Origin of the sequence: Salegentibacter agarivorans (genome assembly GCF_900113135.1) — a bacterium.
Classification (GTDB): domain Bacteria; phylum Bacteroidota; class Bacteroidia; order Flavobacteriales; family Flavobacteriaceae; genus Salegentibacter; species Salegentibacter agarivorans.
Genome location: NZ_FOOH01000011.1, coordinates 1 through 57,671, shown reverse-complemented (window position 1 = coordinate 57,671; position 57,671 = coordinate 1). Strand labels below are relative to the sequence as shown.

General features: G+C 37.2%; 57 protein-coding genes, 1 tRNA gene and 2 pseudogenes (1 of these 60 running past the window's edge). 31 read left to right on the top strand and 29 right to left on the bottom strand.

Translation table 11 applies throughout. The features are described from left to right. The 4 genes from BM084_RS09685 to BM084_RS09670 all read left to right on the top strand — a co-directional run. Window positions 1-705 carry the 3' portion of a lipoprotein insertase outer membrane protein LolB1 gene (locus tag BM084_RS09685; protein ID WP_075325474.1) on the top strand. It extends 66 nt beyond the left edge of the window, so 705 of the gene's 771 nt are visible here — the last part of the coding sequence; its start codon lies beyond the left edge, outside the window; its stop codon occupies window positions 703-705. Then, a complete protein-coding gene (locus BM084_RS09680; RefSeq protein WP_075325475.1) occupies window positions 705-1,928 on the top strand; it encodes a murein hydrolase activator EnvC family protein in 1,224 nt (407 codons plus the stop codon). The genes BM084_RS09685 and BM084_RS09680 overlap by 1 nt, the downstream gene beginning before the upstream one ends. Before the next feature lie 63 nt (window positions 1,929-1,991). Next, window positions 1,992-2,693 carry a carboxypeptidase-like regulatory domain-containing protein gene (locus BM084_RS09675; protein WP_093304522.1) on the top strand — a complete coding sequence of 234 codons (702 nt, stop codon included), beginning with the start codon at window positions 1,992-1,994 and terminating at the stop codon, window positions 2,691-2,693. Then, entirely contained in the window at window positions 2,677-3,315 is a 639-nt protein-coding gene (locus BM084_RS09670) for an autotransporter domain-containing protein (protein WP_075325477.1), read from the top strand. The genes BM084_RS09675 and BM084_RS09670 overlap by 17 nt, the downstream gene beginning before the upstream one ends. Here the strand turns inward: BM084_RS09670 and BM084_RS09665 are convergent. Continuing rightward, window positions 3,312-3,824: an acyl-CoA thioesterase gene (locus BM084_RS09665; RefSeq protein WP_075325478.1), complete on the bottom strand. Its 513-nt coding sequence runs from the start codon at window positions 3,822-3,824 to the stop codon at window positions 3,312-3,314. The genes BM084_RS09670 and BM084_RS09665 overlap by 4 nt on opposite strands. 57 nt (window positions 3,825-3,881) lie before the next feature. Next, complete coding sequence (locus tag BM084_RS09660) at window positions 3,882-4,811, bottom strand: HU domain-containing protein (protein WP_075325479.1); 930 nt, start codon at window positions 4,809-4,811, stop codon at window positions 3,882-3,884. 98 nt (window positions 4,812-4,909) lie between these two features. Here BM084_RS09660 and dprA point away from each other — a divergent pair. Further along, window positions 4,910-6,010 (top strand): annotated as a pseudogene (dprA, locus tag BM084_RS09655) (DNA-processing protein DprA). On the opposite strand, the gene trpS reads toward dprA, so the two are convergent. After that, window positions 6,007-6,975, bottom strand: a complete 969-nt coding sequence (gene trpS / locus BM084_RS09650) for a tryptophan--tRNA ligase (protein ID WP_075325480.1) — start codon at window positions 6,973-6,975, stop codon at window positions 6,007-6,009. The pseudogene dprA and the gene trpS overlap by 4 nt on opposite strands. 152 nt (window positions 6,976-7,127) lie before the next feature. Between trpS and BM084_RS09645 the strand changes: the two genes are divergently transcribed. After that, on the top strand, window positions 7,128-7,808 hold the full coding sequence (locus BM084_RS09645; protein ID WP_317040659.1) for a lysophospholipid acyltransferase family protein: 681 nt from the start codon (window positions 7,128-7,130) through the stop codon (window positions 7,806-7,808). 33 nt (window positions 7,809-7,841) lie between these two features. On the opposite strand, the gene BM084_RS09640 is transcribed toward BM084_RS09645, so the two are convergent. The 4 genes from BM084_RS09640 to recA form a co-directional block, all read right to left on the bottom strand. Next, the gene (locus BM084_RS09640) at window positions 7,842-9,302 is read right to left on the bottom strand and encodes a hypothetical protein (RefSeq protein ID WP_075325482.1); all 1,461 of its coding nucleotides are present in this window, start codon (window positions 9,300-9,302) and stop codon (window positions 7,842-7,844) included. Next, entirely contained in the window at window positions 9,299-9,841 is a 543-nt protein-coding gene (locus BM084_RS09635) for an RNA polymerase sigma factor (protein ID WP_075325483.1), read from the bottom strand. The genes BM084_RS09640 and BM084_RS09635 overlap by 4 nt, the downstream gene beginning before the upstream one ends. 12 nt (window positions 9,842-9,853) lie before the next feature. Further along, window positions 9,854-10,333, bottom strand: a complete 480-nt coding sequence (locus tag BM084_RS09630) for a hypothetical protein (protein ID WP_075325484.1) — start codon at window positions 10,331-10,333, stop codon at window positions 9,854-9,856. Between the two features lie 160 nt (window positions 10,334-10,493). Next, window positions 10,494-11,510, bottom strand: a complete 1,017-nt coding sequence (gene recA, locus BM084_RS09625) for a recombinase RecA (protein ID WP_075325485.1) — start codon at window positions 11,508-11,510, stop codon at window positions 10,494-10,496. Window positions 11,511-11,943: 433 nt separating this feature from the next. On the opposite strand from recA, the gene trhO reads away from it, so the two are divergent. The 6 genes from trhO to BM084_RS09595 all read left to right on the top strand — a co-directional run bounded on the left by trhO (window position 11,944) and on the right by BM084_RS09595 (window position 18,807). Beyond that, the gene (trhO, locus tag BM084_RS09620; RefSeq protein WP_093304518.1) at window positions 11,944-12,975 is read left to right on the top strand and encodes an oxygen-dependent tRNA uridine(34) hydroxylase TrhO; all 1,032 of its coding nucleotides are present in this window, start codon (window positions 11,944-11,946) and stop codon (window positions 12,973-12,975) included. 207 nt (window positions 12,976-13,182) lie between these two features. Then, window positions 13,183-14,343: a PSP1 domain-containing protein gene (locus tag BM084_RS09615; RefSeq protein ID WP_075325487.1), complete on the top strand. Its 1,161-nt coding sequence runs from the start codon at window positions 13,183-13,185 to the stop codon at window positions 14,341-14,343. Beyond that, the gene (locus BM084_RS09610; RefSeq protein ID WP_075325488.1) at window positions 14,336-14,827 is read left to right on the top strand and encodes a gliding motility lipoprotein GldH; all 492 of its coding nucleotides are present in this window, start codon (window positions 14,336-14,338) and stop codon (window positions 14,825-14,827) included. The genes BM084_RS09615 and BM084_RS09610 overlap by 8 nt, the downstream gene beginning before the upstream one ends. Before the next feature lie 11 nt (window positions 14,828-14,838). Then, entirely contained in the window at window positions 14,839-17,151 is a 2,313-nt protein-coding gene (locus BM084_RS09605; protein WP_093304516.1) for a penicillin-binding protein 1A, read from the top strand. Between the two features lie 107 nt (window positions 17,152-17,258). Then, window positions 17,259-17,960, top strand: coding sequence for a CoA transferase subunit A (locus BM084_RS09600; protein WP_075325490.1), 702 nt, complete (start codon window positions 17,259-17,261; stop codon window positions 17,958-17,960). 193 nt (window positions 17,961-18,153) lie between these two features. Next, on the top strand, window positions 18,154-18,807 hold the full coding sequence (locus BM084_RS09595) for a CoA transferase subunit B (protein ID WP_075325491.1): 654 nt from the start codon (window positions 18,154-18,156) through the stop codon (window positions 18,805-18,807). Between the two features lie 58 nt (window positions 18,808-18,865). Here the strand turns inward: BM084_RS09595 and BM084_RS09590 are convergent, their stop codons facing one another. From BM084_RS09590 to hemA, 14 genes and pseudogenes are all read right to left on the bottom strand, one after another. Further along, window positions 18,866-19,225 (bottom strand): DUF6616 family protein, encoded by a 360-nt coding sequence (locus BM084_RS09590; protein ID WP_075325492.1) that lies wholly within the window; start codon window positions 19,223-19,225, stop codon window positions 18,866-18,868. A 113-nt stretch (window positions 19,226-19,338) separates the two neighbouring features. Further along, window positions 19,339-20,052: pseudogene (locus BM084_RS09585) on the bottom strand (3'-5' exonuclease). Beyond that, window positions 20,036-21,190: a serine hydrolase domain-containing protein gene (locus BM084_RS09580; protein ID WP_075325493.1), complete on the bottom strand. Its 1,155-nt coding sequence runs from the start codon at window positions 21,188-21,190 to the stop codon at window positions 20,036-20,038. Before BM084_RS09580 ends, BM084_RS09585 begins: the two are co-directional and overlap by 17 nt. Before the next feature lie 12 nt (window positions 21,191-21,202). Next, complete coding sequence (locus BM084_RS09575; RefSeq protein ID WP_075325494.1) at window positions 21,203-21,688, bottom strand: methylated-DNA--[protein]-cysteine S-methyltransferase; 486 nt, start codon at window positions 21,686-21,688, stop codon at window positions 21,203-21,205. Beyond that, window positions 21,630-22,760: a CNNM domain-containing protein gene (locus BM084_RS09570; protein WP_075325495.1), complete on the bottom strand. Its 1,131-nt coding sequence runs from the start codon at window positions 22,758-22,760 to the stop codon at window positions 21,630-21,632. The genes BM084_RS09575 and BM084_RS09570 overlap by 59 nt, the downstream gene beginning before the upstream one ends. Window positions 22,761-22,889: 129 nt before the next feature. Further along, on the bottom strand, window positions 22,890-23,363 hold the full coding sequence (locus BM084_RS09565; RefSeq protein WP_093304514.1) for a hypothetical protein: 474 nt from the start codon (window positions 23,361-23,363) through the stop codon (window positions 22,890-22,892). Window positions 23,364-23,436: 73 nt separating this feature from the next. Further along, window positions 23,437-23,790, bottom strand: coding sequence for a hypothetical protein (locus tag BM084_RS09560; protein ID WP_075325497.1), 354 nt, complete (start codon window positions 23,788-23,790; stop codon window positions 23,437-23,439). Between the two features lie 54 nt (window positions 23,791-23,844). Then, the gene (hemB, locus tag BM084_RS09555; RefSeq protein WP_093304512.1) at window positions 23,845-24,834 is read right to left on the bottom strand and encodes a porphobilinogen synthase; all 990 of its coding nucleotides are present in this window, start codon (window positions 24,832-24,834) and stop codon (window positions 23,845-23,847) included. A 37-nt stretch (window positions 24,835-24,871) separates the two neighbouring features. Continuing rightward, window positions 24,872-25,774: an oxygen-dependent coproporphyrinogen oxidase gene (gene hemF, locus BM084_RS09550; RefSeq protein WP_093304510.1), complete on the bottom strand. Its 903-nt coding sequence runs from the start codon at window positions 25,772-25,774 to the stop codon at window positions 24,872-24,874. A gap of 2 nt (window positions 25,775-25,776) precedes the next feature. Next, window positions 25,777-26,235, bottom strand: coding sequence for a DUF6973 domain-containing protein (locus BM084_RS09545; RefSeq protein ID WP_143083640.1), 459 nt, complete (start codon window positions 26,233-26,235; stop codon window positions 25,777-25,779). Window positions 26,236-26,261: 26 nt separating this feature from the next. Continuing rightward, window positions 26,262-27,290 (bottom strand): uroporphyrinogen decarboxylase, encoded by a 1,029-nt coding sequence (hemE, locus tag BM084_RS09540; protein WP_093304508.1) that lies wholly within the window; start codon window positions 27,288-27,290, stop codon window positions 26,262-26,264. Further along, window positions 27,287-27,934 (bottom strand): uroporphyrinogen-III synthase, encoded by a 648-nt coding sequence (locus BM084_RS09535; protein ID WP_075325502.1) that lies wholly within the window; start codon window positions 27,932-27,934, stop codon window positions 27,287-27,289. Before BM084_RS09535 ends, hemE begins: the two co-directional genes overlap by 4 nt. 22 nt (window positions 27,935-27,956) lie before the next feature. Beyond that, the gene (gene hemC, locus BM084_RS09530) at window positions 27,957-28,877 is read right to left on the bottom strand and encodes a hydroxymethylbilane synthase (RefSeq protein WP_075325503.1); all 921 of its coding nucleotides are present in this window, start codon (window positions 28,875-28,877) and stop codon (window positions 27,957-27,959) included. Further along, on the bottom strand, window positions 28,874-30,130 hold the full coding sequence (hemA, locus tag BM084_RS09525) for a glutamyl-tRNA reductase (RefSeq protein ID WP_075325504.1): 1,257 nt from the start codon (window positions 30,128-30,130) through the stop codon (window positions 28,874-28,876). Before hemA ends, hemC begins: the two co-directional genes overlap by 4 nt. Window positions 30,131-30,330: 200 nt before the next feature. On the opposite strand from hemA, the gene BM084_RS09520 reads away from it, so the two are divergent. The 13 genes from BM084_RS09520 to BM084_RS09460 all read left to right on the top strand — a co-directional run bounded on the left by BM084_RS09520 (window position 30,331) and on the right by BM084_RS09460 (window position 44,964). Further along, window positions 30,331-31,230, top strand: coding sequence for an AraC family transcriptional regulator (locus tag BM084_RS09520; RefSeq protein ID WP_075325505.1), 900 nt, complete (start codon window positions 30,331-30,333; stop codon window positions 31,228-31,230). Between the two features lie 4 nt (window positions 31,231-31,234). Further along, window positions 31,235-31,990 (top strand): ThuA domain-containing protein, encoded by a 756-nt coding sequence (locus tag BM084_RS09515; RefSeq protein WP_075325506.1) that lies wholly within the window; start codon window positions 31,235-31,237, stop codon window positions 31,988-31,990. Between the two features lie 88 nt (window positions 31,991-32,078). After that, entirely contained in the window at window positions 32,079-33,113 is a 1,035-nt protein-coding gene (gene hemH / locus BM084_RS09510; RefSeq protein WP_075325507.1) for a ferrochelatase, read from the top strand. Then, complete coding sequence (locus BM084_RS09505) at window positions 33,113-34,465, top strand: MATE family efflux transporter (RefSeq protein ID WP_075325508.1); 1,353 nt, start codon at window positions 33,113-33,115, stop codon at window positions 34,463-34,465. Before hemH ends, BM084_RS09505 begins: the two co-directional genes overlap by 1 nt. Window positions 34,466-34,523: 58 nt before the next feature. Beyond that, window positions 34,524-34,793 (top strand): hypothetical protein, encoded by a 270-nt coding sequence (locus tag BM084_RS09500; protein ID WP_075325509.1) that lies wholly within the window; start codon window positions 34,524-34,526, stop codon window positions 34,791-34,793. Window positions 34,794-35,075: 282 nt separating this feature from the next. After that, window positions 35,076-35,624 carry a CopD family protein gene (locus BM084_RS09495; protein ID WP_075327884.1) on the top strand — a complete coding sequence of 183 codons (549 nt, stop codon included), beginning with the start codon at window positions 35,076-35,078 and terminating at the stop codon, window positions 35,622-35,624. Between the two features lie 39 nt (window positions 35,625-35,663). After that, window positions 35,664-37,118, top strand: coding sequence for a sensor histidine kinase (locus BM084_RS09490; protein WP_075325511.1), 1,455 nt, complete (start codon window positions 35,664-35,666; stop codon window positions 37,116-37,118). Between the two features lie 26 nt (window positions 37,119-37,144). Next, the gene (locus tag BM084_RS09485) at window positions 37,145-37,927 is read left to right on the top strand and encodes an enoyl-CoA hydratase/isomerase family protein (protein ID WP_093304506.1); all 783 of its coding nucleotides are present in this window, start codon (window positions 37,145-37,147) and stop codon (window positions 37,925-37,927) included. Between the two features lie 90 nt (window positions 37,928-38,017). Then, complete coding sequence (locus BM084_RS09480) at window positions 38,018-39,094, top strand: PA0069 family radical SAM protein (RefSeq protein ID WP_093304504.1); 1,077 nt, start codon at window positions 38,018-38,020, stop codon at window positions 39,092-39,094. Window positions 39,095-39,210: 116 nt separating this feature from the next. Then, window positions 39,211-39,993 (top strand): Fpg/Nei family DNA glycosylase, encoded by a 783-nt coding sequence (locus BM084_RS09475; protein WP_093304502.1) that lies wholly within the window; start codon window positions 39,211-39,213, stop codon window positions 39,991-39,993. A 122-nt stretch (window positions 39,994-40,115) separates the two neighbouring features. Then, complete coding sequence (locus tag BM084_RS09470; RefSeq protein WP_093304500.1) at window positions 40,116-41,792, top strand: helix-turn-helix domain-containing protein; 1,677 nt, start codon at window positions 40,116-40,118, stop codon at window positions 41,790-41,792. A 212-nt stretch (window positions 41,793-42,004) separates the two neighbouring features. After that, entirely contained in the window at window positions 42,005-42,421 is a 417-nt protein-coding gene (locus BM084_RS09465; protein WP_093304498.1) for a hypothetical protein, read from the top strand. Window positions 42,422-42,666: 245 nt separating this feature from the next. Continuing rightward, window positions 42,667-44,964 (top strand): alpha/beta hydrolase family protein, encoded by a 2,298-nt coding sequence (locus tag BM084_RS09460; protein WP_093304496.1) that lies wholly within the window; start codon window positions 42,667-42,669, stop codon window positions 44,962-44,964. 50 nt (window positions 44,965-45,014) lie between these two features. On the opposite strand, the gene BM084_RS09455 is transcribed toward BM084_RS09460, so the two are convergent. The 3 genes from BM084_RS09455 to BM084_RS09445 form a co-directional block, all read right to left on the bottom strand. Further along, window positions 45,015-45,668: an HD domain-containing protein gene (locus BM084_RS09455; RefSeq protein WP_075325521.1), complete on the bottom strand. Its 654-nt coding sequence runs from the start codon at window positions 45,666-45,668 to the stop codon at window positions 45,015-45,017. A gap of 156 nt (window positions 45,669-45,824) precedes the next feature. Further along, a complete protein-coding gene (locus BM084_RS09450) occupies window positions 45,825-46,556 on the bottom strand; it encodes a lysophospholipid acyltransferase family protein (protein ID WP_093304494.1) in 732 nt (243 codons plus the stop codon). A 220-nt stretch (window positions 46,557-46,776) separates the two neighbouring features. Beyond that, window positions 46,777-47,187 carry a BrxA/BrxB family bacilliredoxin gene (locus tag BM084_RS09445; protein WP_075325523.1) on the bottom strand — a complete coding sequence of 137 codons (411 nt, stop codon included), beginning with the start codon at window positions 47,185-47,187 and terminating at the stop codon, window positions 46,777-46,779. A gap of 218 nt (window positions 47,188-47,405) precedes the next feature. Between BM084_RS09445 and BM084_RS09440 the strand changes: the two genes are divergently transcribed. Beyond that, on the top strand, window positions 47,406-48,140 hold the full coding sequence (locus tag BM084_RS09440; protein ID WP_075325524.1) for a TerB family tellurite resistance protein: 735 nt from the start codon (window positions 47,406-47,408) through the stop codon (window positions 48,138-48,140). On the opposite strand, the gene BM084_RS09435 is transcribed toward BM084_RS09440, so the two are convergent. Then, complete coding sequence (locus BM084_RS09435; protein ID WP_093304492.1) at window positions 48,137-50,407, bottom strand: TonB-dependent receptor; 2,271 nt, start codon at window positions 50,405-50,407, stop codon at window positions 48,137-48,139. The two genes, BM084_RS09440 and BM084_RS09435, sit on opposite strands and share 4 nt — an antisense overlap. 156 nt (window positions 50,408-50,563) lie before the next feature. On the opposite strand from BM084_RS09435, the gene BM084_RS09430 reads away from it, so the two are divergent. From BM084_RS09430 to BM084_RS09420, 3 genes are all read left to right on the top strand, one after another. After that, window positions 50,564-51,220: a metal-dependent transcriptional regulator gene (locus BM084_RS09430; protein WP_075325526.1), complete on the top strand. Its 657-nt coding sequence runs from the start codon at window positions 50,564-50,566 to the stop codon at window positions 51,218-51,220. Then, window positions 51,221-52,042, top strand: coding sequence for a ZIP family metal transporter (locus BM084_RS09425; protein WP_075325527.1), 822 nt, complete (start codon window positions 51,221-51,223; stop codon window positions 52,040-52,042). Between the two features lie 70 nt (window positions 52,043-52,112). Further along, the gene (locus tag BM084_RS09420; RefSeq protein ID WP_143083639.1) at window positions 52,113-52,574 is read left to right on the top strand and encodes a hypothetical protein; all 462 of its coding nucleotides are present in this window, start codon (window positions 52,113-52,115) and stop codon (window positions 52,572-52,574) included. On the opposite strand, the gene BM084_RS19165 is transcribed toward BM084_RS09420, so the two are convergent. From BM084_RS19165 to BM084_RS09405, 4 genes are all read right to left on the bottom strand, one after another. Then, window positions 52,571-52,720, bottom strand: coding sequence for a hypothetical protein (locus tag BM084_RS19165; RefSeq protein ID WP_177195687.1), 150 nt, complete (start codon window positions 52,718-52,720; stop codon window positions 52,571-52,573). The genes BM084_RS09420 and BM084_RS19165 overlap by 4 nt on opposite strands. A gap of 35 nt (window positions 52,721-52,755) precedes the next feature. Continuing rightward, window positions 52,756-54,858, bottom strand: a complete 2,103-nt coding sequence (gene feoB / locus BM084_RS09415) for a ferrous iron transport protein B (RefSeq protein ID WP_075325529.1) — start codon at window positions 54,856-54,858, stop codon at window positions 52,756-52,758. Window position 54,859: 1 nt separating this feature from the next. Then, window positions 54,860-55,090 (bottom strand): FeoA family protein, encoded by a 231-nt coding sequence (locus BM084_RS09410; protein ID WP_075325530.1) that lies wholly within the window; start codon window positions 55,088-55,090, stop codon window positions 54,860-54,862. A 133-nt stretch (window positions 55,091-55,223) separates the two neighbouring features. After that, window positions 55,224-55,895 carry an SCO family protein gene (locus tag BM084_RS09405; RefSeq protein ID WP_075325531.1) on the bottom strand — a complete coding sequence of 224 codons (672 nt, stop codon included), beginning with the start codon at window positions 55,893-55,895 and terminating at the stop codon, window positions 55,224-55,226. A 223-nt stretch (window positions 55,896-56,118) separates the two neighbouring features. Here BM084_RS09405 and rseP point away from each other — a divergent pair, with 223 nt between their 5' ends. Beyond that, window positions 56,119-57,435: an RIP metalloprotease RseP gene (gene rseP / locus BM084_RS09400; protein ID WP_075325532.1), complete on the top strand. Its 1,317-nt coding sequence runs from the start codon at window positions 56,119-56,121 to the stop codon at window positions 57,433-57,435. 109 nt (window positions 57,436-57,544) lie between these two features. Beyond that, a tRNA-Asn gene (locus BM084_RS09395) sits at window positions 57,545-57,618 on the top strand. Window positions 57,619-57,671: the final 53 nt, after the last annotated feature.

Here is a 57,671-nt window from a genome sequence, read left to right as displayed (position 1 = left end):
GGAGTAAAAGGGATTGCTACTAAAAATGCCGAAGCCGCTAATATTATAGAAAGTCATTATAATTCTGAAACCGATTTTAAAACTCTTAGCGGAAAATTAAGAACGGTTTATCAAAGCGAAGAACGCACCCAATCGGTAAATCTTAGTTTTAGAATGGAAAAAGATAAGGCGATTTGGATGAGTGCTTCAGTGCTGGGATTCCCGGTGGCAAAAGCCTACATTACCCCTTCGCGAGTAAGCTATTACGAAAAAGTGAGTCAAACTTATTTTGATGGTGATTTTAGATTGCTAAGTGATTTGTTAGGGACACCTTTAGATTTTCAAAAACTTCAAAATTTGCTAATAGGGCAGGCAATTTACGATCTTAGGGAAGAAGAATTTGAATTCTCTCAAACCGCCAAAGGCTTTCAATTTATGCCTGCTGAAGAAGGATTAATAAAGAAAATGTTCCTGTTGAATCCCAAAAATTTTAAAACCGCTGCCCAGCAACTGGCGCAAACCCAGGAGAATAAAAGTGTAACGGTAACTTATTCAGATTTTCAGGAAGTAGAAGGAAAAATTTTTCCGGAAGAAATTAATATTATTGCTAATGAAGCTGGAAGCAGCACCAGGATAGAACTCACATACCGCTCTCTTGAATTTGATCGCGGAGAATTGAGTTTTCCGTTTGATATTCCGTCGGGTTATGAAGAAATTAGTCTATAATGAAGCTTAAGAAATTTTCTAACATCTTATTTTGCTTAATATTTTTACTGCTTTCTGCTGGAAATCTATCAGCTCAAACTACCCGGGAGGCGCTGGAAAAAAAACGGATAGAGCTTAGAAATGAAATTACGCGTATAAACGAATTACGAAGCAGTAATAAACAAAAAGAGCGTTCAGTTTTAAGCCAGGTAGAAGACCTGGATCAACAAATTAGAAGCACAGAGAATTTAATAAAAGTAACCAACCAGCAAGCAAACCTTCTTACTAATCAAATTAGTGCAAATACAAATAAAATTTCCCGTCTTAGGCAAGAATTAGAACAGCTTAAGGAAGATTATGCCCGTATGATTGAGAAATCTTACAAAAGTAAATCTACCCAAAGTAGAATTATGTTTTTGCTTTCTTCAGAAAATTTTTTGCAGGCCTATAAACGCCTGCAATATATGAAGCAATATACAAACTACAGAAAACAACAGGGCGATGAGATACAGGCGCGTACAGAAGAATTACAGCAACTAAACGCCGATTTAGCCGACCAAAAAGAAACTAAAGATGCCCTTATCGCAGAGAACAGGCAAACCCGTGCCCAATTGGAAAAAAATAAAAAGGCACAGCAAGATTTAATGCAGAATATTAGAAGTAAAGAAGGGGAATTTGCTGCACAAATAAGACAGAAACAGCAGGAAATAAATAGAATAGACGCGCAAATTGAGAAAATGATTCGTGAGTCTATTGCAAAATCCAACGAAGAAAGTGGTTCTGCTGAAAGAGATGTTTACGAGTTAACTCCCGAAGCAAAAGCTCTCGCAGCCGATTTTGTGAAAAACAAAGGCCGTTTGCCCTGGCCGGTAAGGTCTGGTGTTGTTACCTCCCGTTTTGGAAAACAACCGCACCCGGTTGTAAAAACCATTAGTATTAATAATAACGGGGTAAATATTGATACTGATCCCGGCGGAAAAGCCCGCGCTGTTTTTAACGGTACCGTGAGTGAAGTTCAGGTGTTGAAAGGAGCTAATAAAGCGGTTATGGTAAGGCATGGAGATTACATAACTATTTACGATAATCTTGAGAAAGTTTTTGTGAAAAGAGGAGACGTGGTAAATACCGGGCAGGAACTGGGCGCCGTGGCTACGAGCCGAACTTCAGGAAAAACTACCTTACACTTCCTGATTTACAAAAACATGCAGAAGATGGATCCGGCAGATTGGATTCTGGAAATGTAGTTTTCTTACGCAACCTTTTGATAATTCCTGCATCTTAGAAAGAGAAGCTCATTCTTCATTATTATGAAAAAAGTATTACTTCTTTTAATATTTATTGTTTTTACCGGTTGCGTCAGGCATAACGTGGGAGTGGTTGGCAGTAAGAGAATGCTGATATCGGGAAATATTTTAAATGCTGAAAATACACCGATAGAAAATATAAGTGTAATTGCATCGGGCTCAGAAAACGATAGGCTATGGGCAAGGCCGGCCCAAATGCTTGGAGAAAGTTCTACAAATGCTTCCGGGGAATTTTCTTTTGTAAGCTTAGATACCGATAATAGTTTTTATGGGGTAAGTGTAAACCATCCAAATCACGACGATTTCCGGGAAGAATTTAGCACTATTCACTTTTTAGATTCTATTGGCTCGAGAGGAAATTCTTTTGAATTGACAGATATACAATTACCTAAAATTCAAGAATTTCAGGTTAAGCTGAATAATACTTCGGACAGAAACGATACTTTGTTTTTTGAATTTTCTTATTCTTCTACTGAAATATATAGAAAACTTCACGAAGATTCATTTGATAATCCCCTCTGGTTTCAGGGGGAGAGTGAATATTGGAATAGAATATTGCCTGGAGAAGATGAAATGACAATTTCAGCTAAAACTATAGAAGACAGCGATCTTCAGTTTTATTATAAATTTAGTGCTGAAGCGGTTTACGATACTATAAATGTTGAAATAACTCCCGAAAATCCTGTGTATGAGTTTAGCTATTAAGCTTTTCCTAATCACCATCTTTTTTCCGCTGTTACTTACTGCGCAAGATACCATTCCTGAACCTCATAAAAATCAATATGTAGCTACAGATCCTGAAACCGTATTTTTTGTTGGAGAATTTTTTAGAGGTTATAGTGTAAATAATTCAAGCTGGGAGAACTATTCCCAATTAGGTTTTGGTTTGGATTTTAACTGGTTTGTGTTTCCATTTTTGACAATTGGAGCTCAATATAATTTTATGGGCGGAAATCTTAAAGAGGAAAATATAAGCAATACCGGGCGTATAAATAGAATTAACTCCCATTATTTTGGCCTTCATTTGGGTTATTATCACGCTTTTAATAAAGAATGGAATTTACATAGCCTTGCCGGTTTTGGGAGGGTACAAAATGGAAGTAGAGCTCCAGATTCTCGTTTTACCGAAGATGGAAACAGTTTAATGTTGCGAAGCGAATTAGGATATCGGTTAGATAAAACCGCCGCGATTTTTATTAAAGCTACATTGCGCTGGGACAGAATGGAAATAGATACCCCGCCAGTTCTGAACGATTATTTCAATAAGCAAAGCTTATTACTGGTTGGCTTTGGAGTAAGGCTTCATTTACAGAACCCAGACGGTTAGTCTTTAAACAAAGCTTTAAGCTCTGTAGCTTCGTTTGGCTTCATTTTACCGGCTAGAACAAGGCTAAGTTGCTTTCTTCTTAAAGCGGCGGCGTAACGTTGTTTTTCGAGTTCTGTTTCAGGCTCTAAAGGCGGCACTGCAACAGGAGAACCCGTTTCATCTACGGCTACAAATGTATAGATAGCTTCATTGGCTTTAGAACGGTTTCCGCTTTCTCTATCTTCCACCCAAACATCGATAAAGATTTCCATAGACGATTTAAAAGCACGGGAAACCGCAGCTTCTACAGTAACTACACTTCCTAGCGGAATTGCTTTATTAAAAGCCACATGATTTACCGAAGCAGTAACCACAATCCTGCGACTGTGTCTTCTGGCAGCAATACTGGCTGCGCGGTCCATTCGCGCAAGGAGTTCTCCGCCAAATAAATTATTGAGCGGATTGGTTTCACTGGGTAAAACTAAATCTGTTAAAGTAGTTCTGGATTCCTTTGGGTGTTTTGCCTGCATTTTGCCAATTTTGGGCAAAAATAAGGTGCTTTGCGCAATTTACCGCTTAAAGAACTATTAAAGTTCCTGCACCAATAACCACGCACCTTCGTTAGAAGATTTTACCTTGCGTAGCATATTTATGGCATCACGTCTTTTTTCGTGACTGGCATAAACAACCTGGTGAAGGCCATATTTGTTTTCGCCAAGAAGATGCGCTTTAAAGCCTTCTTTTCTAAGTTCTGCAACCTTTGTTTTTGCGTTTTCTTCTACACGAAATGCTCCTGCTACAATATGGTAATTTCCGGTTTGTTTGGCTACGTTAAAAGTAACTGCCGGTAATGGATTATCAATTATAAAAGTTGCCTGCTGAATTTGCTCCTGGAGTTGTTCTTGCGCTTGTTGTTGCTCGGCAATATTGTGTTTAGAAACCTGGCTGCTATATATATTTAAACCCGCAAAGCCTGAAATTCCCAGGGCAATAAGACCAATAGCAGCATACTTAAGATAAGCAGGTGATTTTCTTCTTTCCGGAGTGAAATGTATTGGAGCTTTTTCTTCAAGTTCTTCAACTTGCTTTTTATAAACTTCCCGACTAATCGCAGATGCTTTTACGTTTTCCAGGCCAAAAGAATCGGTTAGGTAATTTACCTTTTCAACAGGTTCAAATTGAAGTTTTTCTTCGGCATAATAAAAACGGCCAATATTTTCCAGTTCAACCTTTCCGTCTTCCTTAAAAGATTCTTCCAGTTTACCCACAAATTCAGTAATCTTATTAACCGCAGTGGAATAAGATACATTTTGTGTGGCAGCAATATAATTTGCTAAAAGCCCATCGTTCTTTTTTAATTGCGAATTAAAGGAAACTACCTTCTTGGGTGGATGTAATACCTCACTTTTTTTGTCTATATAAGCCGGCTCTTTTTGGGAAAGGAAAGCCCCGAAACCGGGTAATATTACGCATTCGTAACGATAAAGTAAATCCTGGATGTAGTTAGCTATCTTCATTGCCGCAAAAATAAGGTGTTATTTTGAACCTCCTAAAGTTACCCAAAGAAATTTTATTAACAAACCTTTTTTTCTGTAATTTTAATGAAAATAGAATTATGTCTACTGAAGAATTACAGTATGTCTTGGCGTTACAACACATTAAAAATCTGGGAGATACCCTTTCGAAAAAATTAATCAGGCATTTTGGATCGGCAAAAAAATGTGTTAGAGCAAAAGAAACAAACTTTACTTAAAATTGACGGAATTGGAGTTTCTCGCTTAAAAGATTTTTTTGATGCTTCTCACCTAAAGGCAGCAGAGCAGGAGCTAAATTTTATTGAAAAGAACAATATTGAAACGCTTTATTTTAAGGATGAAAACTATCCTGAAAAATTAAAACATTGTATAGACGGCCCGTTATTGTTGTTCCAACGTGGAAATATCAACTTAAAGAATCAAAGAATAATTAGTGTGGTGGGAACCCGTAAGATTACACAAAGCGGGATCGCATTTTGTGAAAAATTCATCGAAGAATTAGTCCGTTAAACCCGGTAATCGTTTCGGGTTTTGCTTATGGAGTGGATATTGCCGCCCAAAAGGCAGCCATTGCTAATAATTTACAAACAATTGGTTGTTTGGCGCATGAGTTTGATCAGATTTACCCTAGAGTGCATCATAAATATGTAGCTTCGGTAGAAGAAAACGGCGGTTTTTTTACCGATTTTTGGAGTAGTGATAACTTCGACAGGAATAATTTCTTAAAGCGAAACAGAATAATCGCAGGTTTAAGCGAAGCAACCGTGGTTATAGAAAGTGCCGAAAAAGGTGGCTCACTGGTTACTGCAGATATTGCGAATTCTTATAACCGGGAAGTTTTCGCGGTGCCGGGAAGACCTTCAGATAAATTGAGTAAAGGCTGCAATAATTTAATAAAATCCCAAAGAGCGCAGTTATTAAATTCTGCGGCAGATTTGGTTTATCTCTTAAACTGGCAACCAGAGAAAGAGACAAAAGCCGTTCAAAAACAGCTTTTTGTAGACATGGATGATGAAGAAAATAGCGTATTTGCATTTTTACAAAAAGAAGGGAAAGCTCAGTTAGATAGCATTGCACTAAACTGTAACTTTCCCTCATATAAAACTGCGGGTATTTTAATTAATATGGAATTAAAAGGCGTGGTACGCCCCTTACCCGGTAAACTATTTGAATTAATTTAGTAACCCACTTTTGTTCGTACTCTTTTTATAACTTCATTGGCTACATTTCTCGCTTTTCCAGCACCAACTTCCAAAGCTTTATCTAATTCAGCCAGATTATTCATATAATAATCATATTTTTTTCTGGGTTCTTCAAACTGTTCTAAAAGTACTTCGTATAAAGCCTGTTTGGCGTGTCCGTAACCAAATCCGCCGGCCTCGTAGTTCTTTCGCATTTCAGCGATTTGTTCTTCAGAAGCTACTAATTTGTATAATGCAAAAACATTGCAGGTATCAGGATTTTTAGGTTCTTCTAAAGGAGTACTATCGGTAGCGATGGCCATTATTTGTTTCCGAAGCTTTTTATCGGTTACAAATAAATTTATGGTATTACCTTTAGATTTACTCATTTTAGCACCATCCGTGCCCGGAACATACATCGTATTTTCCTGGACTTTCGCTTCAGGAATTACAAAAGTTTCGCCCATTTTTGAATGAAAACGGGAAGCCACATCTCGCGTAATTTCCAAATGCTGAAGCTGGTCTTTTCCTACCGGCACAATTTCGGCATCGTAAAGTAAAATATCTGCGGCCATTAGCATTGGGTACGTGAAAAGCCCCGCGTTTACATCTTCTAATCTATCAGATTTATCTTTAAAAGAATGCGCTAAGGTTAGGCGTTGAAAAGGAAAAAAACAGCTTAAATACCAGGAAAGCTCTGCCGTTTGCGGAATATCACTTTGGCGGTAAAAAACCGTTTTTTCAATATCTATACCGCAAGCCAGCCAGGTTGCGGCCACAGAGTAAGTGTTGTTTCTTAAGGTTTCGGCATCTTTTATTTGGGTTAACGAATGCATATCTGCAATAAAAATAAAAGAATCGTTATCGGGTTTATTGGCCATTTCTATAGCCGGTAAAATTGCTCCCAATAAATTTCCCAAGTGTGGAGTTCCTGTACTTTGTACTCCTGTAAGAATTCTGGACATCTGCTTTTTCTGTTTTCTGCAAAGGTACTTTTTTTGCCGAATTCCCTCGGTTCAATTTAGTACTTTTGGTTTCTATGAACATGCTACGCACAATACTTACTATTTTATGGAGAATTTGGTTTTATATTCTTCTTGTATTACCAATTTTAGTAATGTTTCCCGTGCTTGTAATTTTCTCTTCTTCTGAAAGGCTTTATCCTAAATATTATGTTTGCGCTCGTATTTGGGCAAAATGTATCTTATACGGAATGGGTTTTTATCCTGAAATTACCAGAATGCAACAGCTTGACCCCAGGAAGAATTATATGTTGGTTGCCAACCACACTTCTATGATAGATATTATGATGATGCTGGTTATTATTAAGCAACCATTCATTTTTGTGGGAAAACGAGAGCTGGCAAAGATTCCTGTTTTTGGCTTTTTCTACCGAAAAACAAATATTACCGTAGATAGAAATTGCGCTAAAAGCAAACAGGACGTAGTTACTGAGGCTCGCAGAAGATTAGATATGGGTGAAAGCATTTGCATTTTCCCTGAAGGAGGCGTGCCAGCAGATAGATCGCTGGTTTTAGATACTTTTAAAGATGGAGCATTTAGGCTGGCAATTGCGCATCATATTCCTATTGTGCCCATTACTTTTTACGATAATAAAAAGCGTTTTTCGTATAAATTTATATCGGGATCGCCGGGGAAGCTTAGAGTGAAAATCCACCAATTTATTAATACCGAAGGAATGGAGCCTGGAGATAGAAGGGAATTAAGAAATAAAACCCGGCAGGTAATATTTGAAGAGCTTTCTAAAGATTTAAAGAATGAAAATCCTTCAGAATAAAACTTCTGAAGGATTCCACTCACTACATAGGTGTTAAAAACTAAAACTTATTCCAGAATATACGCCAAAGTAAAATGGGCGTACGCCGGGAGCATCATCAAAAGTATTAAGTTGATATTTAAAAATAGGTTCTACATTCAACTTAAAACTATCGGTTAATTTGTAATCTAATCCTACACCAACATTAGTGGTAAAACTTACTTTATTAATATTGTTGGCTTCACCAATCCTGGTATTTTGATTATTGGTATTTACCTGTATGCTGTTTTCGTCTAAAAACAAGCTGCTTCCTCCCGCTATTAAGTTAAGCCCAAATTTACTGTCCAGTAAGCTGTATTCAATTTCTAACGGAACTTCAATAAAACCAAATTGCTGATTTATCTCACCGGGTAATGCCATATTATTGACAGATGTAAAGTTAGAATTGTCCCTATCACTATGGCCTGGTAAACCGCTTGGTGCCGCATTCTCTAACTGCACATTATTTCCCCCAGACTCATAATTTATAGAACTAATGGTATTTGGATTTATGGAGGCAGAAAACACGATATCTTCTACATTATAACTCATCGCAACTTTAGAAATTCCGCTTCTTATTTTAATTTTTTCTGAAATAGCATAAGCTAAATTCATCCCGTAAGCCATACTTACCTGCGAGCTGGTGTTATTGCCGGCAAATTGCGGATCTATTGCATTCCCACTGCCGATATTATCGTAAAAAACAGGAGCCGCAAAAGTGCTTAAGCGTAGTTTCTTTTTAGAAGCCTCTGCAATTAATTCTTCTTCTTTATCAAGGTTTTTTTCTTCTTCAATTTGGGCTAATTGCTCTGCAACTTCCAGGCTATCTTTAAGGGAAATTACTTCTTCTTTTTCAGTATTTTCATCACTGTTTTCGGCAATTGCTTCAGGCTGTTCGTTTTTTGAATTTGGATTGATGAAATCCTGATTTTTATAATTTTCTTCTTCGGAACCTTGATGATCTTCTCCCGCTATTGCTGAATTTTGCTCATTTAATTTCTCTGCGGTATTTCCTGAATTTTCTTCTTCAGCTGAATCATTAGAGGTTTTTGTTGCTTCTGAATTAGTATTTTCTGAAGCTAAAGCCGAATTGTTATTAGCTGATGAGGTGTTGGCACCTTCAGAAGTGGAAAAAGTAGCTTCATTAACATTTTTAAGAATTTCTGAAGCATTTACAAACTGTTCATTTTTATTGATTTCGGGTAAATTTATTTGGGGTTTTGCAGTTTCTTCTACTTCAAAAACTACTTCGGTATTGGTAAAATTATTCTGACTAAAAAAATAGCCGCCAAGCATTAATGCTAAAACCGCGGCCACACCGCCAACTTTAAACCATAACGGAATTATAAAAGGCTTTTTCTTATCTTTCTCCTGCAGTTTGCCGGCAATATTATCCCATAACTCAGGTCGTGGTTCGGGGGCAAAATCCCTGAACTTTTCCTGGTAGAGCCGGTCTATGTTCTTTCTTTCTTTCATAGTGATTGCACCTTATTATCGTTGAGGTGGTTTTCTATTTTTTCTTTCAAAATATTCCTGGCGCGGGCCAAATTAGATTTTGAACTTCCAACACTTATGTTTAGCATTTCGGCAATTTCTTTGTGAGAAAAACCGTCTAACGCATAGAGGTTAAAAATTTGTCGGTAACGTTCAGGTAATTCCTGAATGCTTTCTAATAGAAAATCAGTAGTAATTTCATCGTCATCAATTTCCACAACCGGATCTTCCAGGAGGTTTTCATTAATGATTTCAAAATATTTTTCTTTTCGGTGCTTTTGTAGGGTGGTATTTATCACAATTCGTTTCATCCAGCCTTCAAAAGATCCTTTATCTTCATATTGATCTATTTTATTGAATATAGTAATGAAACCATCCTGCAGGTTGTCTTGGGCCTGCTGGTAGTTATTAGAATATTTAAGGCACAGGCCAAAAAGTTTACCGGAGTACATACGGTAAAGCTTTTCCTGTGCCCTAATATCCTGTTTTTTACACTGAAGTATGAGTTTTTCTAAACTCACTCACTTAGATTGTTATTCGTTAGTATTCTCTTCTGGAGTTTCCGGCTCAGGCTCTCCTACCGGTACATCAATAATTAAAAATTCCCCATCTTCATTTTCATCAACTCCGGTAAGGAACTTAAACTGGTAATTATTGTAGTTTTCGCTGCTTATTGATATTTCCCGAATTGATTTTGTCTGGCTTAACTCTCCTTCTTCATCACATTCTGTTAAGTTAGCATCATAAGAAGTTATTGCAGCAATTTCTATAACATAAGTAGAGTCATTTTCTTCATCTGCATATTCATTAAAATCAAATGTAGCAAAAGTGTGACATGCATTTGGCAATTCGTAGGTTATGTCTAACTCATAAACTTCACCAGTTTCAAAAAAATCAGGTAAATCTGCTTCGGTAATTTCTGCAAAGGCATAATTTACATTAGGACCGTCATCATCACTACTACAGCTGTAAAGACTTAGGGCTAAAATCATTAATAAGGCAATTCTTTTCATTTTAAATTATTTATTTTAGGGTTATTTATTTCTTAGATGCAGAACTAATGAAAAGGTTGCGTCCAGAACCAAAAAAATCCCTCTTTTTAAGGGATTTTTAAGATTCAATTATTATTTGCTTTTAAAAATACAAAAAGCTAAGTGAGCTTAATAGCTGATACTAAGCTTCTTTGGCTACTTTTATAGCATTTTTAATTTTTTCTTCAAGCTCTTCCATTAAATCTGGATTGTCTTTCAATAAGATTTTTACCGCATCACGACCCTGACCTAATTTTGTGTCTTCGTAGCTAAACCATGAACCGCTTTTCTTCACGATCTCATAATCTACCCCAATATCTATAATTTCACCAATTTTAGAGATTCCTTCGCCATACATAATGTCGAATTCAGCCATTTTAAAAGGTGGAGCCACTTTGTTTTTTACAACTTTTACCCGGGTTTTATTACCCATTACATTGCTATTGCTGTCTTTTATTTGCGTAGAACGTCTAATATCTAATCGAACCGAAGCATAAAATTTAAGGGCATTACCACCGGTAGTGGTTTCAGGATTTCCAAACATTACCCCAATCTTTTCCCTAAGCTGGTTAATAAAGATTACGGTACAATTGGTTTTACTAATAGAAGAGGTAAGTTTTCTAAGGGCCTGGGACATTAAACGGGCGTGCAATCCCATTTTAGAATCTCCCATTTCCCCTTCAATTTCACTTTTAGGAGTAAGTGCTGCAACCGAATCTATCACAATAATATCTATAGCTCCAGACCGAATTAAATTATCGGTAATCTCTAGAGCCTGCTCCCCGTTATCGGGTTGAGAAATAATTAGGTTTTCTATATCTACGCCAAGTTTTTCAGCATAAAAACGGTCAAAAGCATGTTCTGCATCAATAAAAGCCGCAATACCTCCTTTTTGTTGTGCCTCGGCAATGGCGTGTAAAGTTAAAGTGGTTTTACCCGAAGATTCCGGTCCATAAATTTCAATAACCCTTCCTCTTGGATATCCGCCTACACCCATAGCCAGGTCTAAGCCTAAAGAACCCGTAGAGATCGCATCTACATCAGATATGGCCTGGTCACTCATCTTCATAACGGTACCCTTTCCATAGGTTTTATCCATTTTGTCCAGGGTAAGCTTTAAGGCCTTTAATTTTGCTTCTTTTTCTTTATCGTTGCTCATAATTTGAATAATCTATTTAGAGAGTTGCTAAATTACTATAAGTTTTCCTTCATCACAATTTTATATGGGCAGCTTTTGTATATTTACTGTCTAACCTGAGGTTTAAAGCATATTTGAATTTGTAGAAAATGTTTTAAATCTCGATTTTCGAGTGAAAATTTAAAATTAACCCTGCCTATGAGATTTTTGAAAAAAAGTCTGATTATGCCTGGTGGTTGTAGTACTTCAGCAATTATTTTGTTGAACGTAAGTTGCCGGGTTGATGGTGGCTAGAATCTAAAAATCTAATTTATGAAACAAAGTAAAAAAGATTACAAACCGAATTAGCCACACAAAAAATGCCCTGGGAAATGACTTTCCAGGGCATTTTTTCTTCCTTCAATTTTAAGTATCTTTGCAAAAAATATCTTTAACCTTAACTAATTAGTATAGCATGCAACTGTACAATAAATTAAGCGCTAAAGAGAGGGAAGCACTTATAGACGAAGCGGGAGAAGACCGTTTAACGCTCTCTTTTTATGCCTACGCCAAAATTGGCAATCCACATTTATTTAGAAATCACCTTTTTATTGCCTGGGACCAAATGGATGTGCTTGGCCGTATTTATGTAGCCCACGAAGGGATTAACGCCCAACTCTCAGTTCCTGCAACACGTTTTGAAGAATTTAAAGAGTTTATAGATAATATCTACTTTTTGGAAGGTGTTAGGCTGAATATCGCCATAGAACACGATGCAAAAGCCTTTTTAAAACTGAAAGTAAAAGTGCGTAAAAAGATAGTTGCAGACGGATTGAACGACGCGACTTTTGATGTAACCAATAAAGGAGTTCATGTTGATGCTTTAAAATTCAACGAACTTATTAGCGATCCCAACACTGTTTTGGTAGATATGCGAAATCATTATGAAAGTGAAATTGGTCATTTTCAAGGAGCAATTACTCCAGATGTAGATACTTTTAGAGATTCTTTGCCCATTATTGAAAATGATCTAAAAGAACATAAAGAAGATAAAAACCTGGTAATGTACTGCACCGGCGGAATTCGTTGTGAAAAGGCTAGCGCATATTATAAACACAAAGGTTTTAAAAATGTGTATCAGTTGGAAGGTGGTATTATTGAATATGCCCGCCAGGTTGAAAACCAAAAACTGGAAAATAAATTTATAGGAAAAAACTTCGTTTTTGATCATCGCCGCGCCGAGCAGATTTCAGAAGAAGTAATTGCGCACTGCCACCAGTGTGGAAAACCTTGCGATAAGCACGTGAACTGTGCAAATGAAGCCTGTCATTTACTTTTTATTCAGTGTGAAGAATGTGCAGAGAAAATGAATAATTGCTGTTCTAAAGATTGTATGGAAATTGCCGCTTTACCTTATGAGGAACAAAAAGCTTTGCGAAAAGGAAAAGGCAACAGTAATAAAATATTTAAAAAAGGACGTTCAGAGGTTTTAAAATATAAAAGTTAACAAAGCGTTCTAAAAAGAGAGTGCCAATTAATATTGGTATATTTACTCGATAATCGAGAATTAATTGTACTGAGATTTGTCTCTAGTGAATTAATAAATTTTCGTTTCATAACTTGTGGGATTGCCCCAAGGCTCTTGATTAGAAACTCAATATAAACCCAAAAAGTCTGCAAAGCAATTTGCAAGACTTACAACATATAAATATTTATGGCTTGTAGCAGTTGCTCAACCAAAGACGGTCAGCCAAAAGGATGTAAAAACAACGGAACCTGTGGTACAGATTCCTGTAATAAACTCTCTGTATTCGATTGGCTTTCAAATATGTCTATGCCTAATGGTGTAGAACCTTTTAATTATGTAGAAGTTCGTTTTAAAAACGGAAGGAAACATTTTTTTAAAAATACCGAAAACCTAAGCCTAAGTATGGGCGATGTAGTAGCTGTAGAAGCTTCTCCCGGCCACGATGTGGGTATGGTAAGCCTTACCGGAGAATTGGTTAGGGTACAAATGAAAAAGAAAAAAGTAAAAACCGATAGCGAAGAAGTTTTAAAGATTTACCGAAAAGCCACCCAAAAAGATATTGACGTTTGGGAGGAAGTGCGGGGTAGAGAAGAAGCGATAAAGAAAAGAGCCCGAGAAATCGCAATTCGCCTTAATCTTAGTATGAAGATTAGCGATATTGAGTTTCAGGGAGATGCTTCAAAAGCAACTTTTTATTATACAGCAGATGATCGCGTAGATTTCCGTCAGTTAATTAAAGAGTTTGCGAGAGAATTCAATACCCGTATAGAAATGCGGCAAATTGGGTTGCGCCAGGAAGCTGCACGCCTTGGCGGAATTGGCTCTTGTGGGCGTGAACTTTGTTGTTCTACCTGGCTTACAGATTTTAGATCGGTAAGTACTTCAGCAGCGAGATATCAGCAATTATCTTTAAATCCCCAAAAATTAGCGGGACAATGCGGAAAGCTAAAATGCTGTCTTAACTATGAGCTTGATTCTTACCTGGAAGCTTTAAAAACCTTTCCACGAACCGATACCAAGCTTTTTACCAAAAAAGGGACGGCTGTTTGTCAAAAAATAGACATTTTTAAAGGAGTGTTGTGGTATGCCTATGAAGGCGAATGGATGAACTGGCATCAATTAACCGCAGAGCAGGCTAATAAAATAATTGCAGCTAATAGAAAGAAAGAAGACGTTGGCAGCCTTGAAGAGTTTGAAGTTCAGCTTCAGTTAGAAGAAAAACGAGATTTCAATAATGTGGTGGGGCAGGATAGCTTAACCCGTTTTGATAAACCTAAAGGTCAACAGAAAAAACACAAGTCAAAGAAACGGAGAAAACGTAAAGGAAAACCTTCGAATAATGCGTAAAGCTGCAGTATTTTCAATTTTTATTGGTCTTTTTACCTTAATAGTTTCCTGTGATGAAAAACGGGTTTATGATGAGTATAAGCCCATACAGGGAGGATGGGAAAGAGATTCTACTTTAGTTTTTAATTTAGGCGAGCTTGATTCTTTGCAAAATTATAACCTATTTATAAACGTTAGAAATAATAAAGATTATAATTACAGAAACCTGTTTTTAATAACCGAAATGCGATTTCCACAGGGGAAAGTGGTAACCGATACCCTTGAATATGAAATGGCGGCGCCAAATGGAAGTTGGCTTGGTACGGGTTTTGGTGATGTAAAAGAAAGTAAGCTGTGGTATAAAGAAAATGTGAGTTTTACTGAACCCGGCGAATATAAAATTGCCATTAAACAGGCAATGCGTAAAAACGACCAGGTGGAAGGAATAAAAAATTTAGAAGGAATTACCCACATAGGTTTTAGAATAGAAGAAAACCTACAATAATTTTTGAATAAATGGCCGCAACAAAAAAGAAGCAGCAAAAGTCTAAAACCAGCAAAAGATCTTATATAATTGGTTTTTGGACGATTTTTGGCATTGGTTTATTAGCTGTAGTTTTAATTTTCTTACTGGCCGGTTGGGGCGCATTTGGTAAGATGCCAGATTTTGAAGAGCTGGAAAATCCTGAAACCAATCTCGCAACCGAAATTTTCTCATCAGATGGGGAAACTTTAGGGAAATATTACAGTGAAAACCGAACTCCTATAAAGTATGACGATCTTCCCGATCATCTTATTGAAGCCCTTGTAGCTACTGAAGACGAGCGGTTTTACAAACACGCCGGGATAGACCCAAAAGGAACCCTTAGAGCTGCTTTTTACCTGGGAACCCGTGGTGGTGCCAGTACCATAACCCAACAACTTTCTAAACTTTTGTTTACCGAGCAGGTTTCAAACAATCCTTTTGCCCGGATTTTACAAAAAGTTAAAGAATGGAATATTGCTACCCAGCTGGAAAGGCAATACACAAAAGAAGAAATTATTACCATGTATTTTAATAAATACGATTTTGTGTACCAGGCAGTAGGAATTCGTTCGGCTTCAAAAATTTACTTTGGGAAAGAAGCCAAAAACCTTAATATAGAAGAATCGGCAGTTTTGGTGGCGATGTTAAAAAATGCCGCTTTGTATAACCCGGTTCGTAGACCCGAATTGGTAAAACAACGCCGTAACCAGGTTTTTGTTCAAATGAATAAAAACGGATATCTCTCTGAACAAGAAAAAGATTCACTTCAGAAGCTACCTTTAAACCTTGATTTCTCTCCCGAAGGTCACGACGAAGGGATGGCAACATATTTCCGCGTTTACCTACAAGGATTTATGAAAGATTGGATTCAAAAAAATCCAAAGCCAGATGGAAGTGAATATAGTCTCTACCGGGACGGATTAAAAATTTATACCAGCATAGATTCTAAAATGCAGCAATATGCTGAGACTGCGGTAGAAAAGCATATTTCCCACCTTCAGAAAGAATTTGACAGGCAGAATAAAAATAACAAGACTGCTCCGTTTCGGGATATAGATCAGGGACAGGTTGATGGTATTGTGAAAAGTGCAATGCGTCGGTCTGTACGATGGAAAGAAATGAAAGACCAGGGAAAATCTGAAGAAGATATTTTAGCTTCTTTTGATAAAGAAACTAAAATGCGGGTGTTCTCCTGGGATGGAATAAAAGACACTATTATGACGCCTAAGGATTCTATCTTTTATTATAAAGGATTCTTACAGGCAGGTCTTATGTCTATGACGCCTCAAACCGGCGAAGTTAGAGCCTGGGTTGGTGGTACCAACTTTAAACATTTTAAATACGATCACGTAAAACAGGGAAAACGCCAAGTTGGCTCTACCTTTAAGCCTTTTGTTTATGCTACAGCTATAGATCAGTTAAAGCTTTCTCCTTGTGATGTTATGCCTAAAAACAGGTTTACTATTGAGGCGGGGAAATATGGAAATATTAAAGATTGGACACCTTCAAATGCTAATGGAGAATATGAAGGGATGATAAGCTTAAAAAATGCGCTTGCCCAATCTGTGAATACAGTAACTGCAAGATTAATAGACAAAACAGGTCCGGGACCGGTCATAGACTTAGTAAAAAAATTAGGAGTTGATACTGAAAACTTTTCCGAAGGCCCTGCGATTGCTTTGGGAACGGAAGATATGAGCCTTTTCGAGATGGTTTCAGCATATAGCACTTTTGTAAATGAAGGGGTATATGTTAAACCGGTAATTGTAAACCGTATTGAAGATAAAAATGGAACGGTTCTTTACCAGCACGTACCAGAAACCCGTGATATTTTAAATAAAGAAGCGGCTTACGTGACGGTAAATATTCTGGAGGGGGTAACTCAATACGGATCTGGGGTTCGCTTACGCGGAACTTACGCTAAAGATTTTGATCATTACAAACGCGGGGTAACCGGCTATCCTTACGATTTTAAAAATCCTATTGCCGGTAAAACCGGAACTACCCAAAACCAAAGTGATGGCTGGTTTATGGGAATGGTTCCTAATCTTGTAACCGGCGTTTGGGTTGGTGCCGAAGATAGAGCGGTGCATTTTCCAAATTTAACATACGGGCAGGGCGCTACTATGGCTTTACCTATTTGGGGAATGTATATGAAAGATCTTTATGCCGATGAAGCACTGGATATTTCAAAGGATGCTTTTCCCAGACCAGATAATCTCTCTATTGAAATAAATTGTGACGAGTATAATCAGGAAAGTGATTCTGAGAATAATAGTGTTCCAGATGAACTTGACTTTTAGGATTTAGCAAAAATTCAGCTTTATTTTTCAGGAAAATATAATCTACAAGCCTAAAAGCATTGTAACAGCATTTTTATTTTCGTATTTTTCGGTAAAATTAAATACCGATGATTAGAAAAACTGTAGCAAATGTAGAAGATGCTTTGCAGGGCGTAGAAGATGGTATGACCTTTATGCTTGGTGGTTTTGGCCTTAGTGGGATTCCAGAAAATGCCATTTCAGAATTAGTACGTCTTAACGTAAAAAATCTTACCTGCATTTCCAATAACGCCGGGGTAGACGACTTTGGCCTCGGACTTTTACTTCAAAAGAAACAAATAGATAAAATGGTTTCTTCCTATGTGGGAGAAAACGACGAGTTTGAGCGCCAAATGCTTAGCGAAGAGCTGGAGGTAGAGCTTATTCCGCAGGGAACATTAGCAGCACGTTGCCAGGCAGCCCAACAAGGGTATCCTGCAATGTACACGCCTGCCGGTTATGGTACCGAAGTTTCCCAGTTTAAGGAAACCCGTGAGTTTGATGGGAAAATGTATGTATTAGAAAAAGCTTTTAAAGCAGACTTTGCTTTTGTAAAAGCCTGGAAAGGCGATAAAGCCGGAAACCTTATTTTTAAAGGAACAGCCCGTAATTTTAATCCGCTAATGTGTGGTGCGGCGAAAGTAACCGTTGTTGAGGTGGAAGAACTGGTTGAACCGGGAGAATTAGACCCAAACCAGATTCATATTCCAGGGATTTTTGTACAACGCATTTTTGAAGGAAAAAATTACGAAAAGCGAATTGAGAAAAGAACAGTTCGAAAAGTAAGTTAAAGGTTAATGGTTAAAAGTGACCATTGAACAAATAACTGATTAACGAATATTTGATAAACGATGATTTGAAGATTTGAAAACGTGGTAATTTGAGAATCATTCATTTTTCAGTAGTGATTTTAGAGTCTTTTCGAATCTGTTTTTTTGAAAAAATATAGATTTCCGCCTTCGCGGAAATGACAAAATTAGAATTATGTTAGACAAAGAAGGAATAGCAAAACGTATTGCCAAAGAGGTGAAAGACGGGTATTATGTGAATTTGGGAATTGGAATTCCTACCCTCGTAGCCAATTTTGTACGCGATGATATAGAAGTAGAATTTCAGAGTGAAAACGGAATTTTAGGAATGGGACCATTTCCATTGGAAGGAGAAGAAGACGCCGATCTTATTAATGCTGGAAAACAAACCATAACTGCACTTCCCGGTGCGAGTTTCTTTGATTCCGCAATGAGCTTCGGGATGATTCGCGGGCAGCACGTAGATCTTACTATTTTAGGAGCTATGGAAGTTGCCGAAAACGGTGATATCGCCAACTGGAAAATACCGGGGAAAATGGTAAAAGGTATGGGCGGCGCCATGGATCTTGTAGCCAGTGCTGAAAATATTATCGTAGCGATGATGCATACCAACAAAGCGGGAGATTCTAAATTGCTTAAAAAATGTTCGCTGCCTTTAACCGGCGTAGCCTGTGTAACTAAAATTGTAACTAACCTTGCGGTTATTGAAGTTACTAAAGATGGTTTTAAATTGCTGGAAAGAGCCCCCGGAGTAAGTGTAGAGGAGATTCAAAAGGCTACAGAAGGAAAGTTACTTTTAGAAGGTGATATTCCTGAAATGCAGTTATAAAAAAAATCCGGCAGTAACTCCAAATTACTGCCGGAAAATATTTCTGTTTTAATTCACATTAGGTGAGTGAAGTAGATTCTGCTTCAAGATTAACGAGAAAGTCTATAGCTTCTCCCTGCGAAATAATTTTTCCACGGGTATTGGCTTGAGAAAAATAGTCGTACCAGCCTACTTTCTTTAAGTTTTCCTCTAAAGTCTCCACATTATCTAAAGAAGGCATTTTCCAAACCGTAACGTAGCGATATTGACTTCGGTAATGCGTGTGCTCGTCGTTTAGAGCCCAACCAAGATTTTCTACTCCATTTTCTTTTAAACCGGTAATTCTATCCTGCATATTTTCCATGAGCTCCCGCCTTTTATCTTTAGACAGGTCTATCCACTTCCCGGTTACATTCCACATTTCAATATACAAATACATAATTGTTGGTTTTATTGGTTATAACCTAAAGTTAGTAATAAAATGATAGTTAAATCTTTAGGGAAGGTTAAAATGCTTTATTGCTGATAAAACTCATATTTAAAAATATATTCTTAAACGCTTACAACTTCAGAAGCTTCCAGCAATTTTTCCTGCCTAAGTTTTAAAATAACCTGTGCAATGGCAAGTACATCTTTTTCGCAGTAGTTTATAATTCTATCTAGGTCTTTATCATTGTAGAACACATTTCTAACATCATTACCCGAAATATCATCTTTTGGCGATGGGATTTTTAAAACACTGGTGAGTAATTTTAGCGAAGTAAAATGTTTATAATCTCCAAACTTCCATAGTTCCAGCGTATCCAGGTGTGGAACTTCCTAGGGTTTTTTACCAAATAAATTGAGTTTTAAAGGAAGCGCCAGATCGTGAATTAACATTCGGCGGGCTATGAAGGGGAAATCGAATTCTTTACCGTTGTGCGCGCAGAGCAAGTGATGCGGTTTTGAAAAATGTTCTTGTAATAAATTAGCAAATTCCTGTAACAGGTTTTTTTCTTCATCTCTAAAAGTGGTGAGTCTAAAAGTTCTTTCCCCATTTTTAAAGCTGAAAAAACCAACAGAGATACACACAATCTTACCGAATTCTGCCCAAATCCCGGCCCGATCATAAAACTGTTCTGCAGTAAATTCATCTTTACGCTGGTATTGGGTTTTCTCTTCCCAAAGCAATTTTTTGTCTTCAGAAAGTTGACCGTGATTTTCAAATTCGGGCACGGTTTCAATATCGAGAAGTAGAATATTCTCCAGCTTAATTGTTTGCAGCATCGTTTAGCATTTTATAAGTCTCATCAATATACTTATAGAAATCGGGCGCGTGTTCTTCGTTTTCGTCTTTTTTAATAAGGTTTTCCCCCAATCTTACAATAATCAAATCGTCGTCGGGGATTACAATCACATATTGCCCGCGAATGCCGCGCATATAAAAAATATCTTTTTCTTTATAATCACTCAGCCAAAACCCATAGCCATATTGCGGGCTTTCTTCAAAACGCGGTTCGGTAGATCGTACTACAAATTCTGAATCCAGGATTTGTTTTCCGTTCCATTTTCCTTTGTTCTTGTAGAGTTTGCCAAATCTTGCAAAATCGCGGGCATTGGAGGCAATACAGCAATAAGCTTTTTCCATTCCGCTTTCTTCGCTGTCTAATTGCCAAAGCGCATCTTCTTGCATTCCCAGTGGTTTCCAGAAACTTTTACTTAAATATTCTGAAAGATTTTCTCCCGTGGCTTTTTCTATAACCATCCCAAGGAGAATAGTGTTTCCGCTAAGGTATTTAAAGCTTTCTCCCGGGGTTTCGGTAACTTGAAGACGCAAAACCAATTCCCGAATGTTTTCATCAAAATAAGCTCTGGCAGTCATCCCAAAAGGATTATAGTAATTCTCGTTCCAGTTTAACCCGGAAGCCATGGAAGCCAAATCCCCAACTTTTAATTCTTCTTTAAACTGCGGAAAAAAATTGGAAACGGGTTGTTCTAAACTGGTAATATGGCCATCCTTAATTGCTTTTCCCAGCATTGCCGAAACAATACTTTTAGCCATAGAAAACGAATTGGTCTTAGAATTGGGGCCATATTCCTGGTAATATTCTTCAAACCAAATACTATCATTTTGTATGATTAAAAAAGCCGCAGTTTCCAGTTCTTCGTTTAATTCGGTAAGATCATCAGTAGGCGCGGCAGTGTTATAATTTGAATGTTTGGGCCAGGTATCCACTTCAGTTCCCGCTTCAATAAGTCGGTTCTCAAAATGCGGATAATCATCTATAAATGCTGTTTTTTCTCCCTGGAAATAAGTGGCCTGCATTCCGCGAAAAATATATCCGAAATCGAAAATAATAAGAATAATAACAGCGATTAGAAGTACAAAAATTACGGTTCCGGAAATTTTTAAAAATCTAATCATACAGCTGAAAGTTTAGAACATTGAGATTTGCGAAGTATTATTTTCGTGGTTTAAAAGCCATTGTTTTCTATGTAAGCCGCCGGCGTAACCGGTTAAAGATCCATTACTGCCAATTACACGATGACATGGAATTACCACCCAAAGCGGATTTTTCCCGTTTGCCGACGCAACTGCCCGTATGGCTTTTTCATCACCTAATTTTCGGGAAAGTTCCAGGTAACTGCAGGTTTTTCCAAACGGAATTTCACTTAAAGCTTTCCATACTTTTTGCTGAAAATCGGTACCCTTAGGGTTAAGTCTTAAATTGAATTCCTCTAAATTTCCTTTAAAATATTTATTTAATTGTTCTGCAGCCGACTGAAGAAAATCGGGGATTTCTTTTGAAGACGGTATTTCTTCATCCAAAATCTGAATTGCCGAAATCCCGGCTTCGTCGCCCCTAATTTTGGCTGTCCCGAGGGGTGTTTTCAGAAATATCTGGTTTTGGTGACTCCTCATTTTCTTCATTATCTTTTCTTTGAATTAACCCAAGGCGTTTTGCGCGTTTTTCCCAGTTCTGGCGGGCCAGCATCTGCATATCTTCAATACTGTCGCTCTCGTCCATAATTTCAAGGCCCAGCAAGGTTTCTATTATGTCTTCCATAGTTACTAAACCTACGGTATTTCCGTATTCGTCTACAATCATGGAAATATGCCCTCTTTTCTTAACAAAATTCTCAAAAAGCTCTGGAATTGGAGTGTCTTCAGAACTCATAAAAATTTCCCTTTTTAGCTTGCTTAGCGGTTCAGGGCCTTTGTCGTCTATCATTTCCTCCAACACATCATCTTTCAAAATAAAACCGGTAACATTATTAGTTTTATTCTTATAAACGGGAATTCGGGAGAATTTAAGGTTTTTATGGGTTCGGTGAAATTCTTCAATACTGGTATCTTCATCTTCAATAATGGCAACGGAATAAGGCGTCATTACATCTTTTGCTTTAACCGATCTAAACACGAGAAGGTTTTTTATAACCGTGGTTTCACTTTCATCAAAAACGCCTTCTTCTTCGGCAGCATCTGTAATTGCTGCGAATTCTTCTCTGTTCATAGAAGAAACGTGGGCCGATTTTCCTATTAATTTAGTAGTAAGCATCATAAGCCAAAGTATACCGGTATACTTCAGCGGGAAAATCATTATTTTAAGGGTTTTTGCAGTAAAATTTCCCAGGGCCTGCCAGTAGGTGGCACCTATGGTCTTTGGAATAATTTCGGAAAGAACTAAAATAGCCAGCGTCATAATCGCCGAAACAATTCCCACAGCATTCCCTCCATCTCCGTAAATTTTTTCGGCCTGAACACCTACTAAAATAGCTCCAACTGTATGCGCAATGGTATTTACGGTTAAAATGGCTATTAGCGGTTTGTCTATATCCTGTTTAAAGTTTGCAAGTGTTGTGGCGTATGCTTTCCCCTCCTTGTTTTTTATTTTGATGTAGGAAGGAGTTACACTCAATAAAGCTGCTTCCAAAATAGAACACATAAAAGAAAAGAAAATGGAAAGAGTAGCGTATAAAATGAGTAATCCCATATTGGTTTTTAGTTGTTTGAAATACTAATTTAAAGATAATTCTAACAATCCGTCGCAAAGAAATGGTAAAACCTAAAAAATAACCCCACCGGTTAGGGATGGGGCAGTTAAAATAGAATGTAATGGGATTTAAGCAGAAAGTTTTTCGCTAATTATTCGGTTCCATTTTTGCGCTATAACCAGCCTTTCTGAAGCATTATTACTAGAGTTATCATCTTCATCATAAAAAATAATTTCGGTAAGTTTTTTATTATTTCTGTTTTCAGAAAGGTCCAGGCTAATCCTTTTTATTAGCTCGGGTTTATCTGGAAATGGGTGTGAACTTACCTTAGCATTTTTTATATAACTAAGGTCCAATACCTGGTGTTGCATATTGTTGGTAGGCTCTATAACCAGTAATTTTTTAGCCTTGCTGTCTAATCCCAAAAGTAAAGTAGCCGAAATTTCTATCGTATCGGTGTTTAAATTGTTTTTTATACTTAATTCTTTAAGGTTTTTAAGCCTGTTTTTTTCTTTGGTGTTTTGTTGCCAGATTAAGAATAATATTGGCAGCACAAACACAGCTAAAAGCCCAAGGCCTATTAGCGTAGATGCGGTATCCATTTTTTTAAATTTTTAAGGTGAAATTATTGTTGTGCTTTTTAAAGCTTATAGTTTTTTCAATAAAAACTCTATTTCACCAGAAAAAATGGAAGGGATAAATATGTTGAAGTATTAATTGCCGCCGATCTAAAAAGCTAAAAATTGAAGTTTTTCCAATCGGGATTAGGAATTCTTCCTTTGAAGAATATGCAGAAACTAAGTAACCCGCAAAGCCGGGAAAATTTTCTTCTGAAGTAATATGTTCAGAAAAAATTATTTCAGAAAATATTACTGCCTGCTGATTTTGGTCAGCCTGCAGGTAATCATAATTTCGGGAATCAAGATTATGAGCAGGAAAACCAGAAAAAGCGAAGCCCTGTCCTGAAAAGGACATAAAAAATATGGCAAACAGCGCATATAAAGTTTTTAAATTTTTCTGGTTTTTCACCCTGTAAATGTATATAAAAACCTAATTGGTTATCGCTAAATTTTAGTTATAAAATTAGGAAATCAATTTTACCGCATCTTTAGCAAAATAGCTGGCAATCACAGAAGCACCGGCTCGTTTTATGGCAGTTAATTGTTCTAGAACTACAGCATCGTGGTCTAACCAGCCTTTTTCGGCTGCAGCTTTAATCATCGCATATTCGCCGCTAACCTGGTACACCGCCACGGGAACATCCACAGCATTTCTAATATCACGAACAATATCTAAATAGCACAAGCCCGGTTTTACCATCACAATATCTGCGCCTTCCTCAATATCCATAAGGGTTTCTTTAACCGCTTCTTCGCGATTTGCAGGATCCATCTGGTAGGTTTTTTTATCCTTCGGAATATTTTCGGCATCAACAGGTGCAGAATCCAAAGCATCCCGGAAAGGCCCATAAAACGCTGAAGCGTATTTCGCGCTATAACTCATAATTCCGGTTTCGTGAAAACCTTCATCTTCCAATAGACTGCGCATTTCAAAAATTCGGCCGTCCATCATATCACTTGGAGCAAGAATATCGGCGCCTGCTTTAGCGTGAGAAAGTCCCATTTCAGCTAAAATAGCGGTAGTATCGTCATTGATCACTTTTCCATCGACAATCACGCCATCGTGTCCATAAGCAGAATATGGATCTAGCGCAACATCGGTCATAACCAGCATTTCGGGAACTACATTTTTTACTGTTTTAATAGCACGTTGCATTAGTCCGTCAGCATTTAAAGCTTCCGTTCCGGCATTGTCTTTTAAATTATCAGGAACTTTTACAAAAAGCAAAACCGATTTTATTCCTAAACTCCTGAGCTCTTTAACTTCCTTTTCCAGCAAGTCAAGACTAAACCTAAAATAATTAGGCATAGAAGCGATTTCTTCCTTCTTGTTTTTTCCTTCAACCACAAAAAGTGGCGCGATAAAATCGTTTGGAGTTATTGCGGTTTCCCTAACTAAGCTTCTCATCGCTTCGCTGGTTCTTAACCTTCTATTTCTTCTTAGTGGATACATAATGTCAGTTTTCGGTTCTCAGTAAATCAGTTTTCAGTTAAACCCAGGATTTCGGTTTTTCCAAAACTTTTAATATTTTCTCTTCTTCGCTGCCGGGTTCAGGATGATGGTCGTAAACCCACTGTACATGGGGAGGCAAACTCATTAAAATACTTTCTATCCTTCCATTGGTTTTTAAACCGAAAAGCGTGCCTTTATCGTGTACTAAATTGAATTCCACATACCGGCCACGCCTTATTTCCTGCCAATTCCGATTTGCTTCAGAATATGATAACTTTTTACGTTTTTCAACAATTGGGACATAAGCTTCCAGGAAACTATCCCCAACTTCGGTTACAAAACTATACCAGTCTTCAATACTTTTTTCTTCGGAAGTTTTTAAATAATCAAAGAACAATCCTCCAATTCCTCGGGCTTCGTTTCGGTGGGAATTCCAGAAGTACTCATCACATTTTTTCTTGTATTCCGGGTAAAATTCCGGGGAGTGTTTATCACAGGCTTCTTTTGAAACCTTATGAAAATGTTCGGCATCTTCTTCAAAAAGATAATAAGGCGTAAGGTCCTGCCCGCCGCCAAACCACTGGTCTAAAACATTTCCTTCTTTATCATACATTTCAAAATAGCGCCAATTAGCGTGCACTGTGGGTACCATTGGGTTTTTTGGATGAATCACCAAACTGAGTCCGCAGGCAAAAAAGTCTACATCGCCAACTTTAAAATATTTTTGCATTGCCGGCGCTAAAGGCCCGTGTACTGCTGAAATATTTACGCCGCCTTTTTCAAAAACAGCACCGTTTTCTATAACCCGGGTTCTGCCGCCACCACCTTCTTCTCGTTCCCAAAGGTCTTGTTGAAATTTGGCGGAACCATCTATTTCTTCCAGTTGTTCACAAATGCGATCCTGTAAATCTTCAATATATTTATAAAATTCCGCTCTCATTTTCAATCTTCAATATAAACCAGTTTATCTTTCGTTTTTCCTATTTCTTCTACTTTGGAAACCTTAATTGCCACTTTCATTTTTTCCTGAAACAGAAGAGTAATCTCCTCAGTTGGAAGTTCATTTCCTCTAAATAAAGCCTGCCCAAACCGGTTGTTGTGTAAATCCATTGCTTTAGCCAGTTTTTGATTTGGAGAAAGTTTTTCGTGTAAACCTGTAAAATGATCGCTCCAAATTCTGGCAGCTTCAACCGATCCTGAAATTTTAAAACATTTCTGGCAAATTAAATAATTCCACAGGGCGTGTCTAAAGGCATTTTCTTTTCCATTTTTATGATGTTGCTTTTTATAAAGATCGTCACATATTTTTATGGTTTCAATAGTTGCCCGGTAGGTTGGTAAAATATAGCGCGGTTTACTTATAAAAACTTTAGAGACTGCGAATAGCTCTTTAAAATTCATATTTTTAATCCGCGCCCAGACTGCCACTAATTAGCTTTATATTCTTTTACCGCATCTACAAAAGCTTTTGCGTTTTCAACCGGAATATCGGGTAAAATACCGTGTCCCAGGTTTACGATATAGCTATCCTTACCAAATTCATTGATCATTTGGGTCACCATTCTTTTGATCTCTGCAGGTGGTGAATATAATCTTGAAGGATCAAAGTTACCCTGCAATGTGATTTTACCGCCACTTAAATAACGGGCATTCCTGGCGCTAAGCGTCCAGTCTACACCCAAAGCTGAAGCTCCTGAATTTGCCATCTCGTGAAGGGCAAACCAGCATCCTTTTCCAAAGGCAATTACCGGGATTTCATCTTTTAAAGCATCTATGATCTGCTGAATATATTTCCAGGAAAATTCCTGGTAATCTACAGGGCTTAACATTCCGCCCCAGGAATCAAAAATTTGAACCGCATCAACTCCGGCTGCAACTTTTGCTTTAAGGTAAGCGATAGTTGTATCGGTGATTTTTTGTAATAATTGGTGCGCAGACACTGGATTAGTAAAACAGAATTTCTTCGCTTTATCAAAGTTTTTTGAACCTTGCCCTTGCACGGCATAGCATAGAATTGTCCAAGGGGAACCGGCAAAACCAATTAGCGGAACTTCATTATTTAATTCCTGTTTGGTCATTTTAATGGCATCCATCACGTAACCCAGCGTTTCATCGATATCGGGAACTATTACGCTCTCTACATCTTTAGAAGTGCGAATTGGGTTTGGTAGCCAGGGACCAATACCGGGTTTCATTTCTACCTCGATATTCATCGCCTGCGGAATCACCAAAATGTCGCTAAATAGGATTGCGGCATCAGTCCCTATTTGATGAATAGGCATCACAGTGATTTCTGTTGCTAATTCCGGGGTTCTACAGCGTGTGAAAAAGTCGTATTTTTCTTTAAGCTTCATAAAATCGGGAAGGTAACGGCCTGCCTGGCGCATCATCCAAACCGGTGGACGTTCTACCGTTTCTCCTTTTAAAGCTTTTAGAAATAGATCGTTTTTTATCATTTTTTAAAATATTTCACCACCTGTACAATCACATTTTCAATAGAAGGTCTGGTAGCGGTTATTATATTGTTTGTATGTTTCCTGGCTTCTGCAGCGGTGGTGTTTCCTATGCAAAAAGCGGTAGTGTCGTTCAACTGATTTTTGGCTGTAAAACTCTGCACTGCACTGGGGCTAAAAAATAAAATCCCATCAAATTCCTGGGAAAATGCCCTGGGGCTTAATGTAGTTTTATAGACTTCAATTTCCTTAAAATCTATTCGATTCTTTTTAAGGATTTCCGGAATATCATCTCTTCTTTTATTTCCACAGAAAAAATTAAAGTTTTCTTCAGAATATTTTTGAATAATTATTTCAGCTAAATCTTTCCCGTAATCTGCAATTTCCTGAATATGAAATCCGCTTTCATTGGCTAAATCTGCGGTTTTTTCTCCTACGCAGAAGCAATTTTTAACCTGAACCTTTCCTGAAACCGCATTTACCGAATTTTTACTGGTAAAAATGGCATTTTTTATATTTTCTGAAGGAAGTTTAAAATTGGTAGTTTCAGTATTAATCGCATTATATTCCACCAAACTTAAGCCAGAATTTAGAAATAATTGTTTCTGGGAAGTGCTCAGTTTTTTGGTAGAGAGAATGCTCTTCATTCATAAGTTTTTTAGCTGAAAATTAGCCTTCGGTATTAATTTCAGTCTTAATTTCCTGCATCAATTTTGCACCACCATTGCTAAGAATTTCTTCTGCACATCGCCTTCCAAAATTCTCAATTTCATTTATAGCAACTGTTTTTTCAACGCCTATCTTTTCTTTTCCGTCTAAACTAAAAAGTGCACCTTTAAAATAAACAAGATCTTTGTCTACCGTAGCTAAAGCTCCAATTGGTGCGGTACAACCACCTTCCAGAACCTTTAAAAATTCACGTTCAATATGTACGGTAATTTCAGATTCTTTATGGTTTAATAATGCAAGTGCTTTACGGGTAAATTCATCTTCCTCCATCGCTACTACGAGCATTGCGCCCTGTGCGGGTGCGGGAATCATCCAGTTGAGATCTAAAAAATTTTCTGGCTTTAATGCGATACGTTCCAATCCGGCGGCAGCGAAAATAGCTCCGTTCCAGTTATTATCGTCTAATTTTTTCATTCTGGTGTTTACGTTTCCACGTAAATCTACCACTTTATGAGTAGGATATTGGTTGAGCCACTGGGCTTTACGGCGTAAACTTCCAGTAGCGATTGTACCATCGCTTTCCAGGAAATCCAGGCCTTTATGAATAAGAATATCTTTGGTGTTGGCACGTTTTAAAACCGCAGCTTCAACAATACCCTTAGGTAGTGCTGTGGGTACATCTTTCATAGAATGTACCGCAATATCAATTTTACCTTTAATCATGGCTACATCCAGGGTTTTGGTAAAAATCCCGGTTATGCCCATTTCGTAAAGCGGCTGATCTAAATTTAGGTCTCCGGTAGATTTAACGGGAACTAGCTCGGTTTTATGACCGGCTTTTTCCAGTGCGTTTTGCACAGTTTTTGCCTGCCAAAGCGCGAGTTCGCTGTCCCTGGTGCCAATACGAATTACTTTGCTCATTTTACCTGTTCTTCAAGCTGAAATACTTTCTGGATCAATTCCAGGCTTTCATCGGTAGTTGTGGAATCTCCTTTTAAATGATTGGCAAAGTGTTTCATAATTTTTTGAATAATCCTGTCGCTCACAATCTCTGCCTGCTCATCGTTGAAATCTGAAATTTTTCTACGCTGAAAATCAAGTTCGGCATCTTTCATACTTCTAAGCTTTTTCTTTAAAGCTTTTATGGTAGGTGCAAATTTTCGGGTTTCCAGCCATTTATTAAAATCGGTTTCTACCTCTTTAATAATGGCTTCGGCTTCCGGAATAAACTGTTTTCTACGTTCTAAATTCTGATCGGTAATTTTTGAAAGCTGATCCAGGTGCACCAATTTTACGTTAAGCAAATGCGCTACATCTTCTGAAACATTCTTAGGTATAGAAAGGTCTAAAACCAACAAATTTTTGTTGGAATATATTAATTCTTTAGAAATAGTAGGGTTTTGTGCCCCTGTGGCGACAATTAAAATATCGGTATTTCTAATTTCTGCCTGTAAATCGGCGTAATCTTTTACAATAAGGTTGAATTTACCCGCAATTTTTTCCGCTTTGTCCTTGGTGCGATTAATAAGGGTAATATGTTCGTTCTGTGTGTGCTTTATAAGATTTTCACAGGTATTTCTTCCAATTTTACCTGTCCCAAAAAGCAAAATATTCTTATCTGAAACATTTGGAACGTTATCTAATATGTATTGAACCGAAGCAAAAGACACTGATGTGGCCCCTGTAGAAATTTCGGTTTCATTTTTAATACGTTTACTGGCTTGAATTACGGCATTTACCAGTCGTTCTAAAAAAGCATTTACCAGGCCGTGTTTCTTGGAACGAGCAAAAGCAACTTTTAACTGACTAATAATTTCAAAATCGCCAAGAATCTGACTATCTAAACCGGTACCCACCCTAAACATATGAGAGATTGCCTGTTTATTTTTATGTACATAAGCCACTTTTTCAAATTCTTCTACCGTGCCGTGGGTATGCTCGCAAAGTAATTTAATAAGTTGAAAAGGGTGTTGTGCAAAACCGTAGATTTCGGTGCGGTTACAGGTAGAGGTTACAAGAATGGCATCAATACCTTCCTCTTTAGCTTGTTTAAGCAAGCCTTGTTTAGCTTCTTCATTTAAACTAAAATGTCCTCTTATCTCTGCATCGGCCTTCTTGTAGCTAAGACCTATGGTGTAAAAATGTTTTCCGCTTGCAATATGATAATCTTCCATGAACCTATTTAGGGTATTCGGGACAAAATTAAACTAATCCTAAACCAAAAAGTAACGCTCAAAGTACTTTTTGTATCGCTTTCAGTTATTTTAGGTTTTTTATAACTTTAAAATATAGTAAATACTTACTTTTGCAGTAGTGATAGTCGGTTTAGAGCAAACAGTTTAGAATTATTCTAAATAGACTTAAATTCAAAAAAATGATCTTAGAAGATAAAAATAACGCTGTAGGATTTATTGAAGAGCTGAAAATTGAAGATGGTTTTTATCTTTTAAAGTTTCAAAATGAAACCACTGAGAATCAGAAAATTATTAGGAATATAGATAGTAGCTTTATCCAGTTTCATTTTAATTTAAAAGGCGCCAGCAAGTTTTTGTTCAACAATAATAAATATGAACTTCCGCTTAATGGAGAAAGCTCTTTGCTTTTGTACAATCCGCAGCAAGATCTGCCCCTAAATTTGGTTTTGGAACCAAATTCCTGGTTAATTTCGCTGGTAATTTCTATTAAAAAGTTCCATTCTCTCTTTTCACAGGAAGCCGGTTATATCACTTTTTTAAGTGCCGATAATAAAGATAAAAAGTATTATAAAGATGCACCCATTTCTCCATCTATGGCCATTGTACTCAACCAGGTAATGAATTTTAATCTTACACCAAGTATTAAAAATCTCTATTTTAAAGGAAAAGCTTATGAATTGTTGAGTCTATATTTTAACAGAACAGAAGACCCTAATGTAGAACAATGTCCTTTTCTTAGTGACGAAGAAAATATTATAAAAATTAGAAAAGCTAAAGATATTGTAATTTCCAGGATGGCCGAGCCGCCTTCGCTTCAGGAATTATCAGATGAAATTGGCCTGAGTCTTAAAAAACTTAAAGAAGGTTTTAAGCAAATTTATGGCGATTCGGTGTACAGTTTTCTTTTCGATTATAAAATGGAATATGCCCGGAAACTTTTAGATAGTGGCGATTTTAACGTGAACGAAGTTGGTTTAAAAGTGGGCTACAGTACCGCAAGTCATTTTATTGCTGCTTTTAAGAAAAAATTTGGCACTACGCCCAAGAAGTATATTATGTCTTTAACTTCAAATTCTTAGCTCTATGTTTAAAAAATTTGTCGCCGTTTATATGCTCATCTTTTTCGGTTTCCTTTCAGGAAATGCCCAAGGAACAAAAGATGAAGATGAAAAAGATAAAAAAGAAGTGCTTTTATTTTATAAAACCGAAGGTTTCTGGCATAATTCCATTCCCACCGGGAGAACTTTTATTGAAGACCTCGGCGAAGACCATGATTTTGAAGTGACCTCTACTAAAGATGCCGATAATTTTCATAGCGAAGATCTTAAAAAATATGATTTAGTGATTTTTTTGAATACTACCGGAAATGTTTTTGATGAAAAGGAACAGGAAGGCTTCAAAAATTATATAGAAAATGGCGGTAATTTCTTCGGAATTCATGCTGCTGCAGATACCGAAGGGGATTGGCCCTGGTTTGTAGAACTGGTTGGTGGCTTTTTTGATGGGCATCCAGAAGTTCAACAAGCTGATATAAAATTAAATATGCCTAAACATCCCGCGGTTTCTCACCTGCCAAAAGTATGGACCAGAACTGACGAATGGTATAATTACAGAAACCTAAACCCTAAAATGCAGGTACTTTTGTATCTTGATGAGAATTCGTACCAGGGTGGTACTAACGGTGAAGAACATCCCATTGCCTGGTTTAGGGAAACGGGCCACGGCGGAGTTTCAATTTATACTGGGTTGGGACATACCATTCAGTCTTATATTGAGCCGTTATTTCAGGAACATATTCTACAGAGTATTTTATTTGCGTTAGACAAAACAAAAAACTAAATCCTCTATTAAGGCATAAAAAAGTGTAATAATGTAATACTTAATTACACTTTTAATAAACCTATTTTTGAAGTTGAAAAAGAAAAATATGAGTAAAGGCGTACTATTGGTAAATTTGGGCTCTCCAAAAAGCACCGACCCGAAAGATGTAAAGGAATACCTGGACGAATTTTTAATGGACGAACGTGTAATTGACGTTCCCTATTGGGCCAGGGTACTTTTGGTAAGGGGAATTGTACTAAATACAAGACCCAAAAAATCGGCGGAAGCTTACCAAAAAATTTGGTGGGACGAGGGTTCACCCCTAATTGTTTTATCAGAACGCCTTCAGTACAAAATGGATAAAAACACCTCTGTGCCAATTGCTTTGGCAATGCGTTATGGAGAACCAAGTATAAAATCGGGGCTTCAGGAATTGTATGATAAAGGAGTAGACGAAGTTTTGCTTTTTCCATTATATCCTCAATTCGCCATGGCTACTACCGAAACTATTTTAGTTTTAGCCGAAGAGCTTAGGAAAGAACATTTTCCGGAAATGCAATTCACCACAATGCCGCCTTTTTATAATCACTCAGACTATATTCGGGTTTTAGCTGAAAGTATTTCAGAGAAATTAAAAGGGAAAGATTTTCAGCATTTATTGTTTTCTTATCACGGGGTCCCAGAGCGACATATTAGGAAAAGTGATGTTACTAAATCCCACTGTAAAATTGATGGAAGTTGTTGCCAAACGCCTTCAGCAGCGCATCAATTTTGCTATCGTCACCAGTGTTTTGAAACTACAAGGCTTGTAGCTGAATATTTAGAATTAAAAGAGAATTCATATAGCGTTTCCTTTCAGTCGCGTTTAGGTTTCGACCCTTGGTTACAACCTTATACCGATAGAACTATAGAACGATTCGGAAAACAGGGAATGAAAAAACTGGCCATTGTAACACCGGCTTTTGTTTCAGATTGTTTGGAAACTTTAGAAGAAATAGCGATGGAGGGCGAAGAAATTTTTCACGAAGTTGGCGGGGAAGAATTTACAGTAGTTCCCTGTCTTAACGATAGGGGCGATTGGGTAAATGTACTTTCTCGTTGGGTAGATGAGTGGGCGCATCAAAAGCCTGTTGAAGCGTAATGGCCTCGGTGAATTCTCGAAACCTCGGAGAAAAACCAATAGGTAAATTACTTGTACAGCAAGCGGCACCGGCTTCGGTAGGAATTCTGGTTATGTCGCTCAATATTTTAATCGATACCATTTTTGTAGGAAACTGGATTGGTTCTACCGCTATTGCAGCGATAAATGTAGTGCTTCCGGTTTCGTTTTTTATCGCCGCGCTGGGAATGGCCATAGGCATTGGTGGTTCTTCCATAATATCAAGAGCGCTGGGTGCCGATGATCGTAAAAAGGCACTTAAAACTTTTGGAAACCAGATAAGTCTTACGCTAATTCTTACTATTGGGTTAGTAATTATAGGTCTTCTTTTTGTGGATTCGCTTATTCCTGCTTTTGGCGGAAAAGGCGATATTTTTGAACCGGCAAAAGTTTACTATACCATTGTACTTTATGGAGTGCCTTTCCTGGCGCTTTGTATGATGGGCAATACGGTAATTCGGGCCGAAGGGAAACCAAAATTCGCCATGATTGCCATGATAATTCCCTCTGTGGCAAACTTAGTTCTAGATTATATTTTTATAAATCAAATGGAGCTAGGTATGTGGGGTGCGGCCTGGGCTACCACGGCTTCTTATCTTTTTTGTTTTGGCTATGTTTTTTGGTTTTTCCTTTCCAAAAATTCTGAACTTAAAATTAGTTTACCAGATTTTGGTCTTAATAAACGCATTCTTAGAGAAATTGGTTCCCTTGGCTTTGTTACCTTATCCCGGCAGGCGGTAGTAAGTGTAATCTACCTGCTTATGAATAATATTTTGTTCGACCTGGGCGGGGAAGATGCTGTGGCGATTTATGCAATTATAGCCCGAATGCTCATGTTTGCGCTCTTTCCGGTATTGGGGGTTACGCAGGGATTTTTGCCAATTGCCGGATTTAATTATGGTGCTGAAAAATATCAAAGGGTTCGCAAAAGTATAAATACTGCTATCTTATATGCTTGTGGTTTGGGTTTGCTGGTATTTGGGGGGATAATGTTTTTTTCTGAAGAAATTGTTCGCATTTTCACTAAAAATCCAACGATAATTGCTGAAACTCCCGCTGCGATGCGTTGGGTTTTTGCAGCGACTCCTATTGTTGCAATTCAGCTTATTGGTGCTGCTTATTTTCAAGCCGTGGGTAAAGCCGTACCGGCATTGTTGCTTACTTTGTCCAGGCAGGGTTTCTTTTTTATTCCGTTAATTTTAATTTTACCTAATTATTTTGGTGAAATAGGGGTGTGGATCTCCTTTCCTATAGCCGATTTACTTTCAACGCTGGTTACTGCCTATTTTTTAAACCGGGAAATGAGATTAAAATTAAAGCCTAAAACCTCCTGATATTTCTGCCGAAGAAAAATTCATAAATCCCTATCTTTGTTAGAAAGCTGGAAATACCATGGATACAAATGCTTTAAAAATAGAATTGATTCAGAAGATTATTGCCTGTAACGATATTGCTTTGTTGAAGCAAGTTGAAGAATTATTGCAGAGAGTAAATGCTCTTGAACCGGGGGAAGAATATGAATTAACTACTACAAATTCCGTTGTTCCAGATCGAATTTATGAGCAATTGGAAAAAGATTTCATAGCCTATCAAAATGAAGAGATACAATCTGAAAAATGGGAGAAAGTTGAGCATGAGTTGAAAGAAAAATATGGATTATAAGATAAGGATTTTACCCAGGGCTAGTTTAGAAATAAGTGATGCTTTAAATGGTATTCATCCAGGAATCTGAAAGCGGGAAAAGAGCTTTTAAAGGAAATTAACTTAATATATAATCTTTTACGTTTTGATCCTTATTTATTTAGTGAAATTAAGAAAGGTTATAGGCAGGTACCTTTAAAAAAATTTCCATTTCTCATTATTTACAGGATTTTTAAAGATCAAATTTTAATTCAGTCTGTCTTCAACACCCATCAAAACCCAACTAAAAAACCTTAATCTGTGATAGAATATTACCAGTACATAAAAGCTTTGCACCTTATTTTTGTAATCACATGGTTTGCCGGGCTTTTTTATATTCCGCGTTTATTTATTTACCATATAGAAGCTACTCAAAAACCTGAACCTGATAAAAGTATTCTTGCCAACCAGTTTAAACTAATGACTAAAAGGTTGTGGTTTATAATTACCTGGCCTTCGGCTATTTTAGCGAGTTTATTTGCTTTTCTTTTACTTTATTTAGCACCGGGATGGCTTTCGCAAGATTGGATGTTGGTAAAATTGGGTTTCGTTGTGTTACTTTATGCCTACCATATTAAATGTCATCTTATTTTTAAGGAACTTCAACAAGATGTTGTGAAGTGGACTTCCAATCAAATGAGATTATGGAACGAGGGTTCTACTTTAATTCTTTTTGCGGTTATTTTTTTAGTGATTATAAAAGATGCTCTAAACTGGATCTACGGAGTTTTAGGAATATTTTTATTGGCGGGCATGCTTATGCTGGGAATTAAAATGTATAAGCGAATTAGAACTAAAAACCCCGATGCCTAATTGGTGTGATAATTGATTAATTTGCGCTAATAATTGTTTATGAAGCTTTCAAAACTTTCTTTAAGTACCCGCATATTTATCTCCATGATTTTATTGGTGTTGGGAGCTTCAATTTTAATTGTTGGGATCACAGTTTATCAATATAAGCTGGAAGCCGAAAACTACCACCGCGAACGCCTGGAAAGAAAGGAGCAGGCTATTAGGGAAAATATAAAATTTATTCTCGCCAGTACAACCTACCTAATCAATACCGAGAATATTGATATGATCTTTGGGGAGCGGAATAAGATTCACGAAATGGCCCAGGTGCACGAGATGCAAATTAATATTTATGATTTTCAGGGTCGGCTTTTAATAAAATCAGATCAGTCTTTTTTCAGGGATACTACAGATAATCAGCTGGACAAAGACATTCTTAGAAAACTGGAACGCTCAGAAAGCAAACGGTATATTGAGAAAACCGAAATTAACGGTCAAAAATTTCAATCTTCATATACTTATATTTTAGATAAGAAATTTAAACCCCTGGCGATACTCTATCTTCCCTATGTTCAGGATGATACGGTTTTAAACCGAGATTTGAATAATTTCCTTATAAGGATGCTGGAAGTGTATCTGTTTATGCTTGCCTTGGCGATTATTATGTCTTATTTTCTTTCAAAATATATCACGAAATCCCTTAAAATTATTTCAGATAAAATTACCGAAACCCGCCTGGATAAACGCAACCAGAAAATAGATATAAATAACGCTTCCGAAGAGATTTATACGCTCGTGACAGCGTATAATAGTATGATAGACGAGTTGGAAGAAAGCGCGGTTAAACTGGCCGCCGGCGAAAGGGAACAGGCGTGGCGGGAGATGGCCAAACAGGTAGCTCATGAAATTAAAAATCCGTTAACTCCAATGCGCTTAAGCGTACAAAGTTTTGAACGGAATTTTGATAAAAACGATCCCGAAATTGAAGCAAAAGTAGCCGAATATTCTACCACGCTTATTAATCAAATAGATACGATGAGTTCTATTGCTGAAGCTTTTTCGAATTTTGCTAAAATGCCCGCTCAGCAAAACGAAATGCTGAATGTTCCAAAAATTGTAAAACTTGCACTGGATATTTTTAATGAAGATTATATTCAGTTTTCCAGCGAAAAAGAAGAAATTCTCGCAAAATTTGATAGAACGCAACTCATTAGGGTAATTACCAATTTGGTAAAAAATGCCATTCAGGCAATGGATAAGCAGGAAAATCCACGTATAATGGTAAGTATTCACGAGGAAGAAAAGAATGTTTGCGTGATCATTTCAGATAACGGTGCGGGTATTTCCGAAGAAAATATAGAGAAAGTTTTTGAACCTAAATTTACTACTAAATCCAGCGGAATGGGGCTTGGCCTTGCTATGGTAAAGAATATTGTGGAAACTTATAATGGAAGTATTAACTTTACTTCTAAGCCAGGAAGGGGCACTACGTTTAAGTTGCGTTTTCCTAAATAATAAAGAACGAACCAAAAATTTTAAATATGGAATTCGAAAATATTTTAACCGAAAATAACGACGGTATTTTACAAATTACAATTAACCGTCCTAAAAAATTAAACGCTTTAAACCGCGATACCATTGAAGAATTGCACCAGGCTTTTACTGAAGCAAAAGAAGATGAAGAAGTAAAAGTGATTATTCTAACCGGAACGGGAGAAAAAGCTTTTGTTGCCGGTGCCGATATTAGTGAATTTGCCGATTTCTCTCCTGAAGAAGGTCGCGAACTTGCAGCTGAAGGTCAGGCGAAATTATTCGATTTTGTAGCAAATTTTCCAAAACCGGTTATTGCCGCGGTAAACGGTTTTGCCCTTGGTGGCGGACTCGAATTAGCAATGGCAGCACATTTTAGAATAGCCAGTGATAATGCCAAAATGGGACTTCCTGAGACTTCACTTGGGGTGATTCCCGGTTACGGCGGCACGCAGAGACTTCCGCAATTAGTAGGAAAAGGTCGCGCGATGGAAATGATTATGACCGCGGGAATGATAGATGCCAACCAGGCGCTTCAGTATAATCTTGTGAATCACGTTTGTGAGCCCGAAGAACTGATAGAATTTACCGAAAAGATTGCAGGAAAAATTATGAAGAATTCCTTAGTGGCTATAAGCGCCGCAATTCGAGCTATAAATTCAAATTACGAAGATGGCGTAAATGGTTATGAAGTGGAAATTAGTGAATTTGGAAACTCTTTTGGTACCGAAGATTTTGAAGAAGGCACTTCGGCATTTTTAAACAAACGTAAAGCCGATTTCCCGGGTAACTAAAATAAAAGCTTTAGCATTCAGAATTTAATTTTTGGATGTTAAAGCTTATTTTTTATTTTATAAATAGGATATATTCCATAAATTTGTAATATGTCCAATAATAAAGATTTTATCTACGGAAGAGGTGCGCAGCTAAATGTGCATAACCGATTTGACGCACACGATCATGAGTTTCGTGATGATTTTCTCAACCATTGCGCTACTGAAGGCGATGAGGTGCAAAATTCTAAAACGGTCTTAATAGATACTTTTCCAAAAACTATTGTAAATAAAGTGACCAGCCCAGATGTTGGGATGGGATTTTCGTTAAATCCTTATCAGGGCTGTGAACACGGTTGTATTTATTGTTACGCCCGTAATTCTCATGAATATTGGGGCTATAGTGCGGGACTTGATTTTGAACAAAAGATCCTGGTAAAAAGAAATGCGGTAGAACTGCTGCAAAAGAAGATTAGTAGCAAAAATTGGGAAGCTACCCCTATTGTGCTATCTGGTAATACAGATTGTTATCAGCCAATCGAAAAAAAACTAAAAATTACGAGGCAGCTGCTTCAAACTTTTTTAAAGTATAAACATCCGGTTGGTATTATCACCAAAAACGCCCTGATACAGCGGGATATAGATATATTAAAAGACCTGGCGGCAGATAATTTGGTTCAGGTTAGCTTATCGGTCACTTCCCTCGAGGAAGAAACCCGAAGAATTTTGGAACCCAGAACGGCTAGTATAAAAAAACGACTGGAAACTATAGAAAAGCTTTCTGTAGCGGGTATTCCGGTGAGCGTGATGATGGCGCCAATAATTCCCTCAATAAATTCCCACGAAATTATGCCGCTGGTGAAAGAAGTAGCTGAGAGGGGTGCGCTGGGTGTTGGCTATACAATTGTTAGATTAAACGGAGCTATTGGAGGCATTTTTACCGATTGGATTAGGAAAGCGATGCCAGACAGGGCCGATAAAGTTTTGCATCAAATAGAAAGTGTTCACGGTGGAAGTTTAAACGATAGCAGGTTTGGAACAAGAATGAAAGGCGAAGGTGAATTTGCCAGCCAGGTGGCACAGCAGTTTAAAATTGCTAAAGCAAAATATCTAAAGGAAAGAGAAAGGCCGGTTTTAAATTGCGATCTACACGAGCAATACAAAGATGGACAAATGAAGCTTTTTTGAAAGACTGTCGTGAAATTTAAGATGAATTTATAAGCCTAAAGCTGAAATCATTAATATTTTAGAGAACAGAGAACAGAGAACAGAGAACAGAGAACAGAGAACAGAGAACAGAGAATATGCCAGAACTACCCGAAGTTGCCTATCAGAAAAAATATGCCGATGCTACTATTCTGCATAAGAAGATCGTAAAAGTAGAGACCGGTGATAAAAAGATCTACCAGTCGGATAAAAATGAATTTGAGGAAACCCTAAAAGACAATCAATTTATTGGGAGTGATCGTTTAGGAAAATATCTTTTCCTGAATTTAAAAAATAAAAGAGTTTTGGTGGTACATTTTGGGATGACCGGGAAACTGGAGTATTATCAGCACGAAGAAATACCTAAATATGCGCAACTCACCCTTACCTTTGAAGACCATTCTAAAGTTTCCTTTACCTGCCCGCGTAAATTTGGAAAGCTTTATTTAGCTGAAAGTCTGGTTAAATTTCAGAAAGAGAACGGTCTGGGAGTTGATGCGCTTGCTCTTCAAAAGGAACAGTTTTTCGAAATTTTAGAAGGTAAAACCGGGACGATAAAAGCTCTGCTAATGAATCAAAAACTCCTCGCTGGAATTGGGAATTTATATGCTGATGAAATACTTTTTCAGGTTAAAATTCATCCAACAACAAAAGTAGATCAACTTTCAGAAAAAGAGAAAATCGAAATTTTTAAAAAGATTGAAGAAGTTCTGGAGGTAGTTAAAAAAGTCAGGGAAGAAGGGCGAAAACTACCCGAAAGCTATATCACTACCGTTCGTAAAAAAGGTGCCGATTGTCCCAGGAATAATGGTAAAATAGAACAAATTAAAGTTTCAGGCAGAACCACTTATTTTTGTCCCACTTGCCAAAGGGAGAAATAAGTCTGGCATTTAGCTTTCCTAAAAGATTTATTTGGTATGTTTAGCATAGTGTTACAAAAATAGCTTTCTGGCTACTCACTATTTATGAGATATTACCTTTTGCTTTTTTTACGGTCACATTTGTGTTTTCTTCATTTTCACAAACCGAAGAGAAGCTATCTCAATTACCTTTTGATGCTATTAGAGACTCCATTCATAAATATAAATTTTCTGATAGGCCGAAAGCAATCAAGGCTGCCGAAGCATATATTTTAAAAGGAAAAAGGGAGAAAGATAAAACCGAAGAATGGTTAGGGATGGAATCTATTGCTCTAATTTATGTTAGGTTCCGGATGTATAAGGAAGCCAATGAGCAGGCTGAAAAAACCTTAGAATTTGCCAAAAATAACAACCTTCCAAAGCAGGAGATGAGGTCGCTTTCTTTTCTTGGAGACTTGCAAAAAGCGGTAACTACAGTTGATAAGCAACTTTTCTATTATAATAAGTTATTACAACTTGCTGAAGCCCGAAATGATGAGGTGTATAGGGAAACTGCGCTTAATAAAATAGCTGCTGTTCAGGATTTTAGTGGCAATACGGAAAAAGCAATAAACACTTATAAAAAATCATTGGAATATTATCAAAACAAACCTCTTGATTCTAATTTTAATCAAATAAAAAAGAATAGCAATATTCTTTCAATATACAGCAGTTTGGCTATTTCGCATTTAAAATTAAATCAACTGGATTCAGCAAAGTTATATAGTACCAACATTAAAAAGTTTAAAGAAAAAGAACTGGATACTTGCTATGCAGCTTATAAGTATACTATAGATGCTGAAATAGCATACAAAGAAAAAAGGTTTAAAGCCGCCCGACAAAACTATGAAAAAGCATACGCTGTTTGTCCCAGCGAATATGATTTAATACAACTAAACAAAGCCTATGCTTTGGGTAAAATAGTAGTTGGCGAAAAAAACTATCCTGAGGCTATTAGAATATTACAGAAAGGTCTGGACGATTATCAGGTAACTGCGGTAGAAGAAGGATTTATGGGAGATTATTACGATAAGTTGGCTGAAGCTTATAAAAATACAGGCAATTTTGAAAGCGCAAGTTATTATTTTGAAAAATACCTTAGCTCGCAAGCTGAATTTAACCAACTTAAGGAAAACGCCAGAGAAAGCTTTATAAAAAAAGAAAGGGCCGCATTTAAAAAAGATTTTGATGCTTTGGTCTCTGAAAAAGAAAAAAATCAATCAAATTTTAAGTATTTACTATTAGGAGGTGCTATCCTTATTTTGGCGCTCCTCTTTCTATTGCTGAAATTTTACCGAAATAAGAAAGCAGACGAATTAAAATTTGAAACATTATTGGCAAAAATTGAGGCAGCCCCATCTCCTGAAGGTATTATTGATACCAGAGACGAAGAGCTGGAAGAAAAAAATATCACCGAAGTGCCGGAAGAAACAAAACAACAAATACTTGAGGGTCTCAAAAAACTGGAAAAACAAGAATATTTTTTAAAACAAGAATGCAATTCCTATAATGTAGCCAGAAAAATTGGAACAAATACCTCTTATCTTTCTAAAGTGATTAACAACTATTATGGAAAGAATTTTAATACTTACATTAACGACCTTCGTATAAATTATACCATTACAAGGTTAAAGAACGATGCGATTTTTAGATCGTATTCTATTCAATCCATCGCAGAGGAAGTGGGTTATAAATCGGCAGATTCTTTCACTAAATATTTCAAAAAAGACACGGGTCTTAACCCTTCTTTTTACATTAAGGAAATTAAGAATATCACTTAAAATTCCCGTTGGCACCCTAAATTTATAAATATAGGTTTAGTATAATTTCAATTTTTGAAAGTAATCTATTTTCTTTTTAATCCTTTTCTTTGCAGTGTTTAACGTAATTTTTCTTGTGCCCTAATTTTCTAAAACTGGGTTTCCTTTTCTTTTTTATTGAGTTTTTGTGATGCAAATTTGGTTTCAGAAGTTAACCATATAAAAGCGTTATTATGAAAATACAGAATGAGAAAAAACGAAAGAAAGGATTAGTGTTAAAAATAATCCTGGGGTTTATTATAGGTATTTCCTTTGGTTTTGGAATTGGGAAAATGGTCAAATCCAATGGGAGTTTAGTGAATTCTATTGAAAAGAGTCTTCAGCAAAACTGTAATTGTGAAAGTGTAATAGTAGAAGATCGCGCCATTGGAATTCAATTCAATAAACTAGACGGTTTCAGTAATTCAAAATTAGGCATCACATTAATAAATCCCTCTTATTCTTCTTCTGCAGAAAAGGAAGCAAACCGATTAAACCGTATTCTGAAAAAAGACGTTCAAAATTTTAAATCGGTGGATTTTATCACTTTTAATTTTAAGTCAAAAGGCAGAACTAAAACTGTAAAAATTAAAGATGGAAATATCCTGTAAGCTACAAACACTCAAGATAAACTAAAAACTACTGCAATGAATACTTCAAAAAGTAATCAATTTTATGGCTCATAGCCTTTGCCTTTATAGCCTACATATTTGTCACCCAATATATTCATTTACAAAATCATTAATCGTGAAAAATTCCACTACAAAACGCATTAAACTTATAAAATTTGCTATCGGCATCTTAATAGGTGTTACAATTTATCTAATCGTACAACTAATATTCTAAACCAAAAATTATGAAAACACTTTTAAAATTCCCATTCGTAATAGCCTTATTGTTGATAGGAGGCTCTATAAAAGCTCAGGATTTGTATGGATCCTATAGTGGCAACCTTGATGTACAGGGCATGCAACTGGAGTTAATTTTTAATATTTCATCGGGTGAAGATAGATGTGAAGCCACCCTGGATGTTCCTGCCCAGAGAGCTTCAGGAATCGAACTGGATTCGGTAGTTTTGCAAGACGATACCCTAACCATTAAATCGGCCAAAATGCAAATGACCTATACAGGCACATTAACCGATGATTGTATTGAAGGGACTTACAAACAAATGGGCAAAGAATACCCGCTAATATTGAAGAAAACTGTGAAGAAAAAACCAGGAAACATTGCATTGCCATCTACCGATGCCGAATTAGATAAACTCGCTGCGAAAGAAACTGGAGATTACAAATACTCAGTAGAAGATTATTTTACAACCCCCGAAGCCTTTTCGTTTCAGCTATCTTCAGACGGAAAATACATAGCATATATGAAGCGAAGAAAAACCGGTGAGCGCGACCTGTATTTAAAGGAAACTGCAACCCAAAAAGAAACCCTTCTGAAAAAACAAGAGGAAGACTTAATTCGTGGCTTTTCCTGGGCAAACAATGAACGTATTTTATACCTTCAGGATAAAGGAGGTAATGAAAACTATCACGTATTCGGGGTAGATGTTACTGGCGAAAATGGTAAGGAGCTTACACCTTTTGAGGGAGTAAGGGTTAATATAATAGAGTCTTTAAAAGAAGACGAAAACCACGTGATTGTGCAGATGAATAAGGACAATTTGCAACAGGAAGAGCCGTATCGTCTTAATATAAATACGGGCGAGGTTACCAAATTGTACACTGTACAAGATGGGGACCCACCGGTTGCTGGATACAATTTTGATCGTAAAGGCAACTTGCGAGCTATTACAAGAATTGTGGATGGTGTAAATACAGAGCTGCTTTATAAGATTGACGGCGAATTTAAACGGGTGAAACTTACCGAGTTTGGTGATACCTTTGGCATTTCTTCTTTCAACCCGAATACTGAAAATCCAGACGATGCTTATGTGGTTTCTAATCTTGAAGATGATAAAATAGAGATTCAACTTTACGATTTAAAGAAGGACAAAAAGATAAAAACTGTTTTCAGTAATGATACTTTTGATGTTTCGGGTATCTCGCTTTCCAGAAAACGCAATTATGAAATAGATTATTTTAGCTATACAGGAGAAAAAACAGTGGTTGTTCCGGTAAGTGAGACTTATAAGAAAATCTATAAACGTTTACAAAAAGAATTTGGCGATAAGCAGTTTTTCACTGTTGGAAAAACCGATGATGAGTCGCAATATATGGTTGCGGTTACCAGCGATAAAATTGTGGGTGAATACTATCTATACGATGTAGAGAAAGATAGTGTGACCTTATTATATAAATTGTTGCCACAGTTAAAAGCTGAAGATATGGCAAGCATGAAGCCTATTAGCTTTACAAGTCGGGATGGGTTAACGCTTCATGGATATATTACACTACCCAACGAATATAAAGAAGGATTACGTGTACCTTTGATTGTAAATCCGCACGGCGGGCCGCAAGGAATTCGTGATAGCTGGGGTTTTAACCCTGAAGCACAATTGTTTGCAAGTCGTGGGTATGCAACTTTACACGTTAATTTCAGAATTTCCGGGGGCTATGGGAAGAAGTTTTTAAAAGCCGGCTTTGGGCAGATAGGTCGTAAAGCCATGGACGATGTAGAAGACGGGATAGATTATGTGGTAGAACAAGGTTGGGTAGACAAAGACCGTGTGGCGATTTATGGCGGTAGTCACGGTGGTTATGCTGTATTGCGCGGAATGACGAAAACACCCGATAAATATGCCTGTGGTGTAGATTATGTTGGAGTTAGCAACTTAAACACCTTTATGGAAACTATTCCACCCTACTGGGAAAAATACCGCGAGTTATTGTATAAAATATGGTACAATCCAGGTATTCCGGAAGAAAAAGAAATTATGGACGAAATTTCTCCGGCATTGCATGTAGATAAAATAAAGAATCCTTTGTTAGTGGTGCAGGGAGCCAACGATCCTCGTGTAAATATAAACGAGGCTGATCAAATTGTGGAAACCCTTAGAGAAAAAGGTGTAGAGGTTCCTTATATGGTGAAATATGATGAAGGACATGGCTTCGGTAAAGAAGAAAACCGATTGGACCTGTATAAAGTTATGATGGGCTTTTTTGCAGAACATCTTAAAGTAGAACAAGCAGAGCCGGTTAAAGGCTAGTTATTCGTACAGTTAAATTAAAAGGCTGGTCCAATTTGCACTGGCCTTTATTATTTTGAGCCTTCCCACTCTGCATAAAATTGCTCCAGATAAAGTTCCATAAATTCATGGCGCCTTTTGGCAATCTCCTTTCCTGTTTTAGTATTCATTCGGTCTTTTAGTAAAAGCAACTTTTCGTAAAAATGATTAATTGTTGGTGCGGTAGAAGCTTTGTATTCTTCTTTGGTCATATTTAAATCGGGTTCAATTTCAGGATCATAAAGGGCACGGCCTTTAAAGCCGCCGTAATTAAAGGTTCTGGCAATACCTATTGCACCCAGCGCATCTAATCTGTCGGCATCCTGAACTATTTCCAACTCTATAGAATTAAATTCCTGCTGAATATTTCCGCCTTTAAAAGATACATTTTCTATAATCTTCACTACGTGATTAATAATTTCACCTGAAACCTCTTGTTTCTGAAGAAATTCTGAAGCCACTTTTGGACCCACACTTTCATCGCCATTATGAAATTTTGAATCGGCTATATCGTGAAGCAAAGCGCCTAATTCTACGATAAAAAGATCCGCATTTTCATTTTTTGCAATCAGTTTCGCATTATTCCAAACCCGCTGAATATGAAACCAGTCGTGACCGCCTTCAGCATTTTTAAGGGTTTCTTTTACGAAGGCTTCAGTGTTTTTTAATATCTGGGGTTTATTCATATTTAAATCAAAGAATATTTTTGGAAGTGTCGCTTCGTCAAGCTGAACTCGTTTCAGCTTCTAAGGATTTTAGATCTCCGAATAAATTTCGGAGCAGGCTCTGAAATAAATTCAGGATGACGCTTTAATATACCTACAGGCGGTTATTTTTTATATTTATTTAATATCAGCAATAATAGTTCGTTCTACTTTGGCAACCAAACCTTCGGGATCGTCTGATGTTACGGCAATAGGTTCGTGAACTTTCAGTTTAATATGGACGCCCGGTTCCATAGGGAAATTACCGTATTTAAAGAGTTTCCAGGAATTATTGATGGTTATGGGAACTATTAAAGCTTCTGGCATTTGTTTAAAAAGCATTTGCATTCCGCTTTTGGCAAACTTTTTTGGTGCCCCGGTTCGGCTGCGGGTTCCTTCTGGAAAAATTACCGCAGAACGGTTTGTCTTGTTGAGGTATTTGGCAAATTTCGCCATTTTAATAAGCGATTCCCTGGGATTTTTTCTGTCTATCAATACCGAACCTCCGTGCCGTAAATTAAAAGAGATACTTGGAATTCCTTTTCCCAATTCTTTTTTGCTTACAAATTTTGGATGGTGTTTTCTTAAATACCAGATTATTGGGGGAATATCATACATTCCCTGGTGGTTAGCGACGAAAATGCAGGGTTTTTCTATTGGAATATCGTGGGGGTTTTCTATAGTAAAACGTGTGCCCAGAATATTTAAGCAACGCATTAAAAAGAAATTAAAGATATCTACACTTTTTTTATGCGGCTGGTAGCCACCAAGTTTTAAGCACAACCATTGGATGGGATGAAAAACCAGTAGGTTTAAAAAAAAGAAAAAATAGAATAAAACCGATAAGGGGTATGAAAGTATTTTTTTCATCACTTAGATTATGCGGCTAAATTAAGTATTTAAGCCGAAAACCTACAAATACTAATGGGGGAAAGGGAAATAAAAAAGGTCTGAAAGATCACTTTTCGTCAAGCTGAACTTGTTTCAGCTTCTAACCTAATTATAAGTTAGATCCTAAATTTATTTCAGAATGACGTTCTTAAAGCTCTTTCAGACCTTTTTTCAATAATTTATTATACTAGATCGCTGCTTAACAAAACTCGTTATAAGCTCCAATAAGGTTTTCAGCAATCATTTCAGCCGGGCGGCCTTCAATGTGGTGACGCTCTAACATGTGTACTAATTCACCATCTTTAAAAAGTGCCATAGAAGGTGAAGATGGAGGAAAAGGAACCATTAAACTACGAGCCTTTTCGGTAGCTTCTTTATCTACACCTGCAAAAACTGTTACCAGATTATCAGGTTTTTTTGCATTTTGTAAAGAAATTCTGGCGCCTGGTCTTGCATTGGCCGCAGCACATCCACAAACTGAATTTACAACTACCAGGGTAGTTCCATCTTTCTTCATTGCGTTCTCTACATCTTCTACACTGTGTAATTCTTCAAAACCAATGCTGGTAAGGTCTTCACGCATAGGTTTTACTAAATCTGCTGGATACATATATTTGTTTTTTTGTATTAAACTTTAGTAAGTTACAAAGATACCAAATTAACTTCAGCTGCCCATATTTCAATTAATTATGTGCTAATAGGCTAAATTGATGAATCTAAGCTCGTTTGTACTTAGAATTGATTTGAATTTTGAGTGAAGGCTTTAAGCAAATAAATCTCATTTAATGAGTAAAATGGTATCTTTGCCGCTTATTTAAAATTTTCTTCATGTTTAAATGGATTGCAGCCGTGATTGGCTATATGTATTTCCGGTTTCCGGGAGCCATTTTAGGTTTTATAATAGGAACGTTAATAGATAACTGGACCAAGGGAAGTGGTGGAGCCTTTAAGCAAATGTTCGGGCAGCAAGATCAAACTGTATCTCCCGGGGATTTTGAACTAAATTTACTCTCCCTATGTTCCCTGGTAATTAAGGCAGATGGACAGGTTTCACAGTCTGAAATGGATTATGTACGCTCCTATTTTGTGCAGGCCTATGGGAAAGAACGTGCCAATGCAACATTTAGAACTTTTAATGAATTAATTAAAAATCGTGAAATTTCAGCATCAAGAATTTCACAATATTTGGCTGCCAGAACAAAGTATCCTGCACGTTTGCAAATAATTCACTTTCTCTTCGGAATAGCGCAAGCCGATGGCCGTGTTAGTGAAGCTGAAGCTCGCGTAATCCAGGAAATTGCCGGCTATCTTAGAATTGGCCGAATGGATTTTGAAAGCTTAAAAGCTATGTTCTTTAAATCTGCCGATAATGCTTATAAAATCCTTGAAATTGAAAAATCGGCTACTGATGCTGAGGTTAAAAAAGCATACAGAAATATGGTTAAAAAATATCATCCCGATAAATTAGGCCATATGGACGAAGCTTATAGAAAAGGAGCGCAGGAAAAATTTAATAAAGTGCAGGAAGCTTACGAACAAATTCAAAAAGAACGCGGAATTTAAAATTTATATTTCAAATTCAGCATAAAATTCCTGCCTGGGCTACTCACGTTAAACGCTCTTAAAATTGACATATGGTCTACATAGTTTTTATTTAAGGCGTTATAAACTGTAATTCCCGTCTCCAGCTCATCGTTTCCTAAATTAAATTTCTTACTTATTCCTAAATTAAGCAATGAATAACCGGCTGTAGTTTCTTCATTGAAACCTGCCCTGTTTTGGTCGCTTACCATTCTTAATTTTGAAAAAGCATAGAATGATCTATCATTTAAGCCGAAATAACCAACTTCCAGGTTAAAATTATCCGGTGGGATAAAACTTAAATTTCTATCGTTTTTAAGATCTTCTGCCCTTACAATAGCTCCTGAAAATTTTGTTTCCAGGCGTTGCTGGTCAAGCCAGGTATGTTTTATCTCAAATTCAAATCCGTATAAGTTAGCATCGGTTTGGAGATAAGACCAAATTTCCATGTTTTCATCTGGCAATGTTTCATCGGTAGCGGTGAAATAAATATAATTGTTTACCCGGCTACCAAATGCTGAAAAAGTACTTTCAAACCTGTTGTTGCGGTAAGTATAACTTAAATCTGCCTGTATGCTTTGTTCCCTGCCAAATTGATCGTTTCCCTTTTCAAATCGGCTGGTGCCGGGATGTGGACCGTTAGAGAATAATTCAGCCAGATCTGGAGCTCTAAAACCGGTGGAAAAATTAAACTTTAGTTGATTCTTGGCGTTAAATTTTTTAGTGGCGCCAATAGAACCGGTAAATCCGTTAAATGTCCTGGTAAGTTTTCGATTTTGAGGATTCCCGGGAAGGATATAGTCGTCTGCAATTAGTTCTTCTGAACTGGCATCTGCGGTAACATTTCTATAATCGTAACGAAGGGCGCCCTGGAGAAACCAACTGTCAATATCTAAACTCGCCAGGTAGTAGATTCCGTTTTCAAAGATTTCGGCATCAGGAATTAGAAATTCCTGCGAATTTTTAATGTTCTGGGTTTTTACAAAACTTCCCTGTGTTCCCAGGCTATGCTTTATTTTTCCGTTAGGAAAAGTTATTCTTGCATTGTAGAAGCTGTGGTTTTGCTGCAATCCAAGATCTACAAGATCAAAATCCTGCTCCACTTCCTTTCTATTATTTGAGTGGTGTGAAAGGTGTAGAGAGGTCTCAAAATTCTCGTGTTGCGTAGTTTGATTATAAGAAAGCAAATAGTCTTTTACCTCCTGAAACGGCAATTGCATATCCCTGTCATTTCGACCGGTGGCGAGGCTTTTTGAATCCTCCATTTCTTCATCCAGGATAATTCCTAAATTTTGATCATTAAAAGAAAATGATAATTTATTCTGAAAGTTTTCTTTTTCTATTCCGGTGTGTAGTCTAAGTGTCTTTGTATTGAATCGGCTGTTTCCAATTAATCTTCCATTCCCGTTTTTATAATCTGCGTGATTCTCATAAGCAAGATCGGTAGCTATAAAAATCCCATATTCAAAAGATTTCCCTAGAGAAGCATAGGTGCGAATTCCGTTGGAAACATTATTAAAAGTGGCACCAATATTTCCGGAAAACCTTGGGGATTCTTTGTAAAATTCGTCATCCCGAGTGAGTAGAACGCCGCCCAAAGCACCGGAACCATATAAAACTGAAGCAGGACCTTTAATAACTTCTACTTTTTTAATGCCGAGATCGTTAATTCCCAGGCCGTGATCTGCGCCCCATTGATGATTTTCCAGCTTATTTCCCTGGTAAATAGTAACCACCCTGGAAAATCCAAGTCCGCGGATAAAAGGTTTCACTATACCCTGGCCGAATTCTGCTCCATAAACACCGGGAACTTCTCGTAAACTTCCCATCATCCCGTTAGGGTTTCCTTTGCTTTCAATGCCCTGCATATCTATACTGGACACATTATAAGGCGTGCGGCGTGTAAGCCCGGTTTGTGTATCTACAATCAAGACCTCATTAAGTTCTTCAGAAGATTTCTCCAGTTGTACATTAAGCGTTTTGCTTTGTCCTTCATTTATTAGAATATCACGGCTAAACTTTTTAAAACCAATAGCGCTAACCTCAATACTATGATTCCCTGCCGGAATATTTTTCAATAGGAATTTACCGTCTTTATCGGCCGTAGTACCAAGGGCGGAAGCTTTGATATAAACATTTGCAAAAGCCACAGTACTGCCTTCTGAAGTAATTTCCCCCGAAAGTTTTCCGTGCTGGGCAAAGCCAGAAAAACTGATTAGTGTCAAAAATATTATTGCTAATGTTTTCATTTTCTTATTTTTGCCAAAACTATAAAATATATTTAGATAAGTCTAAAAATAGGTTTTTAATTTTAAAAATGTATTTTTGGGAAATGAAAACTGCCTCGGAGTAAGCTAACGAGGTGCTATTGGTTTTAAATCGCGATTATCGAGCAAATTTGAAGTATGTTTAGTTTTTCAGAAGAAAATTATCTTAAAGCAATCTTTCATTTAGAAAGAAAATACCAGGCTGGTGTAAGCACCAACGCACTGGCGGAAGAAATGGATACCAAGGCTTCCTCGGTGACTGATATGATTAAAAAACTATCGGAAAAGGAACTGGTGATCTATAAGAAATACCAGGGAGTAAAACTAAGTGAATTAGGAGACAAGACCGCTATCCAGGTAATTAGAAAACACCGCTTATGGGAATATTTTCTGGTAGAAAAACTCAATTTTAATTGGGATGAAGTACACGATATAGCCGAACAACTGGAACATATTAAATCTGAAAAACTTACCCACGAATTAGATAAATTTCTCGGTTTTCCTAAACGCGATCCTCACGGAGATCCAATTCCTGATGCTGAAGGAAACTTTAGTGTAGCTAATAAAATGCTGCTTTCTGAATTGGGGAAAGCAGAAAAGGGAATTTGTGTAGGCGTAAAAGATTCTTCATCTGAATTTTTAAGGTTTTTAGACAAGAATAATATTGCCTTGGGGAAAGATATAAAAGTGCTTGAAAAGGAAGCTTTTGATGGGTCTATGCTAATTCTAATAGAAGAAAGAGAATTGAGAATTTCACAATTAATATCAAATAATCTATATATAAAAATCCAATAGATGGAAGAATTAATCGCTTATTTTGAACAATTAGACCCGGTAATGGCAGCATTACTGGCTACAATTTTCACCTGGTTACTTACCGCTGCGGGAGCTTCTTTGGTTTTTCTATTTAAAAACATGAATAGAAAATTATTTGACGGGATGCTTGGGTTTACCGGTGGTGTTATGGTGGCTGCCAGTTTTTGGAGTTTATTGGCGCCGGGGATAGAAATGAGCCCCGGAGAAGGTTTTGAAAAAACAGTTCCGCCGCTTGTGGGATTTGGACTGGGAGCACTTTTTCTATTCGGACTTGATAAAGTACTGCCTCACCTGCACGTAAACTTTAAAATGAGTGAGACTGAAGGAATTAAAACCCCCTGGCATAAATCTGTTCTACTTACCCTTGCCATTACTTTGCATAATATTCCTGAAGGATTGGCCGTAGGGGTGCTTTTTGGAGCTGCGGGTGCGGGTCTGGAAGGGGCCAGTATTGGTGGTGCTGTGGCTCTTGCCATAGGAATTGGTTTACAAAACTTTCCTGAAGGTTTTGCGGTTGCCATGCCGCTTCGTGGGCAGGGAATGAGCCGTTGGAAAAGTTTTAATTTTGGTCAACTTTCGGCTATTGTAGAGCCTTTTGCCGCGGTGCTTGGTGCCTGGGCGGTGATGACTTTTGAGCCTATTTTACCCTATGCACTTTCTTTTGCCGCCGGTGCGATGATCTTTGTGGTGGTAGAAGAAGTTGTTCCGGAATCTCAAAAGGGGAATTTTACCGATATTGCAACTATGGGCTTTATTGTAGGCTTTATGGTGATGATGACCCTGGATGTTGGTTTAGGTTAAAATCTCTTGCAACATTTAAGTTGAAGTGTAGTCTTTATAATAAAGAACTATGCAAGTAAACCCCAGAAATATGAAATTGACTTACGCTAACAGCGTTTTTCATCTTTTAAAACCAGCTTTGTTGGTTTTCAGTCTTTTTCTTTTTGCTATTTCTGCATCAGCGCAAGATGAGGCCGAAATTGAAACATATTTTGCTGAAACTAAGTTGGGAGAATCTTTTAATTTTAATGAAAGAACAATCCATTTTAAAGAAGTGTTGGTAGATTCAAGATGTCCCAGCGATGTAACCTGTGTGAGAGCCGGGGAGGCAAAAATTCTGGTAGAAATATTTAAAGGTGAAAAATCTTTGGGAAAAGAAACTATTAGCCTGGGAGCAAATGTAAATTCCTTTAAAACCAGCCTGGCTATTTTTTTTGAGGAAGAATTAGATATAGAATTCCTGTCGCTTTCCCCATATCCAAAAACTTCAAGAAAGATAAAAGCTTCAGATTATCAACTTCAGTTTAAAATAACTGAAACAGTAAAGCGCTAATCACAACCACAACCCGAAACTCCGCAAGCTTTGGTCTTTTCAGATTTCTTCTTTAAGAATGCAGGTTTCCATATAAATTTTGTTAGGATATATCCTAATGCGATCGCGAAGGTTATAAAAACGAGAATTTCCTGTATTAATTCCATAATATTTAAGTCGTTTTATAATATTTAACTTACACTTATTTTAATAATTGAAAAGCCGCTAAAGCTACAAAGTAGGCGAATAAGGTCATTACCACCAACTGCAAAACAGGCCATTTCCAGGTATTAGTTTCTTTTTTCACAATGGCCAGAGTACTCATACATTGCATTGCAAAAGCATAGAAAAGCAACAAGCTAACCCCGCTGGCAAAAGTAAATAGCGGCCCACCTAAAATTGGGTTGATCTCTGCGGCCATCCGGTTTTTAATGGTTTCTTCTTCATCGCTACCTACACTGTAAATTGTAGCCAAAGTTCCTACAAACACTTCACGAGCGGCAAAAGAACTTATTATCGCAATTCCAATTTTCCAGTCATAACCCAAAGGCGCTACAACCGGTTCAATACCTCTTCCCATAATCCCGATATAGGAATTTTTTAATTTGAATGAGGCAATTTCTTCGTCAAGCTCATCTTCTGTGATATTGCTTTGCTCGTCATATTGCTCGCTCACAATTTCACTCGCGTTATTAAAATTATCTCCCGGCCCATAACTGGCTAAAACCCATAAAATAATTGAAATTGCGAGGATTATTTTCCCTGCTCCAAAGACGAAAGATTTGGTTTTTTCAACCACATTTATGGCAATGTTTTTTCCCATTGGTAACTTGTAATTGGGCATTTCAATTACAAAATGGCTTCGGTTTTTTATATTCAGAATTAAATTCAAAATCCAGGCAGAACCAATGGCCACACCAAATCCTAAAAGATACAGCAGCATTAAGGTTAATCCCTGCAGGTTAAAACCCCATACGGCGCGATCTGGAATTACCAGGGCGATTATTATTAAATAAACCGGTAATCGTGCTGAACAGGTGGTAAAAGGCACCACTAAAATGGTGATTAAACGCTCTTTCCAACTTTCAATATTACGTGTAGCCATCACTGCCGGAATTGCGCAGGCGGTTCCTGAAACCAGGGGGACAACGCTTTTTCCGCTAAGTCCGAATTTTCGCATTATTCGGTCCATTAAAAATACCACCCGACTCATATAACCGGTTTCTTCTAAAATTGAAATAAAGAAAAACAGGAAAGCAATTTGGGGAATAAAAATTACAATTCCGCCGAGGCCTGGTATAATTCCTTCAGCAATAAGATTTGTAAAAGCTCCAGCCGGTAGGGTGGTTTTTATCCATTCGCTTAAAAAAGCGAAAGTTTCATCAATGAGATCCATTGGGTAGCTGGACCAGCTATAAATTGCCTGGAAAATTAATAAAAGAATTCCAAAAAATATGGCGTAACCCCAAACTTTGTGCGTAAGAACACGATCTAACCGAGAACGTAAATCTTTGGCAGAACTCGCGTCTACCTTCATAGTTTCCTTTAGCACACCATTTATAAACTGGTACCTTAAAATGGTTTCTTTATGCTGAAGTTTCTTTAATTCGGTGTGAGATTTGGTCTCAAAAAGTTCAGAACTACTTATCTCATTTCTATTAATATTACCGAAGTTTACATCTTGAGTAATTACTAACCAAAGTTTATAAAGTGATTGGTTGGGGAATGCTTTGCGCAGTCTGTCAAAATATTCTGGGGCAATAATTGAGGCATTTACGCAAGGCTCGTCTGAAATATGGCGATAATTGATTATTGCTTCTTTAAGCTCATCAATCCCGGTATTTTTTCGGGCGCTGACCAGGGTAACTTTTGTTTTTAAACGCTCTTCAAGTAAATCTACATCCAGAGAAATTCCTTTACGCTCCATCCTGTCGGCCATATTAATTACCAGGATTGTTGGAATCCCAAGGTCTTTAATTTGGGTGAAAAGAAGCAGATTTCGTTTTAAATTCTCTACATCGCTAACAACAACAGCAACATCGGGATAATCTTTATCGCTTTTATTCAGCAATAATTCTATGACCACGTTTTCATCTAAAGACGAAGCGTTAAGACTGTAAGTTCCCGGAAGATCTAAAATATGAGCTTTAAGTCCGCGGGGAAGTTTGCAGATTCCCTCTTTTTTTTCAACCGTAATTCCGGGATAATTTCCCACTTTTTGGTTAAGCCCGGTGAGCTGATTAAAAACAGAGGTTTTCCCGGTATTGGGGTTTCCTATGAGAGCGACATTTATTTGTTTAGCCATGTTAGCTTATAAGGTCAATTTCTATAAGTAAAGCGATTTCTTTTCTAATGGCCAGGTGGCTGCCGTTTATGTTAAGGTACATTGGATCCCTAAAAGGAGCCATTTGCAGCATTTGAACTTCATTGCCCGGCAAACAACCCATTTCGAGTAATTTAAGCGGAATATTTTCTTCAGAAAAATCTTTGATAATTCCGCGTTCACCACGTTTTAAATCGGCCAGGGTTAGTTTCACTTTTTATTTAGATTGATTTTAAACAAGACAAAAGTAAGGTAAAATTTCAGCAGGAAAAAATTTCAGATAAAAAAGTCGGTTTAGCCTTTAATTATGGCTTAAAGTGCTTCTGGCTGCAGTTAAACTTTCGGAGTTATTTATATTCAGCTTTTAACACTTTTATATCGTGTAAAAGGTCTTCTATAGCTTCGGCATCCGTTCCGTCATAAAAACCTCGAATGCGTTTTTCTTTATCTACCAGCACAAAATTTTCGGTATGAATCATATCATACGGTCCGCCATCACCATTGCTTTTTGAAGCGAGGTAAGATTTGCGGGCGAGGTCGTAAATATGTTTCTTATCCCCAGTAACAAGATTCCATTTTTCATCAAGCACCCCTTTTTCTATAGCATATTCTTTTAAAACCGGTACCGAATCTGTTTTTGGGAAAACAGTATGGGAAAGTAATAAAACTTCAGGATCGTCTTTAATTTTCTCCTGAATTTTCAGCATATGATCAGTCATCACTGGGCAAATGGTTAGGCAGGTTGTAAAGAAGAAATCGGCTACATAAATTTTATCTTCATAAAAATCTTCAGTAATAGTATCGCCGTTTTGATTAATGAGTTTAAAATCTTTTACGGTGTGGTATTTACGAACATATTGAACGGTAGAATCTACCAATTCGGCATTTACCATATCGGGCTGAAAAACAGGCAAACGTTCTTTGGGATTTAAGAGCGTGTAAATACTATAGATTATAATTACTGAAAGTATAAACAGGACGATGGCAAATTTCTTGAGCCAGGCAAAAAGATCACGCATACTTTTAGATTTTCAGGCAAAATTACTCGATAATCGAGATTTTAATGCTCCGAGGTTTGTCTCGAAAATTAGACAATTGTTTACTGCAAAATTAAGTGCTAACAATCAATTAGTCGCAGTTTAAAACTTAAAATTTCAGATGTCTAAAACAGGAGGGCTTTAAACTTTTTTAGGAGATTATAAAAGTTTACTTTTGTGCGATTTAAAATTTGAAGCATTACGCATGGATCCATTTATAGTTAAAGCCATACAGTTACTGTTAAGCTTGTCTTTACTTATAGTCTTACACGAACTTGGGCATTTTATTCCCGCTAAAATATTTAAAACCAGAGTAGAAAAATTCTTTCTCTTTTTTGATGTGAAATTCGCATTGTTCAAGAAGAAAATTGGCGGTACCGTTTACGGTATTGGCTGGTTGCCTTTAGGAGGTTATGTGAAAATTTCAGGAATGATAGACGAAAGCATGGACAGGGAGCAAATGGCAAAACCGCCAGAACCCTGGGAATTTAGAAGTAAACCTGCCTGGCAGCGTCTCATAATTATGCTGGGAGGAGTTACCGTAAACCTGGTACTTGGTTTTCTTATTTATATGATGATCATGTTTGTTTGGGGTAAGAATTATGTGGGTCCAGATGAAATGCCTGAAGGTTTTGCAATTGCTGAAGAATTTAAACAATACGGGTTTGAAGATGGCGACCGCGTTTTGCAAATAAACGGGGAAGACCTTCAAAATAGCGACGATGTAAATCGGTATTTATTTATGCGCGATGTAAATAGTATTACCGTTTTACACCAAAATGGCGAAGAAGAAATTATTGAAGTTCCTGAAGATATAGGGGAGCAAATGTGGGAGAAAGGCATTATGATACCTTTTATTCCTATTCAGAATGCGGTATTGGATAGTGTGATGCCCCAGCAGGCTGCCGAAATTGCCGGACTTCAAAAAGGAGACAGCTTAATAGCATTAAATGAACAGGAGATTGGTTACTGGCATGAAATAAAGCAAATAAGCCTGGAAAATAAGGAAAAGGAAATGGAACTCGTGTTTAAGCGAGGTGATGAAATTAAGAGTGTGATGATAGCGCCAGATGAGGAAGGCATTCTTGGTTTTTCGGTTAAACGTAACTTTGAAATTAAACAACAAAAATATGGTTTAGCTGAAAGTATAAAAGAAGGTTTTGACTATGGTTATTGGACTTTACACGACTATGTGGCCCAGTTTAAATATGTCTTTACTCAAAAAGGAGCCACACAATTAGGTGGATTTGGTGCCATTGGCGGTTTATTTCCCGATACCTGGAACTGGAAGGGATTTTGGCATACTACAGCCTTAATTTCTATAATCCTTGCATTTATGAACATCTTGCCAATACCGGCTTTAGATGGCGGGCATGTGATGTTCCTCTTATATGAAATGGTAACCGGCAGGAAACCTAACGATAAATTTATGGAAGTTGCCCAAATGGTTGGCTTTTTTATCTTAATCGCACTGGTACTTTATGCCAATGGGAATGATGTATACCGTTGGTTATTTGAGTGATAGAATTAGATTGAATTTTTTCTCGAAAAAAACCTGAAAAAAATTCAATTTTTGTTTTGCGGTGATTTAAAATTTGGTTTATATTTGCAACCGCAAAAGAGCGAAACACTCCTCCTTAGCTCAGTTGGTTAGAGCATCTGACTGTTAATCAGAGGGTCCTTGGTTCGAGCCCAAGAGGGGGAGCTTAGTAAAGACAAGCCTTTCGAGAAATCGGAAGGCTTTCTTTTTTTAGCGGG

Coding starts and splice junctions, on each gene's coding strand:
- BM084_RS09680 (WP_075325475.1), top strand. CDS start 705: ATGAAGCTTAAGAAATTTTCTAACATCTTATTTTGCTTAATATTTTTA.
- BM084_RS09675 (WP_093304522.1), top strand. CDS start 1,992: ATGAAAAAAGTATTACTTCTTTTAATATTTATTGTTTTTACCGGTTGC.
- BM084_RS09670 (WP_075325477.1), top strand. CDS start 2,677: ATGAGTTTAGCTATTAAGCTTTTCCTAATCACCATCTTTTTTCCGCTG.
- BM084_RS09665 (WP_075325478.1), bottom strand. CDS start 3,824: ATGCAGGCAAAACACCCAAAGGAATCCAGAACTACTTTAACAGATTTA.
- BM084_RS09660 (WP_075325479.1), bottom strand. CDS start 4,811: ATGAAGATAGCTAACTACATCCAGGATTTACTTTATCGTTACGAATGC.
- trpS (WP_075325480.1), bottom strand. CDS start 6,975: ATGTCCAGAATTCTTACAGGAGTACAAAGTACAGGAACTCCACACTTG.
- BM084_RS09645 (WP_317040659.1), top strand. CDS start 7,128: ATGTTTCCCGTGCTTGTAATTTTCTCTTCTTCTGAAAGGCTTTATCCT.
- BM084_RS09640 (WP_075325482.1), bottom strand. CDS start 9,302: ATGAAAGAAAGAAAGAACATAGACCGGCTCTACCAGGAAAAGTTCAGG.
- BM084_RS09630 (WP_075325484.1), bottom strand. CDS start 10,333: ATGAAAAGAATTGCCTTATTAATGATTTTAGCCCTAAGTCTTTACAGC.
- recA (WP_075325485.1), bottom strand. CDS start 11,510: ATGAGCAACGATAAAGAAAAAGAAGCAAAATTAAAGGCCTTAAAGCTT.
- trhO (WP_093304518.1), top strand. CDS start 11,944: ATGCAACTGTACAATAAATTAAGCGCTAAAGAGAGGGAAGCACTTATA.
- BM084_RS09615 (WP_075325487.1), top strand. CDS start 13,183: ATGGCTTGTAGCAGTTGCTCAACCAAAGACGGTCAGCCAAAAGGATGT.
- BM084_RS09610 (WP_075325488.1), top strand. CDS start 14,336: ATGCGTAAAGCTGCAGTATTTTCAATTTTTATTGGTCTTTTTACCTTA.
- BM084_RS09605 (WP_093304516.1), top strand. CDS start 14,839: ATGGCCGCAACAAAAAAGAAGCAGCAAAAGTCTAAAACCAGCAAAAGA.
- BM084_RS09600 (WP_075325490.1), top strand. CDS start 17,259: ATGATTAGAAAAACTGTAGCAAATGTAGAAGATGCTTTGCAGGGCGTA.
- BM084_RS09595 (WP_075325491.1), top strand. CDS start 18,154: ATGTTAGACAAAGAAGGAATAGCAAAACGTATTGCCAAAGAGGTGAAA.
- BM084_RS09590 (WP_075325492.1), bottom strand. CDS start 19,225: ATGTATTTGTATATTGAAATGTGGAATGTAACCGGGAAGTGGATAGAC.
- BM084_RS09580 (WP_075325493.1), bottom strand. CDS start 21,190: ATGATTAGATTTTTAAAAATTTCCGGAACCGTAATTTTTGTACTTCTA.
- BM084_RS09575 (WP_075325494.1), bottom strand. CDS start 21,688: ATGAGGAGTCACCAAAACCAGATATTTCTGAAAACACCCCTCGGGACA.
- BM084_RS09570 (WP_075325495.1), bottom strand. CDS start 22,760: ATGGGATTACTCATTTTATACGCTACTCTTTCCATTTTCTTTTCTTTT.
- BM084_RS09565 (WP_093304514.1), bottom strand. CDS start 23,363: ATGGATACCGCATCTACGCTAATAGGCCTTGGGCTTTTAGCTGTGTTT.
- hemB (WP_093304512.1), bottom strand. CDS start 24,834: ATGTATCCACTAAGAAGAAATAGAAGGTTAAGAACCAGCGAAGCGATG.
- hemF (WP_093304510.1), bottom strand. CDS start 25,774: ATGAGAGCGGAATTTTATAAATATATTGAAGATTTACAGGATCGCATT.
- BM084_RS09545 (WP_143083640.1), bottom strand. CDS start 26,235: ATGAATTTTAAAGAGCTATTCGCAGTCTCTAAAGTTTTTATAAGTAAA.
- hemE (WP_093304508.1), bottom strand. CDS start 27,290: ATGATAAAAAACGATCTATTTCTAAAAGCTTTAAAAGGAGAAACGGTA.
- BM084_RS09535 (WP_075325502.1), bottom strand. CDS start 27,934: ATGAAGAGCATTCTCTCTACCAAAAAACTGAGCACTTCCCAGAAACAA.
- hemC (WP_075325503.1), bottom strand. CDS start 28,877: ATGAGCAAAGTAATTCGTATTGGCACCAGGGACAGCGAACTCGCGCTT.
- hemA (WP_075325504.1), bottom strand. CDS start 30,130: ATGGAAGATTATCATATTGCAAGCGGAAAACATTTTTACACCATAGGT.
- BM084_RS09520 (WP_075325505.1), top strand. CDS start 30,331: ATGATCTTAGAAGATAAAAATAACGCTGTAGGATTTATTGAAGAGCTG.
- BM084_RS09515 (WP_075325506.1), top strand. CDS start 31,235: ATGTTTAAAAAATTTGTCGCCGTTTATATGCTCATCTTTTTCGGTTTC.
- hemH (WP_075325507.1), top strand. CDS start 32,079: ATGAGTAAAGGCGTACTATTGGTAAATTTGGGCTCTCCAAAAAGCACC.
- BM084_RS09505 (WP_075325508.1), top strand. CDS start 33,113: ATGGCCTCGGTGAATTCTCGAAACCTCGGAGAAAAACCAATAGGTAAA.
- BM084_RS09500 (WP_075325509.1), top strand. CDS start 34,524: ATGGATACAAATGCTTTAAAAATAGAATTGATTCAGAAGATTATTGCC.
- BM084_RS09490 (WP_075325511.1), top strand. CDS start 35,664: ATGAAGCTTTCAAAACTTTCTTTAAGTACCCGCATATTTATCTCCATG.
- BM084_RS09485 (WP_093304506.1), top strand. CDS start 37,145: ATGGAATTCGAAAATATTTTAACCGAAAATAACGACGGTATTTTACAA.
- BM084_RS09480 (WP_093304504.1), top strand. CDS start 38,018: ATGTCCAATAATAAAGATTTTATCTACGGAAGAGGTGCGCAGCTAAAT.
- BM084_RS09475 (WP_093304502.1), top strand. CDS start 39,211: ATGCCAGAACTACCCGAAGTTGCCTATCAGAAAAAATATGCCGATGCT.
- BM084_RS09465 (WP_093304498.1), top strand. CDS start 42,005: ATGAAAATACAGAATGAGAAAAAACGAAAGAAAGGATTAGTGTTAAAA.
- BM084_RS09460 (WP_093304496.1), top strand. CDS start 42,667: ATGAAAACACTTTTAAAATTCCCATTCGTAATAGCCTTATTGTTGATA.
- BM084_RS09455 (WP_075325521.1), bottom strand. CDS start 45,668: ATGAATAAACCCCAGATATTAAAAAACACTGAAGCCTTCGTAAAAGAA.
- BM084_RS09450 (WP_093304494.1), bottom strand. CDS start 46,556: ATGAAAAAAATACTTTCATACCCCTTATCGGTTTTATTCTATTTTTTC.
- BM084_RS09445 (WP_075325523.1), bottom strand. CDS start 47,187: ATGTATCCAGCAGATTTAGTAAAACCTATGCGTGAAGACCTTACCAGC.
- BM084_RS09440 (WP_075325524.1), top strand. CDS start 47,406: ATGTTTAAATGGATTGCAGCCGTGATTGGCTATATGTATTTCCGGTTT.
- BM084_RS09435 (WP_093304492.1), bottom strand. CDS start 50,407: ATGAAAACATTAGCAATAATATTTTTGACACTAATCAGTTTTTCTGGC.
- BM084_RS09430 (WP_075325526.1), top strand. CDS start 50,564: ATGTTTAGTTTTTCAGAAGAAAATTATCTTAAAGCAATCTTTCATTTA.
- BM084_RS09425 (WP_075325527.1), top strand. CDS start 51,221: ATGGAAGAATTAATCGCTTATTTTGAACAATTAGACCCGGTAATGGCA.
- BM084_RS09420 (WP_143083639.1), top strand. CDS start 52,113: ATGAAATTGACTTACGCTAACAGCGTTTTTCATCTTTTAAAACCAGCT.
- BM084_RS19165 (WP_177195687.1), bottom strand. CDS start 52,720: ATGGAATTAATACAGGAAATTCTCGTTTTTATAACCTTCGCGATCGCA.
- feoB (WP_075325529.1), bottom strand. CDS start 54,858: ATGGCTAAACAAATAAATGTCGCTCTCATAGGAAACCCCAATACCGGG.
- BM084_RS09405 (WP_075325531.1), bottom strand. CDS start 55,895: ATGCGTGATCTTTTTGCCTGGCTCAAGAAATTTGCCATCGTCCTGTTT.
- rseP (WP_075325532.1), top strand. CDS start 56,119: ATGGATCCATTTATAGTTAAAGCCATACAGTTACTGTTAAGCTTGTCT.